Source organism: Halomonas sp. 707B3, assembly GCF_024158645.1.
In the GTDB taxonomy this organism is placed as follows: domain Bacteria; phylum Pseudomonadota; class Gammaproteobacteria; order Pseudomonadales; family Halomonadaceae; genus Vreelandella; species Vreelandella lionensis.
Genome location: NZ_JAMZBE010000010.1, coordinates 1 through 45,444, shown reverse-complemented (window position 1 = coordinate 45,444; position 45,444 = coordinate 1). Strand labels below are relative to the sequence as shown.

The 45,444-nt window shown below is 59.4% G+C and carries 46 protein-coding genes and 1 tRNA gene; 37 read left to right on the top strand and 10 right to left on the bottom strand.

Annotation, left to right across the window (positions count from 1 at the left end; translation table 11 throughout):
* Window positions 1-115 precede the first annotated feature (115 nt).
* A complete protein-coding gene (locus tag BIS10_RS02825) occupies window positions 116-886 on the bottom strand; it encodes a hypothetical protein (protein ID WP_253502230.1) in 771 nt (256 codons plus the stop codon).
* Between the two features lie 533 nt (window positions 887-1,419).
* Between BIS10_RS02825 and BIS10_RS02820 the strand changes: the two genes are divergently transcribed.
* A complete protein-coding gene (locus tag BIS10_RS02820; protein WP_253502227.1) occupies window positions 1,420-2,436 on the top strand; it encodes a tyrosine-type recombinase/integrase in 1,017 nt (338 codons plus the stop codon).
* A gap of 64 nt (window positions 2,437-2,500) precedes the next feature.
* Here the strand turns inward: BIS10_RS02820 and BIS10_RS02815 are convergent.
* Window positions 2,501-2,587 (bottom strand) — tRNA-Leu (locus BIS10_RS02815).
* Window positions 2,588-2,701: 114 nt separating this feature from the next.
* On the opposite strand from BIS10_RS02815, the gene queA reads away from it, so the two are divergent.
* From queA to secF, 5 genes are all read left to right on the top strand, one after another.
* Window positions 2,702-3,733 (top strand): tRNA preQ1(34) S-adenosylmethionine ribosyltransferase-isomerase QueA, encoded by a 1,032-nt coding sequence (gene queA / locus BIS10_RS02810; RefSeq protein ID WP_253502224.1) that lies wholly within the window; start codon window positions 2,702-2,704, stop codon window positions 3,731-3,733.
* A gap of 16 nt (window positions 3,734-3,749) precedes the next feature.
* The gene (gene tgt, locus BIS10_RS02805) at window positions 3,750-4,895 is read left to right on the top strand and encodes a tRNA guanosine(34) transglycosylase Tgt (RefSeq protein WP_253502221.1); all 1,146 of its coding nucleotides are present in this window, start codon (window positions 3,750-3,752) and stop codon (window positions 4,893-4,895) included.
* Window positions 4,896-4,972: 77 nt separating this feature from the next.
* Complete coding sequence (gene yajC / locus BIS10_RS02800; RefSeq protein WP_188637668.1) at window positions 4,973-5,299, top strand: preprotein translocase subunit YajC; 327 nt, start codon at window positions 4,973-4,975, stop codon at window positions 5,297-5,299.
* Window positions 5,300-5,433: 134 nt separating this feature from the next.
* Complete coding sequence (secD, locus tag BIS10_RS02795) at window positions 5,434-7,287, top strand: protein translocase subunit SecD (RefSeq protein ID WP_253502218.1); 1,854 nt, start codon at window positions 5,434-5,436, stop codon at window positions 7,285-7,287.
* A gap of 49 nt (window positions 7,288-7,336) precedes the next feature.
* Window positions 7,337-8,263, top strand: a complete 927-nt coding sequence (gene secF, locus BIS10_RS02790; RefSeq protein WP_253502215.1) for a protein translocase subunit SecF — start codon at window positions 7,337-7,339, stop codon at window positions 8,261-8,263.
* 83 nt (window positions 8,264-8,346) lie between these two features.
* On the opposite strand, the gene BIS10_RS02785 is transcribed toward secF, so the two are convergent.
* On the bottom strand, window positions 8,347-9,141 hold the full coding sequence (locus BIS10_RS02785) for an inositol monophosphatase family protein (RefSeq protein WP_253502212.1): 795 nt from the start codon (window positions 9,139-9,141) through the stop codon (window positions 8,347-8,349).
* 140 nt (window positions 9,142-9,281) lie between these two features.
* Here BIS10_RS02785 and trmJ point away from each other — a divergent pair, with 140 nt between their 5' ends.
* The 15 genes from trmJ to BIS10_RS02710 all read left to right on the top strand — a co-directional run bounded on the left by trmJ (window position 9,282) and on the right by BIS10_RS02710 (window position 23,574).
* Window positions 9,282-10,061, top strand: a complete 780-nt coding sequence (gene trmJ, locus BIS10_RS02780; protein ID WP_253502236.1) for a tRNA (cytosine(32)/uridine(32)-2'-O)-methyltransferase TrmJ — start codon at window positions 9,282-9,284, stop codon at window positions 10,059-10,061.
* 164 nt (window positions 10,062-10,225) lie between these two features.
* Entirely contained in the window at window positions 10,226-11,089 is an 864-nt protein-coding gene (gene cysE / locus BIS10_RS02775) for a serine O-acetyltransferase (protein ID WP_083025239.1), read from the top strand.
* A gap of 77 nt (window positions 11,090-11,166) precedes the next feature.
* Window positions 11,167-11,634 carry a Fe-S cluster assembly transcription factor gene (locus tag BIS10_RS02770; protein WP_253502209.1) on the top strand — a complete coding sequence of 156 codons (468 nt, stop codon included), beginning with the start codon at window positions 11,167-11,169 and terminating at the stop codon, window positions 11,632-11,634.
* Window positions 11,635-11,659: 25 nt separating this feature from the next.
* Window positions 11,660-12,835 carry an aminotransferase class V-fold PLP-dependent enzyme gene (locus tag BIS10_RS02765; protein WP_371827817.1) on the top strand — a complete coding sequence of 392 codons (1,176 nt, stop codon included), beginning with the start codon at window positions 11,660-11,662 and terminating at the stop codon, window positions 12,833-12,835.
* Window positions 12,836-12,889: 54 nt separating this feature from the next.
* A complete protein-coding gene (locus BIS10_RS02760) occupies window positions 12,890-13,216 on the top strand; it encodes an iron-sulfur cluster assembly accessory protein (RefSeq protein WP_058579867.1) in 327 nt (108 codons plus the stop codon).
* Window positions 13,217-13,393: 177 nt separating this feature from the next.
* A complete protein-coding gene (gene ndk / locus BIS10_RS02755; RefSeq protein WP_253502206.1) occupies window positions 13,394-13,819 on the top strand; it encodes a nucleoside-diphosphate kinase in 426 nt (141 codons plus the stop codon).
* A gap of 82 nt (window positions 13,820-13,901) precedes the next feature.
* Window positions 13,902-15,086 (top strand): 23S rRNA (adenine(2503)-C(2))-methyltransferase RlmN, encoded by a 1,185-nt coding sequence (gene rlmN, locus BIS10_RS02750; RefSeq protein ID WP_083025235.1) that lies wholly within the window; start codon window positions 13,902-13,904, stop codon window positions 15,084-15,086.
* A 118-nt stretch (window positions 15,087-15,204) separates the two neighbouring features.
* On the top strand, window positions 15,205-15,939 hold the full coding sequence (gene pilW / locus BIS10_RS02745) for a type IV pilus biogenesis/stability protein PilW (RefSeq protein ID WP_083025234.1): 735 nt from the start codon (window positions 15,205-15,207) through the stop codon (window positions 15,937-15,939).
* 40 nt (window positions 15,940-15,979) lie between these two features.
* Complete coding sequence (locus tag BIS10_RS02740) at window positions 15,980-16,963, top strand: RodZ domain-containing protein (protein ID WP_083025232.1); 984 nt, start codon at window positions 15,980-15,982, stop codon at window positions 16,961-16,963.
* Between the two features lie 8 nt (window positions 16,964-16,971).
* Entirely contained in the window at window positions 16,972-18,087 is a 1,116-nt protein-coding gene (ispG, locus tag BIS10_RS02735; protein WP_253502203.1) for a flavodoxin-dependent (E)-4-hydroxy-3-methylbut-2-enyl-diphosphate synthase, read from the top strand.
* A 69-nt stretch (window positions 18,088-18,156) separates the two neighbouring features.
* The gene (gene hisS, locus BIS10_RS02730) at window positions 18,157-19,464 is read left to right on the top strand and encodes a histidine--tRNA ligase (protein WP_083025231.1); all 1,308 of its coding nucleotides are present in this window, start codon (window positions 18,157-18,159) and stop codon (window positions 19,462-19,464) included.
* 80 nt (window positions 19,465-19,544) lie between these two features.
* Entirely contained in the window at window positions 19,545-20,204 is a 660-nt protein-coding gene (locus tag BIS10_RS02725; RefSeq protein ID WP_253502199.1) for a tetratricopeptide repeat protein, read from the top strand.
* A 41-nt stretch (window positions 20,205-20,245) separates the two neighbouring features.
* Window positions 20,246-21,385 carry an outer membrane protein assembly factor BamB gene (bamB, locus tag BIS10_RS02720; protein WP_253502233.1) on the top strand — a complete coding sequence of 380 codons (1,140 nt, stop codon included), beginning with the start codon at window positions 20,246-20,248 and terminating at the stop codon, window positions 21,383-21,385.
* A complete protein-coding gene (gene der, locus BIS10_RS02715) occupies window positions 21,382-22,785 on the top strand; it encodes a ribosome biogenesis GTPase Der (RefSeq protein ID WP_253502173.1) in 1,404 nt (467 codons plus the stop codon). The genes bamB and der overlap by 4 nt, the downstream gene beginning before the upstream one ends.
* A 174-nt stretch (window positions 22,786-22,959) precedes the next feature.
* Window positions 22,960-23,574, top strand: coding sequence for a hypothetical protein (locus BIS10_RS02710; RefSeq protein ID WP_253502170.1), 615 nt, complete (start codon window positions 22,960-22,962; stop codon window positions 23,572-23,574).
* A gap of 15 nt (window positions 23,575-23,589) precedes the next feature.
* Here the strand turns inward: BIS10_RS02710 and BIS10_RS02705 are convergent, their stop codons facing one another.
* Window positions 23,590-24,462 carry an ATP-binding protein gene (locus BIS10_RS02705; protein WP_253502167.1) on the bottom strand — a complete coding sequence of 291 codons (873 nt, stop codon included), beginning with the start codon at window positions 24,460-24,462 and terminating at the stop codon, window positions 23,590-23,592.
* Between the two features lie 97 nt (window positions 24,463-24,559).
* On the opposite strand from BIS10_RS02705, the gene BIS10_RS02700 reads away from it, so the two are divergent.
* Both BIS10_RS02700 and BIS10_RS02695 read left to right on the top strand, forming a co-directional pair.
* The gene (locus BIS10_RS02700) at window positions 24,560-25,363 is read left to right on the top strand and encodes a M48 family metallopeptidase (protein WP_253502164.1); all 804 of its coding nucleotides are present in this window, start codon (window positions 24,560-24,562) and stop codon (window positions 25,361-25,363) included.
* An 18-nt stretch (window positions 25,364-25,381) separates the two neighbouring features.
* Complete coding sequence (locus tag BIS10_RS02695) at window positions 25,382-25,639, top strand: hypothetical protein (RefSeq protein WP_044628936.1); 258 nt, start codon at window positions 25,382-25,384, stop codon at window positions 25,637-25,639.
* Window positions 25,640-25,704: 65 nt separating this feature from the next.
* On the opposite strand, the gene aroE is transcribed toward BIS10_RS02695, so the two are convergent.
* From aroE to BIS10_RS02670, 5 genes are all read right to left on the bottom strand, one after another.
* Window positions 25,705-26,523, bottom strand: a complete 819-nt coding sequence (aroE, locus tag BIS10_RS02690; protein ID WP_253502162.1) for a shikimate dehydrogenase — start codon at window positions 26,521-26,523, stop codon at window positions 25,705-25,707.
* Between the two features lie 9 nt (window positions 26,524-26,532).
* Window positions 26,533-27,465, bottom strand: a complete 933-nt coding sequence (gene hemF / locus BIS10_RS02685; RefSeq protein ID WP_253502160.1) for an oxygen-dependent coproporphyrinogen oxidase — start codon at window positions 27,463-27,465, stop codon at window positions 26,533-26,535.
* A gap of 101 nt (window positions 27,466-27,566) precedes the next feature.
* Entirely contained in the window at window positions 27,567-28,124 is a 558-nt protein-coding gene (locus BIS10_RS02680; RefSeq protein ID WP_253502158.1) for an L-threonylcarbamoyladenylate synthase, read from the bottom strand.
* Window positions 28,125-28,172: 48 nt separating this feature from the next.
* Window positions 28,173-29,294 carry a DNA-processing protein DprA gene (gene dprA, locus BIS10_RS02675; protein ID WP_253502156.1) on the bottom strand — a complete coding sequence of 374 codons (1,122 nt, stop codon included), beginning with the start codon at window positions 29,292-29,294 and terminating at the stop codon, window positions 28,173-28,175.
* A gap of 34 nt (window positions 29,295-29,328) precedes the next feature.
* Window positions 29,329-30,375 (bottom strand): LysM peptidoglycan-binding domain-containing protein, encoded by a 1,047-nt coding sequence (locus BIS10_RS02670; protein WP_253502154.1) that lies wholly within the window; start codon window positions 30,373-30,375, stop codon window positions 29,329-29,331.
* A 174-nt stretch (window positions 30,376-30,549) separates the two neighbouring features.
* Here BIS10_RS02670 and def point away from each other — a divergent pair, with 174 nt between their 5' ends.
* The 8 genes from def (at window position 30,550) to BIS10_RS02630 (ending at window position 38,941) form a co-directional block, all read left to right on the top strand.
* On the top strand, window positions 30,550-31,062 hold the full coding sequence (def, locus tag BIS10_RS02665) for a peptide deformylase (RefSeq protein ID WP_044628953.1): 513 nt from the start codon (window positions 30,550-30,552) through the stop codon (window positions 31,060-31,062).
* Window positions 31,063-31,211: 149 nt separating this feature from the next.
* Window positions 31,212-32,192, top strand: coding sequence for a methionyl-tRNA formyltransferase (gene fmt / locus BIS10_RS02660; RefSeq protein ID WP_253502152.1), 981 nt, complete (start codon window positions 31,212-31,214; stop codon window positions 32,190-32,192).
* Complete coding sequence (rsmB, locus tag BIS10_RS02655) at window positions 32,189-33,523, top strand: 16S rRNA (cytosine(967)-C(5))-methyltransferase RsmB (RefSeq protein ID WP_253502150.1); 1,335 nt, start codon at window positions 32,189-32,191, stop codon at window positions 33,521-33,523. The genes fmt and rsmB overlap by 4 nt, the downstream gene beginning before the upstream one ends.
* Window positions 33,524-33,572: 49 nt before the next feature.
* Window positions 33,573-33,779, top strand: coding sequence for a dodecin (locus tag BIS10_RS02650; RefSeq protein ID WP_054641697.1), 207 nt, complete (start codon window positions 33,573-33,575; stop codon window positions 33,777-33,779).
* 112 nt (window positions 33,780-33,891) lie between these two features.
* Entirely contained in the window at window positions 33,892-35,265 is a 1,374-nt protein-coding gene (gene trkA / locus BIS10_RS02645; RefSeq protein WP_253502145.1) for a Trk system potassium transporter TrkA, read from the top strand.
* 32 nt (window positions 35,266-35,297) lie between these two features.
* Window positions 35,298-36,746 carry a TrkH family potassium uptake protein gene (locus tag BIS10_RS02640; protein ID WP_253502142.1) on the top strand — a complete coding sequence of 483 codons (1,449 nt, stop codon included), beginning with the start codon at window positions 35,298-35,300 and terminating at the stop codon, window positions 36,744-36,746.
* A gap of 39 nt (window positions 36,747-36,785) precedes the next feature.
* The gene (locus BIS10_RS02635; RefSeq protein ID WP_253502139.1) at window positions 36,786-38,039 is read left to right on the top strand and encodes a TraB/GumN family protein; all 1,254 of its coding nucleotides are present in this window, start codon (window positions 36,786-36,788) and stop codon (window positions 38,037-38,039) included.
* Window positions 38,036-38,941: a DMT family transporter gene (locus tag BIS10_RS02630; protein WP_253502136.1), complete on the top strand. Its 906-nt coding sequence runs from the start codon at window positions 38,036-38,038 to the stop codon at window positions 38,939-38,941. The genes BIS10_RS02635 and BIS10_RS02630 overlap by 4 nt, the downstream gene beginning before the upstream one ends.
* A gap of 5 nt (window positions 38,942-38,946) precedes the next feature.
* On the opposite strand, the gene BIS10_RS02625 is transcribed toward BIS10_RS02630, so the two are convergent.
* Complete coding sequence (locus BIS10_RS02625; protein ID WP_253502133.1) at window positions 38,947-39,708, bottom strand: tRNA-uridine aminocarboxypropyltransferase; 762 nt, start codon at window positions 39,706-39,708, stop codon at window positions 38,947-38,949.
* A 171-nt stretch (window positions 39,709-39,879) separates the two neighbouring features.
* On the opposite strand from BIS10_RS02625, the gene bioB reads away from it, so the two are divergent.
* The 6 genes from bioB to bioA form a co-directional block, all read left to right on the top strand.
* Window positions 39,880-40,968 (top strand): biotin synthase BioB, encoded by a 1,089-nt coding sequence (gene bioB / locus BIS10_RS02620; protein WP_253502130.1) that lies wholly within the window; start codon window positions 39,880-39,882, stop codon window positions 40,966-40,968.
* Window positions 40,955-42,100, top strand: coding sequence for an 8-amino-7-oxononanoate synthase (gene bioF, locus BIS10_RS02615; protein WP_083025215.1), 1,146 nt, complete (start codon window positions 40,955-40,957; stop codon window positions 42,098-42,100). The genes bioB and bioF overlap by 14 nt, the downstream gene beginning before the upstream one ends.
* Window positions 42,097-42,816 (top strand): alpha/beta fold hydrolase, encoded by a 720-nt coding sequence (locus BIS10_RS02610; protein WP_253502127.1) that lies wholly within the window; start codon window positions 42,097-42,099, stop codon window positions 42,814-42,816. Before bioF ends, BIS10_RS02610 begins: the two co-directional genes overlap by 4 nt.
* Window positions 42,813-43,598, top strand: a complete 786-nt coding sequence (locus tag BIS10_RS02605) for a methyltransferase domain-containing protein (protein WP_253502122.1) — start codon at window positions 42,813-42,815, stop codon at window positions 43,596-43,598. The genes BIS10_RS02610 and BIS10_RS02605 overlap by 4 nt, the downstream gene beginning before the upstream one ends.
* Window positions 43,595-44,317: a dethiobiotin synthase gene (bioD, locus tag BIS10_RS02600; protein ID WP_253502119.1), complete on the top strand. Its 723-nt coding sequence runs from the start codon at window positions 43,595-43,597 to the stop codon at window positions 44,315-44,317. The genes BIS10_RS02605 and bioD overlap by 4 nt, the downstream gene beginning before the upstream one ends.
* Window positions 44,314-45,444, top strand: a 1,131-nt coding sequence (gene bioA / locus BIS10_RS02595; RefSeq protein ID WP_253502116.1) for an adenosylmethionine--8-amino-7-oxononanoate transaminase, incomplete at its 3' end; no start/stop codon positions are given. The genes bioD and bioA, both read left to right, overlap by 4 nt.

The following is a 45,444-nucleotide window of genomic DNA, read 5'->3' as shown; positions in this document are numbered from 1 at the left end:
ATGGCACTGTCTGGGTGAATGGCGATAATGGCTATATTGCCATGCAGGTCAGTGGGTTAGAAGTGCTTCCGGGGGCCGGTCTCACGGATTCAGGATCAAAAAATGGATGCGGCGGTCACTTCGCAGATTGTGCATTAGAAGCGTCTGAACGTTTCAGCAGATACGAGTGAATATCTGCCTGAATCTGCTCGCGTGTCATATCGAGAATTTGATATTCACGATTGAGCTTAAATAGTTTTTTGGCCCACTCTGCAGCTACAGCCTCAAGATCCCCCCTGTGGCGACTGATCACCTTGGGGTCGTTGTACAGCATATTTTTAACCATGGCCGCTAACAAGACGTGATGCTCTTGCTCTGAGGCAGGCCTGATACGTTGATTAGCGCCTTTGCTTGCCCGCTGGAAGTAATGCTTACCTTCTAGGTTGCTCAAGATATCAAGCGCTGTGAGATGCCGTTGAGCCTCTAACAGGCGCGACTGCATGAGCTGGAAGGAGCGCTGCAAGTCACTGTTAAATCCTCCTACCCCTGCCGCAGTCATCGGTGACAATCCTCTTCGGTATTCGTGCTGGACAGAGACTGCCTGACGAAGCGCCTGATCGGCATGATGGGCACGCTGCTGCTGAAGAGCCACTTTTCCCTGCCGCAAAGCGATAGGCTCCTTCGCTTCGTCGGGCCGATAGTGACCAAGCTCCATATCAGAGTACAGCTCGTTGAGGCGAGCATCACGCTCCTGAACATCTGACACACCAAGATGCTCGAACGCCTGCTCGACAATTTGCCAAGCATGCCCAGTTAACTCTCGGCCTGCCCAGCCCATGGCAACTGATGGCTGTGAATGCTCCCGCCGCTTCTGCTCATGGGATGGCTGTTCGTGTGAATGGCTCAAACCTATTCCTCGCGCTCTCAATTAGCTGAATGACTATAGCAAGGCCTTGATAGCTCAGTCAGCTCTTCTTAAACAGCACAAGCTAGCCATTGCTAACTCTCCCTCCATCATCACTCCTAGTCGACCTCTCTAGAAGTCCTCATTAGCTATTAACGTTCATGTCTGGTTCTGCCATGCACAGGCGCCACTTGCATCAACTCACCCGGCAAAAAACCTCATTCATAAAAAAAATAAAAAATCAAACAGGCTGCTTCAACAAGGCGCGCTTCTAAGCAACGCCATAGAGCAAATCATCTCAAAAAAGGGACTATTTGATCATTGAGCTAGCAACAAAAAAGGAAGCATCAAATGGCCTCTTCGTTACTGAAGCCCGAGCAAGTCGCAGAGCGACTGGGCATGAGCCTGAGCTGGGTCTACGGCAACAAGCATCAAATAGGTTACGTCCAAATGGGTAGTGCTGTCCGCTTTGAAGAGTGCGCTGTACAGGGATATGCTGAGAGCTGCAAGCGCGGCCCTCACAACGAGGAACGCAAATGGGAATCACAACCAGATACAGAAAAAACCGCGACAAATGGATTGTTACGGAAACGCACAACGGTCAGCGACATCAACGAACGTTTGCAGGCAACAAGGAGGGTGAAAAGCAAGCACGTGAGTACGCAACGGCGAGAGAAGCAGCGATAAACGACGCAAAGTTCAACGGCGAAATCATGGGGCGTCAGCCACGTCGAACTTTTTTGGAAGGCGTCGAGCGCTGGATAGATGAGTATGACGTAATAAGCCAGGTAAAGGCGATTCGGCCAGTGGTGGCTTACATGGGGCCGGACGTGATGCTAGGTATTGAAGCGGTAGATAAGGCCCGGCACATGGCGCGGGACCTGCGCAAGCAGGGTCGTAGCCAGAGCACGATCAATAACCACGTTCAGGTGGTTAAGCGCGTACTGAACCTTGCTTACCGAGAGTGGGAGTGGATAAACCAGCCGCTGGGAGACAAGCTCAAAAAGCCAAACCCGAAGAACGAGCGGCATGTTTATCTGACAGAGGGAGATCTACGCAGACTGATACAAGCGATACCCGACAGCCGTGGCGATGACAAGAAAGTTATCGCCCTGGCAGCCGTGACAGGGCTGCGACAGGGCGAGCTGTTATCGCTAGAACCATCGAACGTGCATAGGGGTCGTATCGTGCTGCGACCAGATCAAACGAAAAACGGAAAGGTACGTGTCGTACCAGTACCCGCTGACGCACAATCGTGGCTGCATAACCTGCCGTTTGCAAGCAAAAAGCACACGATCAGGTTCACGTTTGAAGCGGCTAGAAAAGCAATTCAACGGGACGACCTGCGGTTTCACGACCTGCGTCACAGCTACGCCAGCTTGCTAGCCCAAGCGGGCGAAAGCATGACCAGGGTGAGGGATCTGCTGGGGCATTCCAGCCTGCTGGTTACGAGTCGATACAGCCATATGTTCGATTCTGGACTGGATGATATTGGGAAACGCCTGCCGCAGCTCAGCGACGCCTTCTGCGACCAAAATGCGACCATGCACTGATCAAAGGCCGTTAAGAGCCAAATTTCAGGCAAAAAAAAGGGGCCTAAGCCCCTGATTCTAAAGATGGTGCCGGTGGCCAGACTCGAACTGGCACACCCGTAAAGGCGGCGGATTTTGAATCCGCTGCGTCTACCAATTCCGCCACACCGGCAATGGATGCGCATTATACGGAGATAACCCCCCAGGTCAATCTCATCGACTGACTTTATCCACCTAAAGCGCTATCCTAGGCGGCTTGTTTGACCACTGAAAAGAGCTTCTTCACATGCAGCGTGCGGACTTCCATTTCGAGCTACCCGATGAGCTAATTGCCCGCTATCCGTCCGAGCAGCGCAGTGATTGCCGTTTACTGTGTGTGGATGGTCAAAGCGGCGCGCTGGCTCATCGCCGCTTTCCTGACCTGCTGGACCTACTTGAGCCGGGCGACCTGTTGGTGTTTAACGATACCCGCGTGATTCCCGCCCGCCTGCATGGCCATAAGGCCAGCGGCGGCAAGGTGGAAATGCTGCTGGAGCGCCCGCTGGATAGCCACCGAGGGCTGGCGCATATCCGCTCAAGCAAATCGCCCAAGCCGGGCACCGAGCTGATTTTCGAGGGCGATATCCACGCCGTGGTCGAAGGCCGCCGTGATGCACTGTTCGAGCTGCACTTTTTAGGCGATACGCCAATGATCGCGCTGCTGGAAAAGCACGGCCATATGCCGCTGCCGCCCTATATCACCCGGGAAGACGAGTTGAGCGACCGCGAGCGCTATCAAACCGTCTATGCCCGCCGCGATGGTGCCGTTGCGGCACCTACCGCTGGCCTTCACTTCGATCAACCGCTGCTGGATGCCCTGGCCGAAAAAGGCATCAACAGTGCCTTTGTGACACTTCATGTTGGCGCGGGTACTTTTCAGCCAGTGCGAGTGGACAACATCCTTGAGCACCATATGCACAGCGAATGGATTGAGGTGAGCGAAGCTACCTGCCAACAGGTTCGCGACACCCAGGCCGCTGGCAAACGAGTGATTGCCGTGGGTACCACCAGCGTCCGTTGCCTGGAGAGCGCCTGCATGAAGAGCAGCGACGGCAAGATTGCCCCATTCAGCGGCGACACGGATATTTTCATCTACCCAGGCTACGAGTGGCGCTGCGTGGATGCCCTGATTACCAACTTCCACCTGCCCGAATCTACTCTGCTGATGCTGGTGTCAGCGTTCGCAGGCTATGAACACATGATGCAGGCTTACCGTACGGCGGTAGAAGAGCGTTACGCCTTTTTTAGTTATGGCGACGCCATGCTGCTTACCCGCTAATTAACGAGTTATTGTGATGCGAAACGAATGCTTTATGCGCTTTGAGCGCCTAGCCGAAGACGGCCGCGCGCGCCGAGGCCGCCTGCACTTTCCCCGCGGCACGGTGGAAACCCCTGCCTTTATGCCCGTAGGCACCTACGGCACGGTAAAAGGCATGACGCCTGAGTCGGTCAAAGAGATTGGCGCAGAGATCATCCTGGGTAATACGTTCCACCTTTGGCTGCGCCCCGGCACAGATGTCATTGAAGCCCACGGCGACCTGCACGACTTCGCCCAGTGGGATAAACCAATCCTCACCGACTCCGGCGGTTTTCAGGTGTTCTCGCTGGGTGAAATGCGCAAAATCACCGAGCAGGGCGTGCATTTCCGCTCGCCGGTGGATGGCAGCAAAGTGTTCATGGGGCCGGAAGAGTCCATGGCGGTTCAGCGCTCGCTGGGCTCTGACGTGGTGATGATCTTTGACGAGTGCACCCCCTACCCGGCCACCTTTGAGGAGGCCGAAAAATCCATGGAGCTGTCGCTGCGCTGGGCCAAGCGCTCCCGCGATGCCCACGGCGATTCGCCTTCCGCACTGTTCGGCATTATCCAGGGCGGCATGCACCCTGAGCTGCGTGAGCGCTCGCTGAAAGGGCTTATGGACATTGGCTTCGACGGCTTGGCCATTGGCGGGCTCTCGGTGGGCGAACCTAAAGAGGAGATGATCAAAGTCCTGGATTATCTGCCTACCTGGATGCCGGACGACACCCCGCGTTACCTAATGGGTGTGGGCAAGCCGGAAGACCTCGTTGAGGGCGTTCGCCGCGGTGTGGATATGTTTGACTGCGTGATGCCCACGCGCAATGCCCGCAACGGCCACCTGTTCACGTCAGATGGCACCGTTAAGATCCGCAACGCCAAGCACCGCTTTGACACGCGCCCGCTGGATGAAGAGTGCGATTGCCATACCTGCCAGAATTTCTCTCGTGGCTATCTGCACCACCTTGATCGCTGTAATGAAATGCTGGGTTCCATGCTCAATACCATCCATAACTTGCGCTACTACCAGCGTGTGATGGCTGATTTGCGCGCGGCAATCGAAGCGGGTACATTGACGACCTTTGTGGAAAGCTTCTACGCAAGGCGCGGCCTCCCGGTGCCTCCCCTTGCAGAATCTGACACCTAAACAATAAAAGCCACTGGCTGAGGCGAGTGGCTTAATCCGTTCACCCATTGAGTGTTCTAACCCAGGAGTTCCCTGCAATGCTGGATTTCTTCATCTCACCAGCCCATGCCCAAGAAGCCGCTGCTGGCGGTGGCATCGCGCAAATCGTTATGCTGGTCGGTTTCGTACTGATTTTCTACTTCCTGCTGTGGCGTCCGCAAGCTAAGCGTGCCAAGCAGCACAAACAGCTGGTGTCTGGTCTCGCCAAAGGCGATGAAGTCGTGATCGGTGGTGGCCTGGTTGGCCGCGTATCCAAAGTCAGCGATGAGTTCCTGACCCTGGAAGTCTCTGAAGGTACCGAAGTGAACGTGCAGAAGAACGCCGTTGCTGCCGTACTGCCTAAAGGCACCATTAAGTCCATCTAACGCTTGCACTCCCCCCTGCCGACCCAGTGCCAGCCACCCCGGCAGGGGTGACATGGTAGCGTCGATGGTGAACGTTGCTGTGCCCAGCCTGTCTGTGCACAGCGATTCCGTTTGTAATTGAAGGCAGGGCTTGCATGCTCAACCGTTACCCCCTGTGGAAGTATCTGCTGATACTGGTCGTCCTGGTGGCTGGCCTTATCTACTCGCTTCCCAATCTATTCCCCGCAGATCCCGCTATTCAGGTTAGCGATGCCCAAGGCAACGCCCTGGATGAACGGCAAATTACCCGCGTTGAAGAAGCGCTCAGCGAGCGCGATATCGCCGTCAAAGCCGTTGAAGAGAACAATGGTCAATGGCTGATTCGTCTGCAAAGCGACGATGACCAGCTCGACGCGCGGGATATTGCCGCCGAGGTGCTTGGCCCCAACGCGACCGTGGCGCTCAACCTTGCCGATGCGACACCTGGCTGGCTGCAAGCTTTTTCTGCTTCCCCGATGACGCTGGGCCTCGATTTACGCGGCGGCGTTCACTTCCTACTGGAAGTGGATATGGATGCCGCGCTGACCCAGCGCCTTGAGGTGAACGCCAGCGCCATGCGCGAACTGCTGCGTGGCGAACGCATTCGCTACCGCAACACCACCATTGAAGAGCGCTCGCTCTCTATCGACTTCGCCAGCACTGAAGACCGCGATACCGCCCGCCGCTTGATCAGCCGCGACTTCCCGAACTTCGAGTACACCAGCGAAGGGGATGGCCGTGCTTCAAGCCTTGTCATGACGCTGAGCGATGTCACGGTCAACGAAATCCAGGACTACGCCATCAACCAGAACTTGACCACGCTGCGCAACCGCGTGAACGAGCTGGGCGTGGCCGAGCCCATGGTACAGCGCCAAGGGCCGAGCCAAATCGTGGTCGAGCTACCCGGCGTACAGGACACCGTGGCCGCCAAGCGGATCGTGGGCGCGACGGCCAACCTCGAGTTTCGTCTAGAAGCGCGCAACGATACGCCGGATGCCGAAACCGAACGCTTTGAGTTTCGTAACGACCCGGCCCGCTCAGCGGAGCTGATGCGGGATGTGATCATTACTGGTGACAGCGTCTCCAGCGCCAGCAACAGCTTCGACGAAAACGGTCGCCCCCAGGTCAACATCAACCTGGATGGCACCGGCGGCACGCTGATGAACCGCGCAACGCGCACCAACATTGGCCGCAACATGGCGGTGCTGTTTATCGAGCATAAGAGCGAAGACCGCATCGAAGTCGACCCGGAAACGGGCGAAGAGACCATTGTTCGCGAACCGTATACCGAGCGCGGCCTGATCAGCTTGGCGACGATTCAAAGTGCGCTGGGTAACAGCTTCCGCATCACCGGCCTTGATTCCCCCACTGAAGCCGCCGAGCTTGCCCTGCTACTGCGTTCCGGTTCGCTAGCAGCGCCGATTTACTTCGTGCAAGAGCGCACCATTGGACCAAGCCTAGGCGCTGAAAACATCGAGCGCGGCCTGCTATCGGTGCAGATCGGCCTGCTGCTAGTCGTGCTGTTTATGCTGGTGCGCTACAAGGTGTTCGGCGTTTTTGCCAACATCGCCCTGGCGCTCAACCTCACGCTGCTAGTCGCCGTGATGTCGATGCTGGGCGCCACGCTCACGCTACCCGGTATTGCCGGTATCGTGTTGACGCTGGGCATGGCGGTAGACGCCAACGTGCTTATCTTTGAGCGGATACGCGAAGAACTGCGCAACGGCATGTCGATTCAGCAAGCTATTTACGCGGGTTATGAACGGGCGTTCACCTCGATTGTGGATGCCAACATCACCACGCTGCTGGTGGCGGTGATTCTGTTCTCGATTGGCACCGGCCCGGTGAAGGGCTTTGCCGTCACGCTTTCAATCGGCATCCTGACATCGTTGTTCACTGCGCTGCTGGTGACGCGCGCCATGGTCAACCTGACCTATGGTGGCAAGCCCGTCAAAAAGCTGTGGATCTAATCTCGATGGGATCTCAACACGCGCTCAGCACAGAATTTAAGAGGTGGTAATGAAACCCCTATCACAACTGCGCATCGACTTTATGGGACGGCGCAACCTCGCGTTTGTCGTCTCGGCCGTGATGCTGATTGTCTCTATTGGCGCCGTTCTATTTCAGCAGCTCAATCTGGGCCTGGACTTTACCGGCGGCACCCTGGTGGAGGTGCGCTACGGTGCCGCGCCGTCGCTGGATGCCATTCGTCAGCTGCTGGAAAACAGCGGTTTCCAGGATGTCTCGGTACAAACCTTTGGCGCTTCAACAGAAGTATTGATTCGCCTACAGCAAGCGTTTGATGGCGACGTGGGTAACGAGGTTGTCAATCTGCTGCGTGCCAATGGCGATAGTGTCAACTTAGTGCGCGCCGAGTTCGTGGGCGCCCAGGTCGGCGACCAGTTGCGTGACCAGAGCGGCTTAGGCCTGCTCGTCGCGCTGGGCGTGGTGATGCTTTACGTAGCTTTCCGCTTCCAGTACAAGTTCGCCCTTGGTGCCCTGCTTGCCCTGCTGCACGACGTGATCATCGTCGTAGGCGTGTTCGCGCTGTTCCAGCTCGACTTCGACCTCACGGTGCTGGCGGCCATTCTGGCGGTCATCGGCTACTCGCTGAACGACACCATTGTGGTCTATGACCGTATTCGCGAGACGATCCGCACCTCGCGTATCGACGATATGCCGCAGATTTTCAACGAGGCGATTAACGCTACGTTGTCGCGCACATTAGCTACCTCAGGCACAACCGTGCTGGTACTGCTAGCGCTGCTGCTGCTCGGTGGCGATATGATCGAGAACTTCGCGATCGCCCTACTGGTGGGTATCGTGGTGGGTACGTTCTCGTCTATCTATATCTCCGGTGCCCTGTTGATTCCGCTGAAACTCTCTCGGGAAGACCTGATTCCCACCAAGAAAGAAGTGGATGAAGAGGAAGAAGAGCTGCCCTAAACGCGTTATAGCAGCCAACGAAAAGGCCCTGCCGGAATCAACCGGCAGGGCCTTTTCATATCTTCACACCTAACGCGCTCTTCTTAGAAGTGCGGCGCCAGCTGCTTAATCAGCGCTTTGTAGAGGCGCGGGCCAGCGGCCATTAGTTGGCTTTCGGCATTCACGGTCGGCTTGCCATCCGGGGTTCCCATCAGCGCGCCCGCTTCTTTTAGCAGCAGCGTACCTACCTGCATATCCTGCTCTTCTAGGCCCAGCACAAAGACGCTGTCTACACGTCCTGCGGCCAGCTCGCACATATCCAGCAGGCCGCTGCCGGTCGCTACCAGGGTTTCTACCTGCGGCGCGAGCTGCTGGGTAATGGTTAAGTAAGCAGGCAGATGGCTCGGGCGCAGCCAGGTTTCTGGCAGGCTCATCGCCATGCGTGTGGCAGGAATAGCGGTTGGTTTGCTAACCCGCATGCGCTTGTCGTTGTGCTGAGCGCCGCGGCCGCGACTGGCGATATATTCGTCATCACCAAAGGGAGAGATCACCACCGCGTGTTCGGGGCGACCTTTAACGAGACACACCACTGAGAGTGCAAAGCCCTTACCTGCTACCGCCAAGTTGGAGTAGCCGTGCAGCGGTTCAATTTTCCATACGGTATCTTCACCTTCGCCTTCACCCGCTTTGTAGGGCGTATAGCGACCGGAGAAACCATGGAGAGGATAACCACGCTGCAGCTGTTGAACGATGGTCGCCTCGGCTTTACGCGCTGTGTCTTCTAGCAAGCGGTCGAGGTTAAATTCTTCATGGGCGTTTTCGATACGTTCGCGAACGCGTAAAAAGTGTTCAACAGCGCCACGCGCAGCGCGCAGCGTAAATTGGACCATCGGATTCATGATCGGGCCTTGTCACAGTGATGTTAAAGAACGGGTCAGGCGCAATACGCCTTTTGGCGGGCAATTCTACCAGAGGCCCCTCGGGCATGCCATCGACTCATGCTAAACTGCGCGTTTTACGCACTTACACCGGGCCTACTATGCTTGAGCGCATTCGAATTGTTCTAATTGGCACCAGCCACCCAGGCAACATTGGCGGCGTGGCACGCGCCATGCATAACATGGGCTTAGCGGATTTAGCCCTGGTCGCTCCTCGCTGCGACATCATCACTCAAGACAGTATTTCTCGCGCCTCAGGTGCCGATCACCTGCTTCACCAAGCCACCGTGCACGCCACACTTGAAGAAGCCGTGGCCGATTGCACGCTGGCTGTTGGCGCCAGCGCCCGCTCGCGCACGCTGCCCTGGCCGATGATATCGCCTCGGGAACTTGCCGAGCGCCTACCCGGCGAATGCCAGCCAGAAAATGCCCGTGTGGCGCTGGTGTTTGGCCGTGAAGACAGCGGCTTAACCAACGCCGAGCTGCAGCGCTGCCATGCCCATGTGCATATTCCGACCAACGCTGATTTTAGCTCGCTCAACCTTGCCGCGGCGGTTCAAGTGGTGGCCTACGAGTGTCGCATGGCGTGGCTAAGCCAGGCAGATGCCCCAACTGCTGCCGATGATAATGACGAGCTAGCGACCCACGAAGAGCTTGAGCGCTACTTCGAGCACTTAGAGCGGGCGCTAATCGCCATCGAGTTTCACGACCCTGCCCAGCCGCGCCAGCTCATGGCACGCTTGCGACGCCTCTATTTACGGGCACGGCCTGAAAAGATGGAGATGAACATTCTGCGCGGCATTCTCTCGGCGACTGAAAAATCCGCTAAAAAGAGTGGAACCGGTAGTGTGAACCAAGAGAACGCCGACAAATCCGCATAGCACATAACGGCGTACTAATCACAAGAGGCGCCAGCAAAGCGGCAATGGCCTAAACTTGAAGTTACAACAACGCGCCCCAACATCGCCTTTTCGACTGCCGCTTTGCACTCACCATATTCCAATACTGTATTGCTGCTGCCTCCCTTAACGCCCAAGGATCACCCATGTTTCAACGCCTGCGTGAAGACATCAATAGCGTATTTGACCGCGACCCAGCGGCACGTAACTTTCTTGAGGTGCTGACCAACTATCCCGGCCTACACGCCCTGCTGCTACACCGCTGCGGCCACTGGCTGTGGAAAAAGAACTTTAAGTGGCTGGCACGGACGCTATCGACCTTCTCCCGCTGGCTCACCGGCATTGAAATCCACCCAGGTGCAACCATTGGGCGGCGCTTTTTTATCGACCATGGCATGGGCGTGGTGATTGGTGAAACCGCACAGGTGGGCGATAACGTCACGCTCTACCAAGGCGTGACGCTGGGCGGCACCAGTTGGAACAAAGGCAAACGTCACCCTACGCTGGAAGATGGTGTGATTGTTGGTGCCGGCGCCAAGATACTGGGGCCGTTTACCGTGGGCGCAGGCGCCAAAATTGGCTCTAACGCAGTGGTGACCAAAGAAGTACCGGCTGGAGCGACCGTAGTCGGCATTCCCGGCAAAATCGTCAAACGCGCCGACCCGGATGTGGAAGAGGCGCTGGATATCGACCCGGCCCGACGGGAAGCCATCTGCCAGAAGTTTGGTTTCGATGCCTATGGCGTCAGCCAAGACATGCCCGACCCGGTGGCGCGTTCGATGCAGGCCATGCTCGATCACATGCACGCCGTGGACGAGCGTATCGAGCGCATGTGCTCAACGCTTCGCAAGCTCGATGCCAACTACCGCGATGGCCAGTTACCGGCTCTGCGAGATGAGGACTTTGCCGATATTCTGGATGAAAACGATACCGGCTGCCCTGGCCTTGGTCATACTGCCCAGGAGCGCAGCAGCCCATCACCGGAAAGCAGCACCACGCGCAATAGTTGACCAAAGCACTCAGGATTTCCATAATGGCGCAACATTTGCTGCCAGCGCGCTGAAAGCTCAGCGACGAGGTACCTGCTATGCGCTTGACGACAAAAGGCCGTTACGCCGTTACGGCCATGCTGGATTTGGCGCTTAACGCCCCCAGCGGCCCTACCAGCCTGGGAGATATCTCCCAGCGACAGGAGATCTCGCTCTCTTACCTGGAGCAACTCTTCGCAAGGCTGCGCCGGGCGGGGCTAGTTAGCAGCGTGCGCGGGCCGGGTGGCGGTTACCTACTGGCCAAAGCACCCGAGGAGATCAGCGTCTCTCTGGTGATTGATGCAGTCAACGAAACCGTCGACGCGACCCGCTGCCAGGGGCTATCCGACTGCCAGCAGGGCGACACCTGTTTAACGCACCATTTATGGTGCGAGCTATCCGGGCAAATTCGCAGTTTTCTCGACGATATTACGCTGGCGCAGTTGATACAGCGCCCTGATGTGATCCGCATCGCTACCCGGCAAAAACAGCGGGTCGATGCTGGCATCCTCGCGTCTTCCCTTTGAAGGTATTTACTGCACGCTGGAATCTATGACGATGACCTCCACTCCCTCGCTGCCCATTTATCTCGATTATGCCGCCACGACGCCGGTCGATGGTCGTGTGGCTGAGGTTATGCAGCGCTACCTCACGGTAGACCAGCTGTTCGCCAACCCCGCTTCCCGCAGCCATATGCTGGGCTGGCAGGCCGAGCAGGTGGTGGAACAGGCGCGCCGCCAAGTGGCCGATATGATCGGCGCTGATCCGCGTGAAATCGTCTGGACCAGTGGCGCCACCGAAGCCAATAACCTAGCGCTGATTGGCTTTATGCGTGCTAACCGCGAACGTGGCATGCACCTTGTCACTTCCAGCATTGAGCATAAAGCGGTGGTAGACACCGCCAAGGCACTGGAGAGCGAAGGCTTCGAGATCACCTGGCTAACCCCAGGGCGCGATGGACGCATCACCCCTGAGCAACTGCGTGCCGCCATGCGCGACGACACGGCACTGGTATCGCTAATGGCGGTGAATAATGAGCTAGGCAGCATTCATGATATTGCCGCCCTAGCGGAAGTCACCCATGAGTTCGGGGCGGCGTTCCACACCGATGCCGCCCAGGCGGTGGGGCGTATTCCGCTCGACGTGGTCGCTCAGCATATTGATTTGATGTCGCTATCAGGCCACAAAGCCTACGGGCCTAAAGGGGTCGGCGCTCTGTATGTGAAACGCCACCCGGATATTCGCGTCGAGGCACTCATTCATGGTGGCGGCCACGAGCGCGGCATGCGCTCCGGCACGCTGCCTACTCATCAGATTGCCGGGATGGGTGAAGCGTTTAACGTCATGCAACAGCAGCAGGACGCGGATCAGGCCCATATTGCGGCGCTACGCGAACGCTTTCTAAGCGGCTTATCAAACCTGGAAGGCATCATCCCCAACTCCCCACTGGAGAACGCCGTTCCCAACATCTTGAACTTGGCGTTTGAAGGCGTGGATGGCGAGGCACTGCTGATGGCGCTACGGGATGTGGCCGTGTCTACCGGCTCTGCCTGCAACTCGGCAAGCGTTGACCCGTCTTATGTACTATTGGGCATTGGTACGCCCCGTCGGCTCGCGCTCTCATCGCTGCGTATTAGCTTTGGGCGCTTTACCCAAGAGGCCGATATCGACCACGCATTAACCCTACTGCGCCACGCGGTGAGCGGCTTACGTGCGACCGCACGTTAGGCGGCTGACGCTCTCCTGACGCACTGCTAACGACTTCTTAAAGGAGAACGCTCCATGGCAACACTAAACATTACGCCCGCTGCAGCTGAACAAATTCAGCGTGTGCTCGACGAGCGCGGCCAGGGTCTAGGCCTGCGGGTATCCGTTAAACCCAGCGGCTGTTCCGGCTACAGCTATGTGCTTGATTTTGCCGATGAAGCACAGGATGACGATGTGCGTTTCGAAGATCACGGCGCAAGCGTCTACGTGGCTCCTGATGCCGTCGAGATGCTAGACGGCAGCGAAGTGGATTACGTCAACGAAGGCTTGAATCGCTTTTTCCGCTTCAACAACCCCAATGTAAAAGACCAGTGCGGCTGCGGTGAAAGCTTCACAGTCTAAGCTATCCGCCGTGGCTGTTGCGCATATCACCGGTATTCATACCCCCCGGGAGGCGCTATAATCGCGGCCACTCGGCAGCCGATGCAACATACGGCCCTAGCCGACCACTTTTTCCTGCGCCGCCCCGGCTTTCCGGGGCGGCAATTTCTGCTTTATCCCTTTTAAGGAGATTTCTGCATGGCGACTGAACGTACTCTTTCCATCATCAAGCCCGATGCCGTTGCTAAAAATGCCATTGGCGACATCATTGCACGCTTTGAAAAAGCGGGCCTGAACGTCGTAGCCGCTAAAATGATGCACCTCTCTGAAGAGAAAGTGGGCGGTTTCTACGCTGAGCACAAAGAGCGTCCCTTCTTCAAAGACCTAGTTGGCTTCATGACCTCTGGCCCGGTAGTGGTACAAGTGCTGGAAGGCGAAGGCGCCATCGCTAAAAACCGTGAGCTGATGGGTGCTACCAACCCGAAAGAAGCCGCTCCGGGCACCATTCGCGCTGACTTTGCGGAAACAATCGACGCCAACGCTGTCCATGGCTCTGATTCTCCGGAAAGCGCTGAGCGCGAAATTAGCTACTTCTTCGGTAACGACGAAATCTGCCCGCGCTAAACCAAGCGCCGCCGTTTCAACCTTCGTTGCCGGCCATTTTCGCGGGGGCTTTGCCCCCGCCTCTTTCTGAACGCTGACCGCCATGACCACCACCGTAGCTCAACATACGCCTGCCCCCAACACGACTCCTGACCGCGCGACTGCCCAACAAGCGGCACCGGCACGCCAGAACCTGCTGGGGCTTTCCCGCGAGCAGATGGAAGCTTTCTTTTTGTCAATTGGCGAAAAGAAATTCCGCGCCACTCAGGTGATGAAGTGGATTCACCAGGAAGGCATCGACGACTTCACGGCGATGACCAACCTGTCGAAACCGCTGCGCGACAAGCTCTCCCAAGTCGCTGAAATTCGCGGCCCGGGCGTTGTCTACGAAGGCACTTCCAGCGACGGCACCCGTAAATGGGTGTTAGAGGTTGAGGATGGCAGCTACGTAGAAACGGTGCTGATTCCCGCTGAAAACGGTAAGCGGCGCACGCTGTGTGTCTCTTCCCAAGTGGGTTGTTCGCTGGACTGTAGCTTCTGCTCTACCGGTAAACAGGGCTTCCAGCGTAACTTAACCGCCGCCGAGATTATCGGCCAGGTGTGGGTTGCCCAACGCAGTGTTGGCCCGCGCCGTGATACCGCCAATCGCCCGGTGACCAACGTGGTCATGATGGGTATGGGCGAACCGCTGCTCAATTTCGATAACGTCGTGCCCGCCATGAAGCTGATGCTCGACGATAACGGTTATGGGCTCTCCAAGCGCCGCGTCACGCTCTCTACATCGGGTGTTGTACCGATGATTGACAAGCTGGGCGATGAGATGGATGTGAGCCTTGCTATCTCGCTGCACGCCTCCACCGATGAGCTGCGCAACGAGCTAGTACCGATCAACCGTAAGTACAATATTCGTGCGCTGCTGGATGCCTGCCACCGTTATCTGGCCAAGTGCCCTGATAACCGTCAGGTCACGATTGAGTACACGCTAATCAAAGACGTCAACGATCAGCAAGAGCACGCCGAACAGCTGGCCGCTTTGCTCAAAGAGCTGCCGTGTAAAATCAACCTGATTCCGTTTAACCCTTTCCCGAACTCAGGTTACGAGAAGCCATCGCGTAACCAAGTGATGCGCTTCCAACAGTGGCTGTACGACTTAGAGTACAACGCTACCGTGCGCATGACCCGTGGTGACGATATTGATGCCGCCTGTGGTCAGCTAGTGGGCCGCGTAAAAGACCGTACCAAGCGTAGCGCACGCTATATTCAGTCCGTTCAGCTTGACGCTGACTAATCGCTGCTGTCTTGACATCCACCTGACACAGCGCTTTGATGGACACGCTTTTGCCGGGTGCTTACAAAGCATCCACCTTGCAGCACTGGCTCAATAGTTTCGACTCAAGAGGGCGTAGATGATCGGTCACCGCAGGCGCATTACCCTTTTTAGGATGCCCATGCTGTCCGTGCTTGCTGGCAGCCTGCTGCTGGCGGGCTGTGCCACCTCTGGCCAAGGGATCAGTGACGACGCCAACCCCGGCGCGGCAGAAGCCTACACCCAGCTTGGCGTCGCCTACCTAGAGCGTGATAACCTGCCCCGCGCGTTGAATGCCCTTGATCGTGCTCTTGAACTGGACCCGCGCCACCCTGAGGCACTTCAGGCGCTCGCGCTGGTCTATCAACAGCAGGGAGAGAGCGATCTTGCCAACCGCTACTTCCAGCAGGCGTTGAATGCAGCGCCCTCGTTTACTCGCGCGCGTAACAACTACGCCGCGTTTTTGTATCAGCAGGCGCAGTTTCCACAGGCCTGCGAACAGTTAGAAATAGCATCTCAGGATGCCCAGTACGCCAATCGTGCCCAGCTATTTACCAACCTGGGGCAGTGCTATTTGGCAATAGACGAATTTGATAAAGCGCGCGAACGTTTGCAACGCGCGCAAAATATCGACCCGCGCAACCCACGCGGGTATTTAATGTTAGCCGAACTGGAAGTTTCACAGGGCAATTATGATCAGGCCTGGGCACCGCTGCAGAACTATCTGCAGTTAGCCGGCCCAGACCCAGCGGCACTGGAACTGGCGATTGATGTCGCCCTCGCCCGCGGTGACGACGCCGCGGCTGCCGACTACCAGCGCTTGCTAAACAACTGATTGCCGCCCTGATCACCACATTATTGAAGGATGCTCAGCTATGAGCGACACACAGTTACAAGATAGCGTTACTACGGCCCACAGCACAGCAACCCCCGGTGAGTTGCTTTCTCGTCAACGCGAATCGCTGGGCGTCCCGCTGACGGATGCCGCCCGAGCACTGAACCTGCGCCCTGCTGTGGTGGATGGCCTAGAGCGCGATAATTACGAAGAGATTCCTGTCGCTGCGTATCGTCGCGGCTACTTGCGCGCCTATGCCAAATATTTAGGCATGGACGAACGTGTGGTGCTTGAGGCTTACCAGGTTCGCCACGGCACCAGTGATGCCGAACGCAAGGTGGCCCCGGTTACCGTGACTAAGCCGCCATCCAAAGTAGGCGCATGGCTCTTTAAGTTAGTCACTCTGCTGGTGATTGCCGGGCTGATTGCCGTGACGGTTGCTTGGTGGCAAAGCAGAGGTGGCAGCGAGCCGCCGAGCATCGGCGCCTCACCCGCTATGGAAGAGAACGAAGCGCCCATCAGCGAACCCGAGCCAGCTCCAGAGCCTACTCCGGTGGTCACACCTGAGCCCGCCGCAACGGAGGAGTTGACTAACGATGTGGTCAGCGACGAGCCCGCCGACAGCGATATTAGCGATAGCAGTGCGCCCGCTGCTGACAACGATGAGCCAACCGCTGCCACTAGCGACGAACCCGCGGCCCCAGCGGTTGACGCCGACGCAGCGACCGATGTAGCTGAGGCGCCTGCTGAAGAGGTGACCGATGCCGCCCCCGCTGCTAACCCCAACTTGCTGGAGCTGACGTTTAACGAGCAGTCCTGGACAGAGATTTTCGATGCCAACAACCAGCGTGTGTTTGTCGGCCTACAAACCCCCGGCACCACCGCGAGCGTTGAGGGCGAGCCGCCTTTTCGTTTAACCGTCGGCAACGCCACCGGTGTAGAACTGCGCTACCAAGGTGAGGTCGTGAACCTTGCCGAGCGCGCCGGTGCTAATAACGTTGCTCGTTTTACCCTGGGAGAGTGACCCGTCTTATGCACGCCCCTTCTCCGATTAAACGCCGTCTGTCACGCCAAATTCATGTTGGCAATGTGGCCGTGGGCGGCGATGCGCCGATTTCCGTACAGAGCATGACCAACACCAATACCCTGGATGTGGACGCCACTGTCGGCCAGATCCAACAGTTGGAAAAAGCCGGGGCGGATATCGTACGCGTCTCCGTGCCGGATATGGACGCCGCTGAAGCCTTCGGCAAAATCAAGCAGCGCGTAGCCGTCCCCCTCGTTGCCGACATTCATTTCGATTACAAAATCGCCCTGCGCGTGGCCGAACTGGGGGTGGATTGCCTACGCATCAACCCCGGCAACATTGGCCGGGAAGACCGCGTGCGTGCGGTAGTGAGCGCCGCCCGCGACCACGGCATTCCAATCCGTATCGGGGTGAACGCCGGGTCGCTGGAAAAAGATCTGCAAAAGAAGTACGGCGAGCCTACGCCCGCCGCGCTGGTCGAGTCTGCCATGCGCCATATTGACCACCTGGACCGCCTCGATTTCCAGGAATATAAAGTCAGCGTAAAAGCGTCTGATGTGTTTATGGCGGTGGCCGCCTACCGCGACCTTGCCACCCGCATCGAGCAGCCGCTGCACTTGGGCATTACCGAAGCGGGCGGCCTGCGCTCGGGCACAGTGAAGTCCTCCATTGGCCTAGGCATGCTGTTGATGGACGGTATCGGCGACACCATCCGCGTCTCGCTGGCTGCCGACCCGGTGGAAGAGATCAAGGTCGGATTCGATATGCTCAAGAGCCTGAAGCTGCGCGCCAAGGGCATTAACTTCATCGCCTGTCCCAGCTGCTCGCGACAGAACTTTGACGTCATCAGCACCATGAACCAGCTTGAAGAGCGCCTGGAAGATGTGATGACGCCGCTGGATGTCTCGGTGATTGGCTGTGTGGTCAACGGCCCCGGCGAAGCTAAAGAGACCGATATCGGCCTAACCGGCGGCTCACCAGCCAACTTGGTCTACATCGATGGCAAACCGGCGAGTAAGCTGCGCAACGATCACCTGGTGGACGATCTGGAAAAGCTGATCCGCGATAAAGTGCGCCAAAAAGAGCAGCAGCAAGAGAATACGATTGCGCGCAGCGTTTAACGCCTACCTCGCTGGCAGAGGCGGTGTACCTCCCGCCTTCTGCGCTGCCGCCCCTAAAAGGAGTTTTCATTGAGCAAGTCCGCCGCTAAAAAGATTCAAGCCATCCGTGGTATGAACGACCTATTGCCCAGCGACAGCCCTCGCTGGCAATTTTTTGAGGGCAAAGTACGCCAATTGATGCACCGCTACGGCTTCGATGAAATTCGTACGCCGATCGTGGAACAGACGGCACTGTTTGCCCGCTCGATTGGCGAAGTCACCGATATCGTCGAGAAAGAGATGTACACCTTCGACGACCGCAACGGTGACAGCCTGACGCTGCGCCCTGAAGGCACCGCCAGCTGCGTGCGGGCGGCAATGGAACACGGCTTGCTGCATAACCAAACCCAGCGGCTTTGGTACCAAGGCCCGATGTTCCGCCACGAACGGCCTCAGAAAGGGCGTTATCGTCAGTTTCACCAAGTGGGCGTGGAAACCTACGGCTTTGATGGCCCGGACATCGATGCCGAAGTCATACTGCTCTCGGCACGGCTATGGCAAGAGCTTGGCTTGATGGAGCACGTCACCCTGGAGCTGAACTCCCTGGGTTCCGCTGAAGCGCGGGCCGCCTACCGCGACAAACTGGTGGCCTACTTTGAGCAGCACCAAGATGTTCTCGATGAAGACTCCAAACGACGCTTAACCAGCAATCCGCTGCGCATTCTGGACTCCAAAAATCCGGATATGGCCGAGATGCTCAACGCGGCCCCGCAGTTGATGGATCACCTGGACGACGAGTCCCGCGCGCATTTCGAGCAGCTCAAAGCGATGCTGGATGCCGCCGGTATTCCGTACGTGGTCAACCCGCGCTTGGTGCGCGGCCTGGACTACTACTGCCGCACCGTATTTGAGTGGACCACCACTGCTCTAGGTAGCCAAGGCACCGTATGTGCCGGTGGCCGCTACGATGGTTTGGTCGAGCAGCTCGGTGGCAAGCCCACGCCCGCGGTGGGCTTTGCCATGGGTATTGAGCGCTTAGTACTGCTGCTGGAAACTCTGAATTTGGTACCAGCGGATGCCATGGGCGGATGCGATGTCTATCTGGTGCCCATGGATGACAGCGCCACTGTTGCTGCACTCATGCTGGCAGAGCAGCTGCGCAGCGCGCTGCCATCTCTACGCTTACAGCTACACTGCGGCGGCGGAAGCTTTAAAAGCCGAATGAAAAAGGCGGATAAGAGCGCTGCACCGGTGGCGATTCTGCTGGGTGAGGACGAGCTTGCCAACCAAACCGCCACGTTGAAATTTCTCCGCGATGATCGTGAGCAGCAGCAGGTCGCCCAGGCAGCGCTGGCCGAGACGCTTCACGAGTTACTGCCAAACGTATCGTCTCATTAACGTAACTGCCCGGCTCTGCCTGGGCAGCTGAATACTCGTTAGCCGCATATGCGGCTGACTCATGGAACAGGAGGCCGCCCGTGGCGGAGCTGAGAAGCGAAGAAGAGCAGCTAGAAGTCGTCAAACGCTGGTGGAAAGAGAACGGGACCTCGCTGATTGCCGGTGCCGTTCTCGCTGCGGCGGGCGTCTTTGGTTGGAACACATGGCAGAACTACCAAGAGGGTAAGTCAGAGGCAGCTTCTGCCCGTTACCAGCAGCTCATCAACATGACCGCTGGCACCACCTTGGAAGGGGATCAGTTAAGCGCGGCACAAACGCTGATTGATGAGCTTACCGACGACTACGGCAACACCCTGTATGCCGAACTGGCACAGCTGTTGGAGGCCCGTCTCGCAGTACAGCAAGACGACCTTGCGGCGGCCAAGCAGGCACTGCAGGACGTGGCCAGCAACTCCTCACGCCGCTATGTGCAAAGCCTGGCATGGCTGCGCTTGGCACGCATTGAAGTGGCTGAAGGTAACCCGGAAGCCGCGCTAGCGCTTCTTGATCAGCCTATTTCCGATGCGCTGGCCGCTCAACAAGCCAACGTGCGAGGCGATGCTTTCCTGGCTCAGAACCAGCCAGAGCAGGCTCGCGATGCATGGCAAACCGCGCAGTCTATCGCCCAAACGCAGAACCAGCCGCTTTACGGCGTGCAGTTCAAGCTTGACGATCTCGGCGCCGAGGAGGCGACACAGTGATAACGACTAGCCTGTCAAAACCGCTTTTTTCTAAACATCTGATGCGCACCACGCTCGGCGCCATGGCGCTGGCGCTATTGGCTGGCTGTGCCAGCAAAGGTGAGCCAGCGTTCACGCCCAAAGAGCTGCGCAGCTTTGATGAAACCTCTTCGCTGGACAGCGTTTGGGATCGCCGCGTTGGCGATGGCTTTGGCCCCGCTCGCTACCCCATCGCCCCATCCCGTGAAGGCGATACGGTCTTTGCAGCAGACACCAACGGTCTAGTGGCCGCGTTCAATGCCAACAGCGGCGAGCGTGAGTGGGAAGTCGAGCTGGATACCCCTATTTCTAGTGCGCTGAACGCGATTGCAGGCCAGGTGTACTTGGGCACCCGCAACGGTGAAGTGATCGCCCTCGACCAGCGCGACGGTAGCGTTGCCTGGCGTTCGCGGGTCACCAGCGAAGTACTGGCAGCTCCGCAAGCCAACCAGCAGCTACTGCTGGTTCAGAGCGTGGACGGCCAAATTACCGCTCTGGACCGCGCCAGCGGCGAAGAGCGCTGGGTCTACACCAGCTCTCAGCCTGCTTTAACGCTGCGCGGCACCGGAACGCCGATGGTCATCGACCCGGTCACCTTCGTGGGCTTGGCCAACGGCCGCCTCGCTACACTGGATAACCGCAGCGGCCAGGCCCTGTGGGATATGCAAATTGCCACGCCACGCGGACGCAGCGACGTTGAGCGCCTGGTGGACCTGTCTGGCCAGCCGGTACTTAGCCCGGATGGCCGCCTGTTCGTGACTAGCTACAACGGCCGTGTGGTTGCGCTGGAAGCGACCCGTGGCGGCGTGCTGTGGGAAACCAACCTCTCCAGCCGCCACACGCCGATTCTGGTGGGCGACTTCTTATTTGTGGTCAGCGACGACAGCCACATCGTTGCCTTGGACGCCAACAGCGGCCAAGAGGTCTGGCGTAACGATGACCTGGAAGATCGCTGGCTCACCGCCCCCGCCTTTGCCGATGGGCGCATCGTCGTGGGTGATTTTGAGGGTTATGTCCACCTCATCGACGCCCGCGAAGGCAACCTGGTCGGCCGCACCCGTATCGATGATTCGGGCATTAGCGTGCGCCCGGTGACTGAAGGCAGCACCATTCATGTCCAGGCCAACAATGGTCGCCTGGAAACCCTGGAAGTAACTCCATGACACCCGTCATTGCATTAGTCGGTCGCCCCAATGTGGGCAAATCGACGCTGTTTAACCGTCTGACCCGCTCGCGCGATGCGCTGGTGGCAGACTTTCCTGGCCTGACCCGCGACCGTAAATACGGTAACGGCATGCTGGGTGGTAAGGCGTACACCGTCATCGATACCGGCGGTATCAGCGGTGACGAAGAAGGCATCGATGCCGCGATGGCCGAGCAGTCCCTCGCGGCCATCGACGAAGCCGATATCGTGCTGTTCCTGGTCGATGCCCGCGCCGGGTTGAACGTCGCCGACGAAGCGATTGCCAACCACCTGCGCGTCAACCAGAAGAAGACCTGGCTGGTGGTCAACAAGACCGACGGCCTGGAAGAGCACTCGGCCATGGCCGATTTCTGGAAACTGGGCCTGGGCGACCCTTGGCCGATTGCCGCCGCTCATGGCCGCAACGTATCGCTACTGATTGATACGGTGCTTGAACCCTTCCCCGAACGGGATGCCAGCATTCCTGCCGACACAGGCAGCAAAGGCATTCGCATTGGCGTGATTGGCCGCCCGAACGTGGGTAAATCCACGCTGGTCAACCGCCTGCTCGGTGAAGAGCGCGTGGTCGTGTTCGATGAAGCGGGCACCACCCGCGACGCTATCGAAATCCCTTTCGAGCGCAACGGCAAGCCGTACGTGCTGATCGACACCGCCGGCATTCGGCGGCGTAAGAACGTGCGTGAAATCGCCGAAAAGTTCTCGATCATCAAAACGCTGGATGCGATCAAAGAGAGCCACGTGGCGGTCATGGTATTGGACGCCCGCAGCGGCTTGGTTGAGCAGGATCTGCACCTGCTGGACTACGTACTCACCACCGGCCGTGCGCTGGTGCTGGCCGTGAACAAGTGGGACGGGCTGGAGAGCGAAGCCAAAGAGAAGATGCGCGCCGATATCAAGCGCCGTCTGGGCTTTGCCGACTACGCCGAGTTGCACTTTATTTCAGCACTGCATGGCACCGCAGTGGGCGACTTGTACCCCTCCATTGAGCGGGCGTTTAACGCCGCCAACGCGCACTGGTCGACCAACCGTCTCACCACGCTGCTGCAGGATGCGGTCAGCCAGCATCCGCCCCCCATGGTGAATGGACGCCGCATCAAGCTGCGTATGGCTCACCAGGGTGGCAGCAACCCGCCGATTATCGTGGTACACGGCAACCAGACGGCATCGCTGCCTGAGGCTTATCGTCGCTACCTGACCAACACCTTCCGTAAAGTGTTGAAGGTGCGCGGCACGCCGATGCGCTTCGAGTTCCGCTCGGGCAATAACCCGTTCGACCATATGGCGGGCGCCAGCGATAAAGAGAAAGCCAAGAAGCGCGAGCTTAATCGCACCAAAGAGGCGCGCAAAAGCCGCCGCTAAGCGATGCTCCTCTGCTCAACGCCCGCTGACGATTCAGCGGGCGTTTTTATTATCCTCTCCAACCGCAAATCTGCTTGACAGTCACTCCCGCCCGCTCTCAAATAGCGGCGCTTTTCGGCACCTGCCCAGTAGATACTTGCTCTATCACTCTTGCCCTTCTTAGGAGGGACGTACATGCACTACGCTTTTCGTCGCGGACGCGGCTTAGTTTTACTGCTGCTGGCGAGCCTGCTAACCGGCTGCTTGGCGTTGCCTCAAACAGGGTTGTTTGCGTTTCGTCTGGCGGTCACATCGCTGGGGATCGAGGACGTACGCATTGGCCCTTACAGCGTCAATGCCGGATTGGACACCAGCGATCTATCGAGTTTGCTGGCCTCTAGCCTGGGTGCTGGCAGCTTGCCGGTGCAAGCCACCCTGGCGATGGGGCTTGGCCTGCCCGCTGGCATGCCTCCGGTGGAGATGTCTGGCTTTCGCTGGACGCTGGACATGCCCGGCGTAGACCCAGTGCAAGGCAATTATGAGCAGAACGTTACCCTCACGTCTGGGGAAGACGCCAATCTCCGCCTGCCGGTGGCCTTTGATGTTCTGGCCGCCGACCACCAGAAAATGACGCCGATGCTGGAGCTGGCGAGCCAACTCGCCAGCCAAGGGGAGCTGCCTGCAGGCAGTGAACTGGCCATTACCCCAGGGGATTTGCGAGGCCTGGGCATGACACTACCCTCTGGCCTGCTAACGCCCACCATTCGCTTGAACGTGGGCGCCGACGGGCAGCTCATCCCCCAACGCTAAGGCTTGCCCAGAGCGCTACTCACCGCGCTCATGAAGGCGTTTGCGGCCCACGTACTGGGCCGCAAACTGCCACGCCGTCCGGCCGCTACGCCCGCCGCGCAGCGTGGCAAAGCGAATCGCTTCCGCCCGAGCCGCGTCATCCCAGTCCTGCTTCCCACCAATACGCCCCACCCAGTGTTCGCATACTTCAAGATAGGTCGCTTGGCTAAACGGATGGAAGCCGAGCCACAGGCCGAAACGGTCTGACAGCGAGATTTTCTCTTCCACTGCATCGCCGTGATGTAACTCTTCGCCTACCAACCGTGAACCGCTGTTGTCATCCATCGACTCCGGCAGCAGGTGGCGACGGTTGGAGGTGGCATAGAGCAGTACGTTGTCCGGCGGCCCCGTCAGCGCGCCATCCAGCACGCTCTTAAGCGCTTTATAGGCATCGTCGTTGCCTTCGAACGACAAGTCGTCGCAATACACCACAAAGCGGTGCGGCTGATGACGCAGTTGTTCCACCAGCAGCGGGAGGCTTGCCAGGTCATGGCGATCGACCTGGATCAACCGCAGGCCTTCACTGGCCAGCGAGTTCAGCAGCGCGCGTACCACTGACGACTTACCACTGCCACGGGAACCCCAGAGCAGCGCATGGTTAGCTGGCAGCCCCTGCAAAAATGCCCGGGTGTTATCGACCAACGCCAGCTTTTGGCGCTCAATGCCCAGCAGGTCGTCCAGCGTCATGGTGTCTCTCGGGGGTACCGGCACTAACCGCCCGCCCAGTGGGTGGCGCTGCCAGATGGCCGCTACATGGGTGTCCCACTCAACCGGCGTGGGCGCTGGCGGCAGCCAGTGGTCGACATGATCGAGTAACCGCGCTAGGCGCTGGCTTAATTCAGCATCCATCGTCATCCTCAGAGTGCGTTATGATAAGGGTTGATTTACCACTGTCAGTGGTTATCTTGTGTGCAAGGATCCCCACTCGTCTATAAGGAAACTGTCTATGCGTTGGCTTCGCCCATTAGCGGTTACGGCGCTCTGCGCCTCAATCGCCGCCTGTACGACCTCCCCCACCGGCCGTTCGCAGCTATTGCTGCTCTCTGATAGCGAGCTGAACGAGATGGGCCGTCAGGCGTTTACCCAATATCAGCAGGAACTGCCCACAGCGGGCCAGGCAAGCCATCGTTATGTGCAGTGTATTGCGGATGCCATTGTGTCGGAACTGCCTGCCGAGCAGCAGCAGTTAGACTGGCAAATCCGGGTGTTTGAATCCGAGCAGCCCAACGCCTTTGCCCTTCCTGGCGGCTACATGGGTGTGAACACGGGCATGCTGGATATTGCCACAACCCAGGACCAATTAGCCTCTGTGATTGGTCATGAGATTGGTCACGTGCTGGCCAACCACGCCAATGAGCGCGCCTCAACCGAGAGCGCCACGTCATTAGGCCTATCGGTACTCTCCAGCACCTCCGGCATGCAGTCCGCCGGTGGCCAGCAGCTGATGGGGGTACTCGGCATGGGCGCTCAGTACGGCATCGTACTGCCATTCTCCCGCGCCCATGAGAGCGAGGCCGATGTGATTGGCCTAGACCTCATGGCCCAAGCAGGCTTCAACCCACGTGAAAGCGTCACCCTGTGGGAGAACATGCAGGCAGCCACAGGCGGCGGCGCGCCCCCCGAGTGGATGTCTACCCACCCTGGTCAGGGCCAGCGCATTCAAGGCCTGCAAGGCAACATGGATCAAGCCGTGGCCCTCTATGAGCAAGCCCGCAGCAATGGTCGTACGCCAAACTGCCCGCGCCCATAGCAGCACTTAGAGGTTTCAATGATTCGATTGGGTTTACTGCTGTTAGTCCTGCCGATTTTAGTACTGCTGGGCGTCTATTTTTGGGAGCTAGGGGACGTTCGCGCCTGCCAGCTTGAGGGCGGCTACTGGAACTATCTGGAAGGGGCTTGCTACGATACGCCACAACCTTTTGTGTCGTGGCTGCAGCGCTCGCCGCTGCTGGTGAATGGCGGCATGCTGTTATCCGTGGTGGGGCTGGTGATGTGTATGGTGGGGTTTTATACCAAACCGCGTTAGCCCAAGCACAACCTGAATGGGGGCGTTCGCCCCCATTGCCTCAACTATCTCCTATTCCCTACCGCCTAATAGTTGAGCGATTGCCGCAGCAGCGTGCGCACGCTGGCCATCTCAGGCCGAACGTTGCGCCATAGAAAAAACGACTCGGCGGCTTGCTCGACCAGCATCCCCAAACCATCCAGCAGCTTGGCGCCTCGCGGCCCCGCCCACTGTAGAAACACCGTCGGCTCTGAACCGTACATCATATCGTAGGCCCAGGCACCTTTGGCAAACAGTGTCTCCGGCAGCGGCGGCAGCTCGCCTGATAGGCTGGCACTAGTGCCGTTAATCACCAGATCAAACTGCCCGTCGATGGATGCAAAACCGCCGCCCTGGATATTGCCCAAGTCGGCAAACGCTTGGGCCAACTGCTCGGCTTTCTCCGCCGTGCGGTTGACGATAACGACCTCACTGGGCTGCTCCGCCAGCAGCGGTTCCAATACGCCACGCACCGCGCCGCCTGCGCCGATGACCAGCACACGCTTACCCGTCAGGGGGACGCGGTGATAGGCCAAATCCCGCACTAACCCGATACCGTCGGTGGTATCGCCATAGGTACGCCCGTTACCGCCCACAATCAGCGTATTCACCGCCTGGGCGCGCTTGGCGCGGTGGCTCAGGGTATCGCAAAGCGCAAAGGCATCGCCTTTGAAGGGAACGGTCACGTTGGCACCACGGCCACCATCGGCGATAAACGCCCGCCATGCGTCGGCAAACCCCTCTACCGGCGCCAGCTCGGCGGTGTAACTCATGGCCTGATGAGTCTGGCTGGCAAACTCACCGTGGATCAGCGGCGATTTAGAGTGTTTGATTGGGTTACCAAACACACAGTAGCGGTCAGTCATCGAAGCTCCTTAGGTGTTGTTCTGCTGGGTGGCCTCGGCCAACCAATCGCGTGGCACCAAGTAGTCGTGCAGCGTCGCTTCGCGACTGCCCGGCTCAGGGGTAAAGGCGTACTCCCAGCGGGCCAGCGGCGGCATGGACATCAGAATGGACTCCGTGCGCCCGCCGCTTTGCAGGCCAAACAGCGTGCCACGGTCCCACACCAGGTTGAACTCCACGTAGCGGCCGCGGCGGTAAAGCTGGAAGTCACGCTCGCGTTCGCCCCACGCGTCCTGCTTACGGCGCTCGACAATGGGAAGGTAAGCGTCCAGAAAGCTATCCCCCACCGCCCGCTGGAATGCAAAGCACTCCTCGAAGCTGCCTTCGTTCAAATCGTCAAAGAATAGCCCGCCGACGCCGCGGGTCTCTTCGCGGTGCTTCAGGTAGAAGTAGTCGTCGCACCACGTTTTGTAGCGCTCATAAACACCCTCACCAAAGGGGGCGCAGGCCTCGCGGGCCACTTGGTGCCAGTGCACCACATCTTCAAACACCGGATAGTAGGGGGTTAGGTCAAAACCGCCACCAAACCACCACACCGGCGGCTCGCCCTCTTTTTCGGCAATAAAGAAGCGAACGTTGCCGTGGCTTGTGGGCACATTGGGGTTTTCAGGATGCATCACCCAGGAGACTCCCACCGCGTGGAAGCTGCGCCCGGCTAGCTCGGGCCGGGCAGCAGTCGCAGACGGCGGCAGCTGCGCACCGTGGACATGGGAAAAATTGACGCCGCCTTTTTCGAAAATAGCGCCCGACTCCATCACCCGCGAGCGCCCCCCGCCGCCCTCTTCACGCTGCCAGCTATCCTCTTTGAACGCGGCAAGGCCATCAGCAGCGGCAAGGCCTGCACAGAGCCGCTCCTGAAGGTCGAGAAGGTACGCTTTAACGTCGTCTAGGTGCTCGTGGGCCACGGTAACTCCTGAAGGGGTGGGTCGTGATTTGTCGGTAGTGAATAGTCAGTAATAAATAGTAGGTCGTGCTTAGGCAGTGACGATTAGAAACGCGCTGGATACTAAGCGCGCATCACTTTGCCGGACACCAAATCCCTAATGGTGCTGGGCTTGGCATTGCCACCCAACTCACCTGCCACGATGGCGGCTACGTCATCGCCAAAGATCGTGGCGACTTCTTCCGCGCTCATGGCGGGCGGATCGCCTGCACGGTTAGCGGAAGTGGAGACGAGCGGCCCGCCAAAGGCTTCGCACAGTGCTTTCATCAGCGGATGGTCGGTCACCCGCAGGGCGACGCTTTGGTGGGCACCACGCACCAAGCCGTGGCTGCGACCATTGTCCGGCACCAGCCAAGTATTCGGGCCTGGCCAACTGGCCGCCAACGGCGCATGGAGTTTCAACGGCAACTGGTTCAACCAGGGCTGAAATTGCTCGATACTCGCCGCCACCAGAATCACGCCCTTGGCAGGGTCGCGCGCTTTGATACGCATTAAATGCGCTAGCGCTTCGTCATTGTCGGGGGCGCAGCTTAGCCCCCACACCGCTTCCGTGGGGCATGCAATGACGCCGCCCGCGCGCAGTGCGCCCACCGCCGCCTTCACGTCAACTGCCGGTTTCATAGACGCTCCTGATAAGCTCTCAGCCAATCACAAAATTGAGCTTGCATCTTACCATGGCGCTGCCAGCCGCACCCAACCACCCGCCTGCTGCGTCACTTTGCCATCCAGCTCCAGCATCAATAGCCGCTGCTGGCACTCGCTGACCGAGATACCGGTGCTCTGCACCAACACATCAATGGGGGTAGGCGATGGGCCTAAGGCATTTAACAGATTATCCGCCGACGGTACTTCAACACTCGGTTGATGAGCCAACGGTTCATCGGCTGCAACTGCTAGCGGCGCAGGCATAAAGCGCGACACCCAATGCTGTAACTCTTCGAGAATATCGTCCACATGGCGCACCAGGGTGGCGCCGCTACGCAACAGCTGCAGGCAGCCACGAGCCTGGACATTGTGCAGCGAACCCGGCAGCGCAAACAGCTCGCGACCCTGCTCTAGGGCGAGGCGGGCGCTGACGAGCGAGCCACTCTTCTCGGTTGCTTCAACCACTAAGGTGCCTAGCGAAAGGCCCGTTACAATTCGGTTGCGCCGGGGGAAAAAGGCCGGACGGGCCACGGTGCCTGGTGGATGCTCAGAGAGCAGCAAGCCGCCGGGTAGCGTACTGAGCTGTTCATACAAATCCCGATGGCGGGCGGGGTAGATGACATCAATACCACAGCCAAGCACGGCAATGGAGCTTCCACCTGCGGCGAGTGCCGCACGCTGAGCCACCCCATCCACACCCAGCGCCATCCCGCTGACAATGCACCAGCCTCGGTTGGCCAGCTCCCGTGCAAACGCCTGGGCATGTCCACTCCCTTCCGAAGTTGGGCGACGAGTACCTACCATGGCAAGGCCTGGGGCCTCTAACGCGCGAAGATCGCCCTGGGCCCATAGTACTGCTGGCGGGTCAGGAAGTTGGTTTAAAAGGTCTGGCCATGCAGGATGGTCGCGGTGAAGCAGATGGCGGTTGGGGCCTTCTTGTAACCAGGAGAGGGTGTCATTGACCGTTTGTTGCAGCGGGCTGCGTTCTGGCTGCGCCAGCCACAATCGCAGGGCATTGGCGGCATTGCTGGGCAAAGTCGCTAGCCACCCTTGTGGCCATTGAGGCTTGCGCGCCACCATTTGCGCAATCCGCGCAGCGCCCATACCGGGCAAAGCATTTACCGCCAGCCACTCCTTAGCGTCCATAGAGCTCCCCTTATATCAAATCTTGATGCACACCTTAGCGCGTCGGCGTGCGTACACTATCTCCCACTGCCAGCACCCTTGAGGCCTGCATGACCAAGGCGTAACTCATATGGTTATAGGGCCTGAACACCATCACCAATCCTGCCTCGGTATTGGGCAACCGCAGCAGTTCTTGGGTACGTGGGTCAGTTACCAACTCCCCTTGCTGGTCTACGCGCAATACATGGCCCGGTTGTAGGCCGTCTTGCGTTCCCAGGTCCAGTGCCACCACTTGCAGCCGCCCAATAAATCGTACTCCGCCCGGTACCGCAACAATCTGGCCCGACACGTTATTCAACGGAGCGCGGGGAACAAAGGCATCGCTTAGCTCACGATCTTCCAGAGGCAGCAGGATGTCGTTATTACGCACTTCTTGGTAGGCGCTAAGCACTTCGATGCGAGCAATATCGCCCTCGCTGCCCAGGTAGCGCGCCTCGCCAATATTGATCAACTCATCGCCCAACAGTACGCCATTGGCTGATACATAGGGCTCGCCTGGACGGTAGATGCCCAGGCGCGTTCTGGCGGGTACGTTGCCACGCACGTACAGGGTATCGCCTGCGCCGCTAATCAAGCGCTGGTTATCGCCGCCCACCACATACGCGAGCTCCTGCGGGCTCTCTCCTGGCTCCACCACGCGATGCTCCCGTAGAAAGGCGCGCACCACCTCCATCGGAATAGGAGTAATCGCCTCTCGTTTAGGCACTGTACGCATCTGCGGCGAGAGCTTTACGACCCCTTGGCCCCGCTCCACAGAAAGGCACGGTTGGCCTTGGCATGTCCCCAATACCAGCACATCGCCGGGGTAGATAAGGTGCGGGTTACGAACTTGCGGATTCGCCTGCCATAGCGAAGGCCACTGCCAGGGCGAGCGTAAATAACGGGCGGAGATATCCCACAGCGTGTCGCCAGGCACTACTTCGTAGCGCTGTGGCGCATCGTTGCGCAGCCCTTCCACGGCTAAGGCTGGCTGGCTGACCGACAGCACCCACATTAAGAGCACGCCAAAGACGCTATAATAAAGAGGCTTTAGAGCCACCATCCGATTCTCCCCGGGCAGTCGTTGGTGAAGCGGTTTAAGGGGCTGCACGGTGTCGCGCGTGCCCAGGATCGCTATCAGCATGATATAGTGGTCAATAGTAAAGTAGTTAGGCTCGCCGACACAGGTGGCAGCCAGCTCATCTTAAAGACTCAGCATAACGGTGATTGTAACGCCATGGCCAAACTTCCTATTCTCGAATTCCCCGACGAGCGCCTGCGCACCAAGGCGGTACCGGTGGAAACCGTTGACGACGAGGTCCGCCAGCTCGTCGACGATATGTTGGAGACCATGTACGACGCGCGCGGCATCGGCCTTGCCGCAACGCAAATCGATGTCCATCGCCGCGTGGTGGTGATGGATGTCAGCGACGATAACTCCCAACCGCTGGTGCTGATTAACCCGCGCTACGAGCCCATTGGCGATGCCAAAGAGCCGCTCTCCGAGGGCTGTTTGTCGATCCCTGAATACTACGCCGAAGTACCGCGCTACCTGAAAGTGAAGCTCAACGCGCTGGATCGTAACGGGGAGCCTTACGAGCTGGAAGCAGATGGCCTACTGGCCCATTGCATTCAACATGAGTACGACCATCTGGAAGGCGTACTGTTTGTGGATTACCTATCGCCGCTTAAACGCGACCGGGTGATGAAAAAAATGCAAAAGCGCCACAAGCTGATGAACGACGCCTAATCCGCGCTTTTCCATCAGGCCACTGGCCGAGCTGACACGCTGCCCCGCAGGCACTCGCCTGTAACAACAGCGCTGCCTCTCGGCCTTTATGCGTTTCATACACGGCATCTTTCTCTCGTCATCCTCTCGTCACTTAAGGGCACACCACCATGTCACCGTTACGCGTTGTTTTTGCTGGCACGCCAGACTTCGCCGCCTCCAGCCTTGCTGCCGTTCTCGACAGCGAACACGAAGTGGTGGCGGTTTACACCCAGCCCGACCGCCCTGCTGGGCGTGGTCGCAAGCTCACTCCCAGCCCCGTCAAACAGCTGGCTCAAGAGCACGGGCTGCCGGTGTACCAACCAGCCAGTCTCAAAGACGCCGATGCTCAAGCCGAACTGGCGGCATTGAACGCCGATGTGATGGTCGTCGTCGCCTATGGGCTCCTGCTGCCCCAAGCGGTGCTGGACACGCCGCGCCTAGGCTGCATTAACGTGCACGCCTCGCTGCTGCCTCGCTGGCGGGGTGCGGCGCCGATTCAGCGTGCTATCGAAGCGGGCGACAGCGCCTCCGGCGTTACCATCATGCAAATGGATGCGGGGCTGGATACCGGCGCCATGCTGTATGAAGTGCGTACCCCAATTACCTCCCGCACCACCGGTGGCGACCTCCACGACCGGCTGGCCATTCAAGGTGCTAATGCGCTGGTGAACGTGCTGGACCAGCTGGACAGCGACAGCCTAGAGGCAACGCCTCAGCCGGAAGAGGGCGTGACCTACGCCGCCAAGCTCAGCAAAGCCGAGGCCGAGCTAGACTTTACTCAGTCCGCCGAACAGCTGGCGCGCAAAATCCGCGCCTTCAACCCGTGGCCGGTGGCTTGGTGCACGCTAGGTAACGACCGCCTGCGCCTACTCATGGCCAGCGTCGAGCAAGGTGAGCAGCCGCCATCGCCCCCCGGCACGCTGCTGGAACATGGCGATGATCACCTGCGTATTGCCTGCGGAGAGCAAGGGCAAGAAGTGCTGTGTGTCAGCCGTGCCCAGCTACCTGGCGGCAAAGCGATGGCGGTACGCGACTTATTAAACGCCCGCCAAACCTCACTCACCGTCGGCGTTCGCCTTGGGCAAACCCCGCAAGGAGCTAGCCAATGAGCCAGCAACGCCCAGCCAAAGGCGGCAGCGGCCTAGATGTCCGCGCAGCCGCCGCCCGTAGCCTCGTCCCGGTTCTCACTGATAAAGGGTCGCTGGCCAGCTTGGATGAACATAGCGTAGTGGCCCGAGACCGTGGCCTGCTGAAAGAGCTCTGCTACGGCACCTGCCGCCGCCTTCCACGCCTAGAAGCACTGGCTAGCCAACTCCTCAAACAGCCATTTAAAAAGCGCGATGCCGATATCCACGCTCTGCTGCTGGTAGGTATTTATCAGCTGCTTTATATGCGCATTCCTGCCCACGCAGCGGTAGGCGAAACCGCCGGGGCAGCACGCCTGCTTGGCAAAGAGTGGGCCACCCGAGTATTGAACGGCTGCCTGCGACGCCTGCAGCGTGAAGCCGACGCGCTGCAAGAAGTCGTTGATCGTGACGAAAACGTTGCCCTGGAGCATCCGCCCTGGCTGCTGGACGCCCTGCGCCACGCTTGGCCCGAACAGTGGCGTGCCATTGCCCAGGCCAATAACGAGCCAGGACCGATGACCCTACGCGTCAACCAGCACTATAACGACCGTGAAGCGTATCTCCAGCAGCTGACCGAGCAAGGCTTAGACGGGCATCTCTGTTGTCACGCTCCAGACGGCATTACGCTAACAACGCCCTGCGACGTTGCCATACTGCCCGGTTTTGAGCAGGGCCACGTTAGTGTGCAGGACGAAGCAGCACAGCTCTGCGCCGCGCTGCTTGGCCCAGCGCTCGCCCCACGCCCCGGTGCCCACGTATTGGATGCCTGCTGTGCCCCTGGCGGCAAAACTGCCCACTTGCTAGAACAGTTCGATATTGCGCTTACCGCGCTGGATAGCGACAACCAACGGCTAGCGAAGGTAGACGACACGCTCAGCCGCTTAGGGCTCAGTGCCGAGCTGAAACATGCCGATGCCACCACCCGCGACTGGTGGAGCGGCACGCCGTTTGACGCCATTTTGCTGGACGCCCCCTGCTCGGGCACGGGCGTGATTCGTCGCCACCCGGATATCAAAGCGCTACGCCGTAAAGAGGATATTCGTCAGCTCGCTAAACTGCAGCGCCAACTGCTGGATAACCTCTGGCCGCTACTGCGTCCTGGCGGCACGCTGCTCTACGCCACTTGCTCAGTGCTGCCCGAAGAGAACGCGGCACAAATCGATGCGTTTCTGGCCCGCACACCGGATGCCAACGCCACCACGCCCCACGATGTGGCCTGGGGAGAGCAGAGCGGTCAGGGACGCCAGCTGTTTCCCGCGCAAAGCAGTCACGATGGCTTTTTTTATGCCAGACTAGAGAAGCGGACGGCCTAGACGATGATATCGCTCTAAGCCATTCTTTAATGACAAGCAAGGAGATAGCATGAGTCATCACACCTATAAGCACATTGAGCTAACCGGTTCATCCGAAAAAGGGATTGAGGAAGCCGTGCAGAACGCCCTGGCGAAAGCCTCCGAAAGCGTTCAAAACATGCGCTGGCTCGAAGTCACCGACACCCGAGGCCATATTGAAGATGGCCGCGTGGCCCACTGGCAAGTGACCGTCAAAGTTGGCTTCACTCTGGAGTAATTCCCTACCTGCTTTTCGACGGCGGCTGGTTTACACTGGCCGCCGTCTTTATTGCAGCGCACACCGCAAGCCGGAAACGCGCTGGCGCTTATAACGGAACCGATGCTCAGCGATGAAAATCATCATTCTTGGCGCCGGCCAGGTCGGCGGCACCCTAGCGGAGCACCTCGCCCGCGAGGAGAACGACATTACCGTCGTCGATACCGACGGCGCAAAACTGCGCGAACTGCACACCAAGCTGGATATCCGCACGGTGACAGGTGCAGGCTCCTACCCCATTGTGCTACGCCAAGCAGGCTGCGAAGACGCCGATATGCTGATCGCGGTGACCAACACCGACGAGATCAATATGATCGCCTGTCAGGTGGCCCATACGCTGTTTCGCACCCCTACCAAAATTGCCCGCGTGCGCTCCACCGCTTACCTCACCCGTAAAGGGCTATTCGCCCATGAAGCGATTCCCATCGACGTGCTGATCAGCCCCGAGCAGGTGGTCACCGATCACGTGCGCCGCTTGATCGAACACCCCGGCGCGCTGCAGGTGCTGGAGTTTGCCGGAGGGTTAGTGCAGTTGGTGGCGGTGAAAGCCTTCTACGGCGGCCCGCTGGTGGGCCAGGATCTGGCCTTTTTGGGCAAGCATATGCCCAACGTGGAGACCCGTGTGGCGGCCATTTATCGCCGCAACCGGCCGATCATTCCCCGGGGCGACACGGTGATTGAAGCTGACGACGAGGTGTTCTTTTTGGCCGCCCGCCGGGATATCCGCGCGGTGATGAGTGAGCTCCGCAAGGTGGAGCGGGACTTCCGTCGGGTAGTGATTGCCGGGGGCGGCAATATCGGCGAACGGCTGGCGGAGCACTTGGAGCACAGCCATCAGGTGAAGATCATCGAGCACAGCCTGGAGCGCTGCACCACGCTCTCCGAGCGGCTGGATCGCACAGTGGTCCTCCACGGCAGCGCCACCAGCAAGCGGCTGCTGGAAGAGGAGAACATCGAAGACTGCGATATCTTCTGCGCACTGACCAACGACGACGAGGTGAACATCATGTCGTCGCTGCTGGCGAAACGGTTGGGGGCGAAGAAGGTGCTTACCCTGATCAACAACGCCGCCTACGTGGATTTGGTGCAAGGCGGCGACATTGATATCGCCATTTCCCCTCAGCAGGCCACCATCGGCAGCCTACTCACCCACGTGCGCCGGGGCGATATCGTCAACGTGCACTCGCTGCGCCGGGGCGCGGCGGAGGCCATCGAAGCGATTGCCCATGGCGATAAGCAGTCGTCGAAAGTGGTGGGCCGCACGATTGCCGAGATCGACCTTCCCGAAGGCACCACTATCGGTGCCATCGTACGCGGTAAAGAAGTGCTGATTGCCCATGGTGACGTGCGGGTGGAAAGCGGCGACCATATCATTCTGTTTGTGATCGATAAGCGGCGTATTCGCGACGTTGAGCGCCTGTTCCAGGTCGGATTAACATTTTTCTAAGGAGCCGGCCAGCGTATGAGACAACCACCACTATGAGTTTGCGGGTCATTCTACGTATTTTAGGGCTGCTACTGATGCTCTTCAGCCTCACCATGCTGCCACCTATGCTGATGTCACTTTGGTTTCGCGACGGCGTTTGGCACGCCTTTATGAGCGGTATTGCGATTACCGTCATCACCGGGCTCTTGCTCTACTTACCCAATCGCCGTGCCCATAAAGAGCTGCGTATCCGTGACGGCTTTATTATCGCCGCGATGTTCTGGACGGTACTGGCCCTATTTGGTTCGCTGCCGCTCATGCTGTTTGGCGAAGGCTCACTGAGCATTACCGATGCGGTCTTTGAGTCGTTTTCCGGCCTGACCACCACCGGTGCCACAGTGATTACCGGCATCGATTTTTTACCGGAATCGGTACTCTACTATCGCCAGCAGCTGCAGTGGCTAGGCGGTATGGGGATCGTGGTACTGGCCGTGGCCATTTTGCCCACCCTGGGCGTCGGGGGGATGGCCCTTTACCGCACCGAAATTCCAGGGCCATTGAAAGACTCCAAGCTAACCCCACGAATTACCGAAACCGCTAAAGCGCTCTGGTATATCTACGCAACGCTCACGTTTGCCTGCATGGTCGCCTATATGCTGGCGGGGATGAGTTGGTTTGATGCGCTAGGGCACAGCTTCTCCACCGTCGCCATCGGCGGCTTTTCAACCCACGATGCCAGTATTGGCTACTTTAATAGCGCCGCCATCGAACTTATTTGCATTAGCTTTATGCTGATCTCGGCCTTCAGCTTTAGCCTGCACTTTATTGCCTGGCGAGAAAAGCGCTTACTGCACTACTTCCAAGACCCGGAAGCGCGCTTTCTTATGCTGTTTTTAGCCGGACTCACCACGATTACCGTGATTACCCTGTGGCTCACCGACACCTACGATGACATCGTTGGGCTGCGCCATGCGCTGTTTGAAGTCGTCTCAGTGGCCACCACCGCAGGCTTCGCCGTGGCGGACTTTTCCGGGTGGCCGGGCGCACTACCGTTTCTGCTGTTTGTGGCCGCTTTTGTCGGCGGATGCTCCGGCTCTACCGCCGGGGGGATGAAGGTCATCCGTATTATCCTGATCTTGAAACAGGGCATGCGCGAAGTCATGCGGCTCATTCACCCCAATGCCGTGATTGCCGTTAAAGTCGGCAAAGTGAGCGTTCCCGATAGCATCGCCCAGGCCGTGTGGGGATTTTTCTCTGCCTATGTGATGCTGTTCTTTTTGATGCTGGTGGGCGTGATGGCGACGGGAGTCGATCAGGTAACGGCGTGGTCCTCCGTAGGCTCGGCGCTGAACAATCTTGGCCCCGCCTTAGGAGAAGCCAGCAGCCACTATGGCGATCTGCCCAGCCTCGCCAAATGGATTTTAGTGCTTGCCATGCTGCTGGGCCGCTTGGAAATTTTTACGGTACTGGTGCTGTTTACCCCGGCTTTTTGGCGCCGTTAAACGCGCATCACTCGTTACTTTTTTTGTTGAGACTTTTTAATGAATCAAGATGATGCAACACCGCTGGCCCAGGAAAGCAGTTCCCTCCCAGCTACCAGCGGCCCGCTGAAAACCATTCAGGTGGGCGGCACGTACTACACCCTGCTAGGCACCGCCCACGTCTCTGCCGAGAGCGCCAACGACGTTCGCCAACTGATCGACAGCGGTCACTTCGATGCCGTCGCCATTGAGCTGTGTGACGCCCGTCACCACAGCATGGACAACCCAGACGCCATGGGCGAGCAGGACTTGTTTCAGGTGTTCAAGCAAGGCAAAGCGGGCATGGTGGCGGCGAGCCTGGCGCTCGGTGCCTTTCAGCAACGGATCGCCGAGCAGTCCGGTATTCAGCCGGGGGCTGAGATGCGTGCAGCCGTTGAAGAGTGCCGTACGCGCAACCTGCCGCTACTGCTGGTAGACCGAGATGTCGGCATCACTTTGAAACGCATTTATCGCAACGTGCCTTGGTGGCAGCGCTTCTCGCTCTTCTCAGGGCTGATTGGCAGCGTGCTTTCTCGCCAGGATGTCTCCAAAGAGGACATCGAAAAGCTCAAAGAGGGCGACATGTTGGAGGCCACCTTCAGCGAGTTTGCCGCTGAATCGGAAGCGCTCTATACGCCCTTAATTCGTGAGCGTGACCGCTACATGGCGCTACGCTTGGCGGAAGAAGCGCCGCCAGGGCGCTACCAAAATGTACTGTTGGTATTGGGTGCCGGGCACTTGAAAGGCACCAGTGAGCACTTAGAAGCGCCGCTGCCGGAAAACCCCAAAGTCGAGCGCGAATCGCTTGAAGCCTCGCCGCCGCCCTCCAAACTGTGGAAAGCCGCCCCTTGGCTGATTACCGCCCTGGTCATTACCGGATTTGTGGTGGGCTTTTCACGCAATACCGACCTTGGCTGGCAGTTGGTCATCGAGTGGTTTTTGATCAACGGCATCCTGTCTGGCGGTGCGACGATTGCAGCGCTTGCTCACCCGGTCACGGTGATTGCCACCTTCTTCGCTGCACCGCTTACATCACTTAACCCCACCATTGGAGCAGGCTTTGTAGCGGCGGGGGTCGAGCTGTATATGCGCAAGCCCAAGGTGCGCGACTTCTCCACCCTGCGCCATGATGTGACGCAGCTGAAGGGCTGGTGGAAAAACCGCGTCTCTCGCACCCTGCTGGTATTTATTCTCGCCACGCTGGGTTCGGCGGTGGGCACCTGGGTAGCTGGTTTTAGAATTGCCGGCGCTCTGTTTGGTGGCAATGCGGTATGAACACGATTAGACAGGCACCCTGGCAAGCCGATGCGCTGCTCCTGCTAGTCACTGTATTAGCCGCAGGCGGTTGGATCTTTTCCAAAGAAGCACTAGCAGGCATGCCGCCTTTGCTGTTTATCGGCACGCGCTTCTTACTCGCCGGGCTGATATTGCTGGGATTCTCTTGGCCTGCTCTGCGACGTATGCCGATACGCCGAATACGCCGCGGCCTGCTGATCGGCGTTTTGTTCAGCGCCGCCATCGCGTTTTGGGTGCTCGGGCTGCACTACTCCGACCACCTGGGGGAAAGCGCCTTCATCAATAGCTTGGGCATTCTGCTGGTGCCCGTGGTGGCCCGGCTACTGTTTGGCGACCGCCCACCGCGCAGCACCTGGATCGCGCTGCCCATCGCATTGCTCGGCTTTGCCCTGCTCTCGCTCAATGCGGGGTTTCGAGTGGAAGCCAGCCAGCTACTCATGGTGTGCGCCGCGATCTGTTTTGCACTGCTGATCAACGTCAATACCCGGGTGGTGCGTAACGTTCCCGCACTACCTCTCACCACGCTACAACTCATCTCAGTGGGCGTGGTGCTGACCAGCCTATCACTGGTAGTGGAACACCAGCCGCTGGCACTGAGTTCGTCGATTCTCGGCTGGTTTATGGCCAGCGTCCTGCTGGCGAGTTCACTGCGCTTCTTCTTGCAGATTAAAGCTCAGAGCATGACCACGCCAAGCCATGCAGCGGTCATTTTGATGTTAGAAGCAGTATGGACTGCGCTGCTGGCAGCGTGGTGGTTTAGCGAAACCATGACTCTACTTCAGTTGCTGGGCTGCAGCCTGATTTTCGCCGCGCTGCTGATTAACCGCTGGTACTGGGTGCGCAAAGTCCTGTTACGCTGGCTGCCAGGCCAAACCCCTTAATGCTCCTACTGTTGCCTGTCTAACAGCCGCTGCATAGCAGGGGTGGGCTCGGCAATCTTGCGATAGTAGCGACTTTCCGCATAGCTATCGTTGAACACGTCAAAGTAGTCATCCAGCACGCTTGCCGCTGTTTCATCACCGCTCTGGCGCAGCAGCTCAATGGCCACCTCGGCGGTGCACAGATGCGCTTTCGAGGCGGGCTTGCGCAGCCGGTAGCGGGTCTCCCGCTCGGTGCGCAGCGGCAGTACCGGCAGTACATCCAGGTAAGGGCTTTTGCGGAACATGCGCCGCGCCTGACGCCACGTGCCATCCAAAATGATGAATACCGGTATGCGCGCCTGCTGCTTGGCGGCATGCACCGCGTCAATATCCACCACGCGGTCGGCGTAATCCGGCTGATCGTCCGGGAAAATCACGAACGGCGCGTAGCGCGGGTCTTCCAGCAGCGCCGCCAGCGTGTCGTCCGGCGCGGTGCGATACCAGGTAAACACGCGGGTATTGGTGAGCACGTCGCCAATCAAACGCCCGGTGTTGGTCGGTTTGTAGTGCTCGATGGAGTGGGTCAACAGCCATACCTGAGTGTCGCTCTCCGCCTTGACCTGATACGGGCAGAGGCAGTTCAGCTCGGGCAAGTTGCAGCCTTCGCAGCGTTTGACGAAGCTGCCCCGCGCTTTGAATTCACGCCGAGGCGGGCGCGGATGCCCGGTGGCCGGGTCGCGGTCGGTCAATGCATCGTGCTCGGGGGGCAGCGAGGTCGCGTCAGGCATCTGCGCTCCAGTGGGTCGTCAAAGGGCGCAGAGTATAAAGCAGGCCATACATCCTGACGAATACTCCCTACAGTCAAGCACCATGGTAAACCAACATTCTTCAAAAAGTTGACATCCTCAGCACAGCCCCGCTAGAGTCCTGTCAACTTTCAAAATAATATAGGTTTACCCGTGACCGCTACCTCGACTGCTTCTCACGCGGCGGATGCCGCGCCGCGCCACGACTGGACGCTTGACGAGATCAACGCGCTGTTTGCGCTGCCCTTTAACGACCTGCTGTTTCAAGCCCAGCAGGTGCACCGGGCACATTTCGATGCCAACGCGGTGCAGGTGTCTACTCTACTGTCGATTAAAACCGGGGCCTGCCCGGAAGACTGCAAGTACTGCCCGCAGTCGGGCCACTACAACACCCAGTTGGAAAAAGAGAAGCTGCTAGAAATCGAGAAGGTAGTGGCCCAGGCCCAGGCGGCCAAAGAGGCCGGTGCCAGCCGCTTCTGCATGGGGGCCGCGTGGCGCAGCCCGCGGGATAAAGATTTAGTGGTGGTGGAAGAGATGGTGCGCCAGGTGAAAGCGCTGGGGCTTGAGACCTGCATGACGCTGGGTATGGTCGACGGCGAGCAGGCCACCCGGCTGGCCGCTGCCGGGCTGGACTACTACAACCACAACCTCGACACCTCCCCCGATTACTACGGCGAAATCATCACCACCCGCACCTACAGCGACCGCTTAGAGACCCTAGCCACCGTGCGCGACGCCGGTATGAAAGTGTGCTCTGGCGGTATTTTGGGCATGGGCGAAGGCGCGCAGGATCGCAGCGCGCTGCTGCAGCAGCTGGCTAAGCTCTCTCCGCACCCCGAATCCGTGCCTATCAACATGCTGGTCAAAGTGCCAGGAACGCCACTGGAGAACGTGGAGGATTTAGACCCGCTGGAATTCATCCGCGCCATTGCCGTGGCGCGCATCATGATGCCCCAAAGCCATGTGCGCCTCTCGGCGGGCCGCGAGCAGATGAGCGAATCCACCCAAGCGCTCGCCTTCTTGGCCGGTGCCAACTCCATTTTCTACGGCGACAAGCTGCTGACCACCAGTAACCCCCAGGCAGAGCGCGACCGTGCGCTGTTTGCCAAGCTGGGCCTGCATCCCGAGCGCCGCGATACCTGCGAAGACGATACACAGCGCGCCGAGCGGCTGGCCCAACAGGCGCAGCGTAACGCCCAGGCAGAGCGCGCTGCGGCGCTGGCGGTGGATGCCAGTGTCTGAGGTGTGGCACCAGCGCTTAGCGGTAGCCCGCGATGAGCGCGAGCGCCAGCAGCGCTGGCGCAACCGCCGCGTCTCTGCCCATGGGGCACTCGACTTTGCAGGCAACGACTATCTGGGCCTTGCCCAAGACCCACGGGTTCAGGCGGCCCAGGCCGAAGGCGCGAAACGCTTTGGCGCAGGGGCAGGGGCGTCTCACTTAGTCAGCGGGCACCTGGGCATTCACGATGCCTTGGAAGAAGCGCTGGCGGAGTGGACCGGACGCGAAAGAGCGCTACTGTTCTCCACGGGCTATATGGCAAACCTGGGCGTACTGCAGGCGCTAGCGGATTCGAACACCGCGATATTTCAGGACCGATTTAACCATGCCTCGCTGCTTGATGGTGGCGCGCTGAGCGGCGCCCGCTCCCGGCGCTACCACCACCGGGATGTCCACGACTTACAGCGTTTGCTTGCGCGCAGCACGACCACCCATAAGCTGGTGGTGAGCGACGGCGTGTTTAGTATGGATGGCGATATCGCTGACGTCGGCGAACTTGCCAACATCAGCCAGCAGCACGGCGCCTGGCTGATGATCGACGATGCCCACGGGCTCGGCGTGCTCGGGGAGAGCGGCGCAGGCTGCGTGGAGGGATTTGATAGCCAGGACGTGCCGATCTTGGTCGGCACCTTGGGCAAAGCGCTGGGCACCGCCGGGGCGTTTGTGGCGGGGGACGCCGCGCTGATTGAGCACCTGATTCAGTTTTCCCGCAGCTATGTGTACACCACCGCCCAACCGCCCAGTATTGCCGCCGCCACGCTAGAAGCGCTCACCATTGTCCAGCGGGAGCCGGAACACCGCCAGCGGCTCGCTCGCCATATTGACTACTTCCGCCAGCAAGCCAACGCCTTGGGGCTGCCGATCGGCCACTCACACACGCCGATTCAACCGCTGCTGCTGGGCAGCGAGCAGCGCACCCTGGCCTGGGCGGCCACATTCGATGAGCACGATCTCCAGGTAGGGGCGATTCGACCACCCACGGTGCCCAACGGCGAGTCGCGGCTGCGCATCACGTTAAGCGCCCGCCATACTCAACGGGATATTGATCGGCTACTGGAGGTCGCCGCCGCCTGCCTGAACGAGGAGCAGCGATGAAGCTCATCCTACTCTCGGGCTGGGGCGTCGACCGCCGTATATGGCAGACGCTGACGGAGCATTGGCCCAATACGGTCGTCCCCAGCGCAGTGGAGTGGCCCGGCTACGGCGAATCTCCTGCGCTACCTTCTCCCACGAGCATTGCAGCGCTCGCCGAGCGTATGGCACCCAAGCTGCCCAGCGATGCCGTCTGGGTGGGCTGGTCGCTAGGCGGGCTGCTGGCCACAGCGCTGCTCGATCACTTGCCGCCGCCCAAGGCCCTGCTGCTGCTGGGCGCAGGCAGCCGTTTTTGCAGTGACAAGGAAGATGGCGGTGTGACGAGCCAGGAGCTTGCCAGCTTTCAGCGCGCTTTCCGCCGCCACCCCGTTGCCACATGGCGGCACTTTCTACGCTGGCAGGCCCAGGGCGAACCCAATGCCCGCGAGGCCCACCGCCAGCTACGAGCACGGTTAGATGAGACACCCCACGCCGATACCGACACGCTCGCGCAAGGGCTCATGTGGCTTGAAACGCTGGATAACCGGGCACTGCTTGCCAACCCTCCCTGCCCTATCCGCCTATTAGCAGGCGCCCACGACCCGCTACTATCAAGCAGCACTCGCCAGCAAGCGCTTCGGCTGGAAGCCGCAGGACACTGCCCCATACTCTCCCAGCCCGCCCTACTGGCGACACGGCTGGTCGAGCAGGCCACGCGCGCGCTCCAGGAGTCGCGATGAACACACCGGTCACCTCGCTGCCACTGCCCCGTTGGCAGGAGCGTGTTGCTCGGGCTTTTTCCCGAGCGGCACCACGCTACGATGATCTCGCCAGCGCCCAGCGCGACATTGGCGAAGCGCTCTGGCAAAAGCTGCCGGAGAGCGCCCAGCATGTGCTCGACCTTGGCTGCGGCACCGGCTACTGGACCCAGCGGCTGACGACCCACTACCCAAACGCCACCATCACCGGGCTCGACCTGGCGCCGGGTATGCTCGCCCACGCCCAGGCGCAATATGGCGATGCCATACGCTGGCAACAGGGAGATGCCGCCGCGCTGCCGCTGGACGACGCAAGCGTGGATCTCGTGTTCTCTAACCTGGCGATTCAGTGGTGCCCGGATATCGGCGCGGTGATGCGGGAGTTGGCGCGGGTGCTCGCCCCTGACGGGCAGGCGCGCATCACCACGCTGCTGCCCGGCACGCTGAGCGAAGTCGCCACCGCCTGGCAGCGCCCCGAGGCCCTGTTGCAAACGCCGGATGCCAGCGCCGTACAGCGGGCGATTCAGCAAAGCGGCCTGATCCTTACCCAGCACGCCTGCGATCAGCGGCGTTTTTTCTACCCCGACCTGAATGCCGTGATGGCCTCCATCAAAGGCGTGGGCGCCCAAGTAGCCAGACCCAACGCTCGGCTGACCCGCCAAGCGCTTGCCACCGCTCAGGCCCGCTATGAATCGCTACGCACGCCGCAGGGGCTGCCGGTGAGCTACCACTGCCTGACGCTACAACTGGAAAGCGCGAGATGAACAACACCTATTTTGTCACCGGTACCGACACCGACGCGGGCAAAACCCTGGCCACCAGCGCGCTGCTGGGCGCCGCCCGCCAGCGCCAGCTCACCACGCTAGGGTTAAAGCCCATCGCCTCTGGCAGCGAGGCAACACCCAGCGGCCTGCGCAACCGCGACGCCCTAGCGCTACAGGCGCAAAGCTTCCCGCCGGTGGATTACCCAACGGTCAATCCGTGGGCCTTTGCTCCCGCCATTGCGCCGCATCTCGCCGCTCTGGAAGCAGGTGCCATGCTTAACGTGGCAAGCGTTACTCAGGCGCTCAGCGACACGTTAACCGGCACGCCACGGGATCTAACGCTAATCGAAGGCGCAGGCGGCTGGCGAGTGCCGCTGAACGAGGCGGAGGACTTTTCCGACCTGCCCCGCGCACTCGGGCTGCCGGTGATTCTGGTGGTTGGGCTGAAACTGGGCTGCCTTAACCATGCCCGGCTCACCGCCGAGGCCATCGCCGCCGATGGCTTAACGCTGGCGGGCTGGGTAGGCAGCGTGGTGGACCCCGCCTTTGCCGACGACAGCCCGCGCTTTGCGGCCAATGTGGCACTGCTAAAACGCGCCCTTCCCGCCCCTTGCTTGGGCATCATTCCTCATTTGGCTACGGCGGATGCGACCACCGCGCAGTGCTACCTCTCCCTTGATGCTCTGCTCCCCCTCGCCACCCAGGAGGCGACGCCATGAACTCCCCCGTTTGGCACCCCTATGCCCATCTCAAAACCCAAACGCCTGCGCCAAAAGTGGTCGGCGGCAGCGGCAGCTACTTTACGCTGGAAAGCGGCGAGCGCCTGCTGGATGCCACCTGCTCTTGGTGGTGCATGATTCACGGCTACGGCCATCCGCGCCTCGTCGCCGCCATCCGCGAGCAGGCTGGGGAGCTTTGCCATGTGATGCTGGGCGGCCTGACCCACGACCCCGCCGACCAGCTGGCAAGGGCGCTGGTACGCATCACCCCGCCGGGGCTGAACCATGTGTTCTTCTCCGATAGCGGCTCGGTGGGTATGGAAGTGGCCATGAAGATGGCGCTGCAGTATCAGGTGCTGAGCGGCCACCCCGGCAAGCGCAAAATGCTCTCGCTCATGAAGGCGTACCACGGCGACACCACCGGCTGCATGGCGGTGTGCGACCCCGAAGAGGGCATGCACAGCCTGTTCGCCAGCCTGCTGCCTCAGCACCACTTTGCCCCGGCCCCCACGGCCCCGTTCGACGCGACGCCGGAGCAGGTTGAGCAGGACCTCGCCGCGCTGCGGGAAGTGCTAGCGCGCCACCACCATGAAATTGCCGCGCTACTGATGGAGCCGCTGCTGCAAGCGGCGGGCGGGCTAAACATGACTTCACCCCACTACCTGCGCGGTGCGCGAGCGCTATGCGATGAGTTTGGCGTGCTGCTGATTTTTGATGAAGTCGCTACCGGCTTTGGCCGCACCGGCAAGCTGTTTGCCGCCGACCACGCGGGCGTCACGCCAGACATCATGGTGCTCTCCAAAGGGCTGACCGGCGGCTACTTGGGCCATGCGGCCACGCTGGCTACCGACCGGGTTCACGGGGCGTTCATTGGCGACAGTGAGCACCACGCTTTCATGCACGGCCCCACCTTTATGGGCAACCCGCTGGCCTGCCGCGTGGCGCTGGAGAGCCTGAAGGTGTTCGAGGAAGAGCACTACCTGGAGAAAATTGCCGCGCTCAGCCAAACGTTACAGCGCGAGCTATTAGAAGACGTAGCGCTGCGCGCACATCCCGCCGTAGCGGACGTGCGCGTATTAGGCGCAACGGCGGTAATCGAAGCCCACAGCAGCGAGGCGCTGAAAGGC

Excerpts from the sequence above, each read along its gene's own strand:
- BIS10_RS02820 (WP_253502227.1), top strand. The coding sequence starts at position 1,420 with ATGGGAATCACAACCAGATACAGAAAAAACCGCGACAAATGGATTGTT.
- queA (WP_253502224.1), top strand. The coding sequence starts at position 2,702 with ATGCAGCGTGCGGACTTCCATTTCGAGCTACCCGATGAGCTAATTGCC.
- tgt (WP_253502221.1), top strand. The coding sequence starts at position 3,750 with ATGCGAAACGAATGCTTTATGCGCTTTGAGCGCCTAGCCGAAGACGGC.
- yajC (WP_188637668.1), top strand. The coding sequence starts at position 4,973 with ATGCTGGATTTCTTCATCTCACCAGCCCATGCCCAAGAAGCCGCTGCT.
- secD (WP_253502218.1), top strand. The coding sequence starts at position 5,434 with ATGCTCAACCGTTACCCCCTGTGGAAGTATCTGCTGATACTGGTCGTC.
- secF (WP_253502215.1), top strand. The coding sequence starts at position 7,337 with ATGAAACCCCTATCACAACTGCGCATCGACTTTATGGGACGGCGCAAC.
- BIS10_RS02785 (WP_253502212.1), bottom strand. The coding sequence starts at position 9,141 with ATGAATCCGATGGTCCAATTTACGCTGCGCGCTGCGCGTGGCGCTGTT.
- trmJ (WP_253502236.1), top strand. The coding sequence starts at position 9,282 with ATGCTTGAGCGCATTCGAATTGTTCTAATTGGCACCAGCCACCCAGGC.
- cysE (WP_083025239.1), top strand. The coding sequence starts at position 10,226 with ATGTTTCAACGCCTGCGTGAAGACATCAATAGCGTATTTGACCGCGAC.
- BIS10_RS02770 (WP_253502209.1), top strand. The coding sequence starts at position 11,167 with ATGCGCTTGACGACAAAAGGCCGTTACGCCGTTACGGCCATGCTGGAT.
- BIS10_RS02765 (WP_371827817.1), top strand. The coding sequence starts at position 11,660 with ATGACGATGACCTCCACTCCCTCGCTGCCCATTTATCTCGATTATGCC.
- BIS10_RS02760 (WP_058579867.1), top strand. The coding sequence starts at position 12,890 with ATGGCAACACTAAACATTACGCCCGCTGCAGCTGAACAAATTCAGCGT.
- ndk (WP_253502206.1), top strand. The coding sequence starts at position 13,394 with ATGGCGACTGAACGTACTCTTTCCATCATCAAGCCCGATGCCGTTGCT.
- rlmN (WP_083025235.1), top strand. The coding sequence starts at position 13,902 with ATGACCACCACCGTAGCTCAACATACGCCTGCCCCCAACACGACTCCT.
- pilW (WP_083025234.1), top strand. The coding sequence starts at position 15,205 with ATGATCGGTCACCGCAGGCGCATTACCCTTTTTAGGATGCCCATGCTG.
- BIS10_RS02740 (WP_083025232.1), top strand. The coding sequence starts at position 15,980 with ATGAGCGACACACAGTTACAAGATAGCGTTACTACGGCCCACAGCACA.
- ispG (WP_253502203.1), top strand. The coding sequence starts at position 16,972 with ATGCACGCCCCTTCTCCGATTAAACGCCGTCTGTCACGCCAAATTCAT.
- bamB (WP_253502233.1), top strand. The coding sequence starts at position 20,246 with ATGCGCACCACGCTCGGCGCCATGGCGCTGGCGCTATTGGCTGGCTGT.
- der (WP_253502173.1), top strand. The coding sequence starts at position 21,382 with ATGACACCCGTCATTGCATTAGTCGGTCGCCCCAATGTGGGCAAATCG.
- BIS10_RS02710 (WP_253502170.1), top strand. The coding sequence starts at position 22,960 with ATGCACTACGCTTTTCGTCGCGGACGCGGCTTAGTTTTACTGCTGCTG.
- BIS10_RS02705 (WP_253502167.1), bottom strand. The coding sequence starts at position 24,462 with ATGGATGCTGAATTAAGCCAGCGCCTAGCGCGGTTACTCGATCATGTC.
- BIS10_RS02700 (WP_253502164.1), top strand. The coding sequence starts at position 24,560 with ATGCGTTGGCTTCGCCCATTAGCGGTTACGGCGCTCTGCGCCTCAATC.
- BIS10_RS02695 (WP_044628936.1), top strand. The coding sequence starts at position 25,382 with ATGATTCGATTGGGTTTACTGCTGTTAGTCCTGCCGATTTTAGTACTG.
- aroE (WP_253502162.1), bottom strand. The coding sequence starts at position 26,523 with ATGACTGACCGCTACTGTGTGTTTGGTAACCCAATCAAACACTCTAAA.
- BIS10_RS02680 (WP_253502158.1), bottom strand. The coding sequence starts at position 28,124 with ATGAAACCGGCAGTTGACGTGAAGGCGGCGGTGGGCGCACTGCGCGCG.
- dprA (WP_253502156.1), bottom strand. The coding sequence starts at position 29,294 with ATGGACGCTAAGGAGTGGCTGGCGGTAAATGCTTTGCCCGGTATGGGC.
- BIS10_RS02670 (WP_253502154.1), bottom strand. The coding sequence starts at position 30,375 with ATGGTGGCTCTAAAGCCTCTTTATTATAGCGTCTTTGGCGTGCTCTTA.
- def (WP_044628953.1), top strand. The coding sequence starts at position 30,550 with ATGGCCAAACTTCCTATTCTCGAATTCCCCGACGAGCGCCTGCGCACC.
- fmt (WP_253502152.1), top strand. The coding sequence starts at position 31,212 with ATGTCACCGTTACGCGTTGTTTTTGCTGGCACGCCAGACTTCGCCGCC.
- rsmB (WP_253502150.1), top strand. The coding sequence starts at position 32,189 with ATGAGCCAGCAACGCCCAGCCAAAGGCGGCAGCGGCCTAGATGTCCGC.
- BIS10_RS02650 (WP_054641697.1), top strand. The coding sequence starts at position 33,573 with ATGAGTCATCACACCTATAAGCACATTGAGCTAACCGGTTCATCCGAA.
- trkA (WP_253502145.1), top strand. The coding sequence starts at position 33,892 with ATGAAAATCATCATTCTTGGCGCCGGCCAGGTCGGCGGCACCCTAGCG.
- BIS10_RS02640 (WP_253502142.1), top strand. The coding sequence starts at position 35,298 with ATGAGTTTGCGGGTCATTCTACGTATTTTAGGGCTGCTACTGATGCTC.
- BIS10_RS02635 (WP_253502139.1), top strand. The coding sequence starts at position 36,786 with ATGAATCAAGATGATGCAACACCGCTGGCCCAGGAAAGCAGTTCCCTC.
- BIS10_RS02630 (WP_253502136.1), top strand. The coding sequence starts at position 38,036 with ATGAACACGATTAGACAGGCACCCTGGCAAGCCGATGCGCTGCTCCTG.
- BIS10_RS02625 (WP_253502133.1), bottom strand. The coding sequence starts at position 39,708 with ATGCCTGACGCGACCTCGCTGCCCCCCGAGCACGATGCATTGACCGAC.
- bioF (WP_083025215.1), top strand. The coding sequence starts at position 40,955 with ATGCCAGTGTCTGAGGTGTGGCACCAGCGCTTAGCGGTAGCCCGCGAT.
- BIS10_RS02610 (WP_253502127.1), top strand. The coding sequence starts at position 42,097 with ATGAAGCTCATCCTACTCTCGGGCTGGGGCGTCGACCGCCGTATATGG.
- BIS10_RS02605 (WP_253502122.1), top strand. The coding sequence starts at position 42,813 with ATGAACACACCGGTCACCTCGCTGCCACTGCCCCGTTGGCAGGAGCGT.
- bioD (WP_253502119.1), top strand. The coding sequence starts at position 43,595 with ATGAACAACACCTATTTTGTCACCGGTACCGACACCGACGCGGGCAAA.